Source organism: Mesorhizobium sp. DxT, from assembly GCF_058448885.1.
This window is the reverse complement of record NZ_JBZFLJ010000013.1, coordinates 1-57,671: the sequence shown is the minus strand read 5'-3', so window position 1 is coordinate 57,671 and position 57,671 is coordinate 1. Positions and strand designations below refer to the sequence as shown.

Sequence of the window (57,671 nt, the reverse complement as noted above, 5' to 3'; positions counted from 1 at the left end):
CGCGCCTCGGCGGCAAACATGTCTCGGGCGCGCTCGTCCTGACCGAGCTTGAACCGCACCTCGCTGCGTTCGATGGGCAGTTCGTAGCCGACGATGTTGGGCAGGCGCCGCTCCAGCCCGCCCGGCCCGAGCTCGCCCATCGACCAGGCATCCTGCCGTCCACGCTCCATATGGGTGACGAGCTGGCTTAAATGGCGCGCGGTGGCGGCTTCCGGGATGATTTCGGGCCGGCCGTGGAAATGCGCGACCATGAAATTCCAGGTCGGTGCGCTGTCGCGCTGCGGGGCGGCCGGATACCACGACGACGAGATGTAGCTGCCGCCATCCATCAGGATCGCGATGCTGGGCAGGCCCTGCCGCAGGAAGCGTACATGGTCGTTGGCGAGCGCGACATGCGAGACGAGCCGGTTGCGCGCGCGGTCGGCCATGAAGACCGGATGCGAGATGGCGACGCCCTCGTCATGGGCTGTGACCAGCGTGCCGAGCACGACGCGGTCGACCAGGTCGAACAGTTCAGCCGGATCGTGCGGCTGGAAATAGGGTTTCGTGTAGAGCATCGGTCTTACGTGTGAATGGGAGGACGGCGGCCGGCCCACGGCCAGTTGCGTTCGATCTCGCCGGCAAGGGCGAACAGCGCCGCCTCGCCGCCGAGCTGGCCCATGAACTGGATGCCGATGGGCAGGCCGTCCGCGCTGTGCGCCATCGGCACGCTCATGGCCGGTATGCCTGCGGCATTGGCGGGGTGGGTAAAGGCGGTGACGTCCATAAGCCTGTCGACGAAGCCGCGCCAGTCGGCGCTGCGCACGTCGAGCGTGCCGAGCGGCAAAGGCAGGTTCGCCATCACCGGCGACATGATGACGTCGACCTCGGCGAACAGCCGGCCGAATGCGCGGGCCGTCGCGTTTGCCGTGTTTCGGGCACGCAGCACCTCGGCCGCCGCAAGCTCGCGGCCAAACGCTGCGAGCCCGAGATTGACGGGCTCGAAATTGTCTTCATCGGCGGGCTTGCCGAAGGCGGCGGCGACGTCGTCCACCTCAATGGCGGTGTAGGTCGCGATCAGTTTCGTCAGCGCATCCTTCAACGCGCCGGCGTCGTGGGCGAATTTCGCCGGCACGATCGTGTGGCCGAGCCCTAGTAGCCGTTCCGCTGCCGCGTCGAGCGCTTCCGCGATCTCCGGTTCCGGCGGCGTCTGCAGGCCCGATTGCGTGACGAGCCCGATGCGGAGCCTGCGCGGCCCGCTTCCCGAAGCGGCCAGATACGAGCCTTCCTTGGCGGGCGCGGCATAGAGTGCGCCCGGCTCCGGCGCGTCGGTCAGGTCGAGTAGCAGCGCCGAGTCGCGCACGCTGCGGGTCAGCGCGTGATGGCTGACGAGGCCGCCCCAGTTCTCGGTCGAAACCGGACCGCAGGGCACGCGGCCGCGCGACGGCCGGAAGCCGAACAGGCCGGCGCAGGAGGCCGGTATCCGGATAGAGCCCGCGCCGTCATTGGCATAGGCCGTGGGCACCATGCCGGCAGCGACGGCGGCGGCCGCCCCGCCCGAGGAGCCGCCGATGCTGCGCTGCGTGTTCCACGGGTTAAGCGCCGGTCCGTGCAGGGAAGCCTCGGTCGCCACGTTGCAGGAAAATTCCGGCAGGTTGGTCTTGCCGACGACGACGAGACCCGCCGCGCGGTAGCGAGTAACGATCTCGTGGTCGCTGTCGGAGACATTGCCGGCAGCCGCCCGGCAGCCGAACGACATCGGCGCACCCGCATAGGACGGGCAGTCGTCCTTGAGCAGGGTCGGAACGCCGCGCAGCGGCGCGTCCTGCGGCAGTTGGCGCAACTGCTCGCGCGCCTCGTCCTCCATGCGCAGGATGACGGCGTTGAGCAGGGGATTGGCTCGGTCGATCGCAGCGAAGGCCTCGCTGACGGCTTCGTTCGGGCTCAACACCCCCGCCCGAATGGCTTCGGACAGGCCGATCGCGTCGCTTGTTGCATAGTCGAATTCGGAAGCACGCATATCGGCCATTCCTTCGCGGTCTATTCGGCGTCCTTGGTCACCGCCCAGAAGCGGTGGGAGCCGCCCAGCCAGCCGGCATAGCCCTTCACGGACGACGACAGCGCGGTGACGTTGGACAGGTTGAACAGGCCGAGGATCGGCACCTGCTTGCCCATCTCGCGGTTCAGCTCGGAGAAGACCGCCTTGCGTTCTGCCGGCTCCTGCAGGGTCTGAACCTTTTCGAGCAGCTCCTCCGCCTTCGGATCGTCCCACATGCGGGTGGGCTCGACCGACTTGTCGCCGATGAAGGACTGGAAGCTCAGGAGCGGATCGAGACGGGCCGAGTAGGCGAAGACGGCCAGTTCGTAATTGCCGGCGCGATACTGCTCGAGCTGCGTTGCCCAGTCGCGTACGTCGAGATTGACGTTGATGCCGGCCGAAGAGAGCATCGCCTGCACGATCGTCGCGACCTGCACGCGGTTCTGGCGATTGGCGACGAGGATGGAGAGCGGTTCGCCATTGTAGCCGGCTTCGGCCGCCAGGGCGCGCGCTTTTTCCACGTCGTAGGCCGGCCAGGCGGCGGCGGAGTCGTCGTAATAGTAGGTGCCTTCGGCGATGACCGACGGGTTCGGGCGGTAGAAATCGCCGCCGAGCGCTTCGGAAAGCTGGTTCAGGTCGATGGCGTGCGCGATCGCCTGGCGCATGCGAACGTCTTCGAGCGCCGGTGCGGTGGTCTGGATCTGCAGCGTCATGATCGCCGGCGTCGGCTGGATGTCGACGGTGATGTCGCGAGCGCGCAGCGTCTCGACCAGCGTCGGCTCGACCTCGTCGATGACGTCGATCTCGCCGGACTGCAGGCCGTTGGCGCGCGTGCTGGCATCCGGCACCGTCATGAAGCGGATGCGCTCGACGCTGGCCTTCTTGTTGCCGACATTGCCGTCGGGCTCGCCCGGCAGCGCGGCATAGTCGTCGAAGCGCACGATATCGAGATAGCGGCCGCTTTCCAGCGTATCGAAGCTGTAGGGGCCGGTGCCGACCGGTTTTACGAACGCGCCGCTCTCGTCGACCGAGGAGGGGCTGAGTATCCACGGTGTACACTGGACCGTCGCCATGGTGATCAGGAAATTGGATGTCGGCTCGGCAAAGGTGAAGCGAACGGTCGTCTCGTCCACGGCCTCGACCGTCTCCAGCTTCGGGCCGATGCCGCCATTGTAGCGGACTGCGCACTGGAAGGCCGTTTCGGGGTCCAGGTAGCGTTCGAAGTTCCAGACCACGTCCTGCGCCGTCAGCGTCTTGCCGTCGTGGAACGGCACGCCCTCCCGCAGGCGGAAATCGTAGACCTTGCCGCCCTCGCTGACCGACCATTCCTCGGCCAGCATCGGCTTGATGGACAGATCGTCGGAGAAGCCGACGAGGCCCTCGACGACGTGCAACATCACCATGTCCGAATTGGCGTCGCGGTTGACGCCGGGATTGGTGCTGGCGATGTCGGAGTGGATCGCCACGCGCAGCGTGTCCGCACCTTGCGCGGCCAGCGGCGCAGTCGAGACCAGAAGGCTCGCGGCGAGCGATGTCAGGAAGGATGTTCCGAAAGATTTCATGCTCAGGCTCCCATTGTTTGTGATTGCGCCACTCAGCGGCCAGCGGTGACGATGCTGGTGAAGAAGTCTTCGGCCGGATCGACCATCTCGAACGGCGAGTGCGCGACGCCCGGAACGATGTCGCGGCGCACGGCGATGCCATGGGCCTCGAAGGAATCGGCAAGTGCGGCGATGCGCTCCAGACGGTTGGCGCCCTGAAGGTCGGCGCCGTCCATCCACAATTTGCTTTCGCGCGGGATGGTGATTTCCCAGGTTGCGTCGTCGGCGCCGCCGATCAGCGTCTGGACCTTGACCTTGCGCATCGCCTCCAGGTCGATCTCGATGCCGAAGCGGGCCTTCAGGTCGCGCACGCCGACCCACCAGTCGTAGTCTTGGTTCAGGAGCGTCACCACGCCGGGCGCGCCGATGGAGACGGCGCGAAGGCGCTGCGGATGCAGCATGAAGAAGCGCTGGCAGAACTGGCCGCCGCCGGAATAGCCGTAGATCATGAAGCCGCCATCGCGGATGCGGTACTTGGCGCAGACCTCGTCGACCATCGACAGAAGCACGAGGTCGTAGCGGATGCCGTGGAACTCGATGCGCTTGTAGTTGGCGAGTTCGCCGGGCTCGACGATGCCGACGGGAAACAGCGGCGCCAGGATGATGCAGCCGTGTTTCTCGGCGAAGTCGGCGAAGCGGTCGCGATACTGCGCGGCCGTGCGGCCGGTGCCGTGGACGATGACGGCGAGGTCGTACTGCCTGTCGTCGGTCTCGCTGTAGTCCTGTGGGACATACAGGCAGTAGCTGAAGCGCTGGTCGTACTGGCTGGCGAAGAACGGCGTCGGGCCGAAATCGTAGAAGCTGAGATTGATGCCGTGGCCCTCGCGCTTCGGCGGTTTGGACGTGACGGTGGCGTTCGACATGGATCGATCTCCTTCAGGTGGCATCGGCGGCGGCTGGTTCGTTGCGCCAGCGTAATTCGACGCCGCCGGCTGGCGTGGTCTCGAGGATCGGGATCGCGTTGAGCAACCGGCGCGTATAGGCGTGGCGCGGCGTGTCGAGAATGGCGTCGCGCGTGCCTTCCTCGACGATGCGCCCCTCATGCATGACTATGACGCGGTCGGCGATCTGCTCGACGACGGCGAGATCATGGGTGATGAAAAGGCAGGCGAAACCGAACTTCGATTGCAGGTCGGCCAGCAGCCGCAGCACCTGTGCGCGGACAGTGACGTCGAGGGCCGACACCGCCTCGTCGGCGATGACGAAGGAGGGCCGGCGGATGAGCGCGCGCGCAATGGCCACGCGCTGGCGCTGGCCGCCGGAAAGCTCGTGCGGGAATCGTCTCGCGAAGGACGGGTCCAGCGCCACGTTGGTCAATGCCTCCTCGACGCGGCGTGCGTAATGCGAGGCCGGCACGTCGGGCAGCGCGCGCAGGCCCTCGGCCACCAGCGCGCCGACCTTCATGCGCGGATCGAGCGACGAGAACGGGTCCTGGAAGACCATCTGGCAGTTGCGGCGGTAATCGGCATAGTCGGGCGCGCCGGGCTCGATGCCGTGGCCGTTGAAAAGCACCCGTCCGCCCTGGTGCCGCGTCAGGCCCGCGATTACCCGCGCCAGCGTCGTCTTGCCGGATCCTGAACCGCCGACCACCGCGAGCACCTCGCCCGGGCGGATCTCCAGATTGACGTCGCGCACCGCATGCTTGACGCCACGTCGGCCGAACAGGCCGGCCCGAACCGGGAAATCGACCTTTAGGTTTTCGACCGAGACGATCGGCGCGTTCTCCGGCGTAGCCCGTGCCGGCGCGCGCACCGGCAGCGATGCGAGCAGCTTACGGGTGTAGTCGTGCTTCGGCGCGACGAGCAGCTCCGCCGTCCTGCCTTCCTCGACGATCTCGCCCGTCTGCATGACGAGGATCCGGTCGCTGTAGCGGGCGACCATCGGCAGGTCGTGGCTGATGAGGATGACGGCGGTGCCGTGCTCGCGCGTCAGGCCGACAAGCAGGTCCATGACGTCGCGCTGCGTGACGGCGTCAAGCGCGGTGGTCGGTTCATCCGCCACCAGCAGCGCCGGTCGCATCAGCATGGCGCTGGCGATCATGATGCGCTGGCGCATGCCGCCGGAGAACTCGTGCGGGTAGGCCGAAAGCGCGCGCTCGCCGTCGGCGATGCCGACCCGCCCGAGCATGTCGAGGATGCGGGCCTTGCGTTCCCTGCGCCCGATGCCGCCGTGCAACGCAAGTCCTTCGTCGAGCTGCTGGCCGATGCGCATCGACGGGTTGAGCGAGGTCATGGGCTCCTGAAAGACCATGGTCACGCCGCTGCCGCGCATCGCCCGCAGACCGGCATCGTCGAGCTCGCTCAGCGAACGACCCTTGAAGCGGATGTCGCCGGAGACGAGGCCGACTGGCGCGGGCGACAGTCCGAGGATCGCGCGGCCTAGCATGGTCTTGCCCGAACCCGATTCGCCGACGATGCCGACGATCTCCCCCGGTGCGATCGACAGGCTCGCATCCTTCACGATCTTTGGGCCGGCTCGGCCGATGCCGAGCGTGACGTTGCTGACTTCGAGGAGTGGCAGGGTCACAGGACGCGCCTCCTCATGCGGGGGTCGAGCCGGTCACGCAGCGCGTCGCCCAGAAGATTGATGCCGAGGAGAGCCATGGAGATGGTGAGGCCGGGGAAGGTCACCAGCCAGACCGCCTGGTCAAGAAAGGCGCGGCTGCCGGCAAGCATGTTGCCCCAGGTCGGCGCCGGCGGCGCAACGCCCAGGCCGAGAAAGCTCAGCGCGCTTTCAGCCAGCAGCGCCCAGCCGCACATCGACGTCGCGAGCACGGTCAGCGGCGCTATGCAGTTGGGCAGAATATGGCGCCGCATCGTGTAGCCGAGCGAGTTGCCCATGACATGCGAGGCTTCGACGAATTCGCGCTCGCGCAGACTGAGCACTGTGCCGCGCACGACGCGCACCACGGAGGACATGTAGACGAGACCCAGCGCCAGGATGATGCCGGTTTCGTTGGCGCCGAGCACGGCGAGCAGGCCGAGCGCGAAAAGCAGGCCCGGAAAGGCGAGCAGCACGTCGTTGAGCGACATGATGATGCGGTCGGACCAGCCGCGCAGAAAGCCGCTGACGATGCCGATCGCAGTGCCCGCCGAGATCGCGAGAGTCACCGTCAGCACCGAGATCTTCACGCTTGCGGCGGCGCCGGTCATCAGCCGGCTGAGCTGGTCGCGGCCGAACTCGTCGGTGCCGAGCCAGTGGCTCCAGCTCGGCGGCGCGAGGCGGGTCGTGAAGTTCATGGCGACCGGGTCGTAAGGCGTCCAGACCACGCCCATCACCGCCATGACGACGATAATGCCCGTGAGCGCGAGCCCGATGACGAGGTTCGGCGGATAGGTTCTCATTGCGCCGTCACCCGCGGGTCGAAGATCGGATAGAGCAGGTCGACGACGAGGTTCACCAGCACGTAGATGCCGGCGATGAACAGCAGGCAGCCCTGGATGACGGGGTAGTCGCGGGCAAAGATCGCTTCGACCAGCAGCCGGCCGAGGCCGGGGATCGTGAAGACGGTCTCGATGATGGCGACGCCGGCCAGAAGATTGCCGAGGATGAGGCCGAGCAGCGTCCATGTCGGCCCGAAGGCGTTGCGGAATGCATGGCGCCACATCACGGTACTCTCGGGCAGCCCCTTGGCGCGAGCATGGGTAATGTAGTCGAGGCCGAGGACTTCCAGCGTGGAGGCGCGTGCCATGCGCAGGATCACGCCGACCTCGTGCAGGAACAGCGTGAAGATCGGCAGGACGAGGTAGAGGGCGGCACCGCGAACGCTTTCGGAGAAGCTGACATAGCCGACGATCGGCAGCCAACCGAGCTTCAGTCCGAACAGGAGCAGCATCAGCATGCCCATCCAGAAGGTGGGGATCGACATCAGCAGCGTCGCAGAGGTGACAAGGGCGATGTCGCTGGTCTTGTTCTGGCGCCATGCCGCCAGCATGCCCATCGGCACGGCCACAAGCGTGGAAAGGATCACGGCAGGCACCACCACCTGCAGGCTGATAAGGAAGCGCGATATGATGGTCTGCAGCACTGGCTGGCCGGTGGCGATGGATGTGCCCATGTCGCCCTGCAGCAGCAGGCCGGCCCAGATCACGAATTGCTCCGGCAGGCTGCGGTCGAGCCCGAGCCGCTCGCGAAGCGCTGCCAGCGCCGCCGCGTCGCCGACATCGCCCAGCATCAGGGATGCCGGATCGCCGGGAATGATGCGCACCAGAATGAACACCGTGACGCCGACCATGATCAGCGTCGGGATCGCCATCGCTATGCGGCCTATGGCGAAGCGAAGCACCGTCAGTTCTCCACGGATGCCGCTATAGCACGCGCTCCGGCGTCCGCCGGCAGCAGCGCGTCGTCGTCCAGCGCGTATGTGCGGAACTCGCGGTTGAGCGCCGGAAGGGCTGCGATCTCCATGAACCCCTTGGACGAGTCGATCACGACCATGGCGACGGTCGTGGAGATGTTGCTCGCCTCGTTCTCGCGCGGCGGCCGGCAGACCGAAAACGGCGTGAGGAAGTCGTCGAACAGCGCGGCCTTCAGGTCGGCGCGGCCGAGAAGGGGGCCGCGTTCTTCGAGCAGGCGTCGCACGCGCCAGTCGCGGTAGAAGCTTTCCGGCACATAGGGAATGCCGGTGTCGCGCAGCTTGGAGAGCGCCACCGGGCTCACCCAGTGGTTTGCATGCACCAGCAGCCCGTCCTCGGGATAGAGCGGGAAGGATTCGTCCGGCGCGCATTCGAAGTCGATGCCGAAGCCGGCAGACGTCGAGATCATGATGTTGTTGGAGCAGGACTTCGGCGTCGTCGCCACGACCTTGATGGCGCGGGCGAAATGCTCGTTCTGCAGCACCTTGCGACGGATCGCGCCCAGCGGCACGCCGCGCTGGGTGAAGTCGCGCTCGCATTCCAGATAGTTGGCGGTGATTGCCGTGCCGGCGGCGTTGAAGCCGCTGCGCGCAAGCCCGCCGGCCTCGACGAAGGTGACGAAGTCCGGCCCGTTCTCCTGCCGCACCCGCAGCACCACGCCGGTCTCGGCGCATTCCACCCGCCAGTCCCAGTTCTGGCCATGGATCAGGTGTCCGGTGCTGCTGCGCTCCGGCATGATGAGGGCACAGGTGCAGCCGTCATCGGGCTCGTCCGGTTCGGGCTTGTTCAGTTCGGCCCGCGCCGAAGCGACGATCTCGGTACGCGCATTGATCATCACGATGTCTTCGAAGGCGACGCCCGAGCCCTGGGCGATGCCGCGCATCTCCTCGATGTAGCTCTCGTCGAACTCTGCGATGCAGTCGGCATAGCTCTGGATCAGCGCTGCCTTGCGCTCTGCAGGAAGGCCGAGCTGGTGGAGCGAGCCGCCATACAGGTCGGCGCTGCGCCGGATGCGCGACGTCAGCAGCATGCCGTATTGCCGGCCACGCTCGAAGGCGCCGCCCGAAACGGTGATGAAGGGAAAGGGTTCGACCGGCATTGGTACTCCACAAGGCGCGTCACAAAATGTTCTTTATCGATACAGAAAACATATGTCTATAGGTTCTTGAGTGAAATTCGTTTTATGCCTATTTATTATGCGTTTGAATAAGCGGCGACCACCTGTCATGGTGGCGCGACAGCCGCAACCGATTGCCTGAGACGGCAGCACGACCAGAGGCCCGATGCAGGTTTCCCCGAACGACTCGCAGCAACCCGCCGCACTCAGCAGCCTTCAGGTCGAGATCGCACGCAAGGTCCTGGCACTGATTTCCGAAGGGCGCTGGGCGGCCAAGGAGAAGGTTTCCGATTCGGCGCTGGCCCGGGAGTTCGGCGTCTCGCGCACCCCGGTCCGCCAGGTGTTGCAGGCACTGACCGCGCAGGGGCTTCTCGAACAGAACGGCAGCAGGGGTTTCCAGCTCGTGCGTGCGCTGGCTTCGGGCGAAAGCATCCAGGGCATGGTGCCGCCCTCCGAAAGCCAGAGCCTCTACGATCGCCTGATGAGCGCGCGTGCCACCGGCGAGATCGCGGAGGAGGTTTCGGAAACCGAGCTGGTCGAGCAGTTCGGCGCGACGCGAGGCGCGGTGCGGCGTGCGCTCATGCGCATGTCCGACGAAGGCATCGCCAGCCGCCGTGCCGGCCATGGCTGGCGCTTCGCCGAATGCCTCGTCACCGACGAGGCCGTCGACGAGAGCTACCAGTTCCGTCTGATCGTCGAATGCGGCGCGCTGCTGGTGCCGAACTACCGGCCCGACGAGGCGCAGATCAAGGCGCTCGAACGCGACCAGCGCGGTATCCTCGAGCGCCCCATCCACGAGATCAGCCGCGTCGACTGGTTCAGCGCGAATGCGAGGTTCCACGAGACCATCGTGTCGTGGTCGGGCAACCGGTTCCTGGTGCAGAGCCTGCAGCGCCAGAACAGCCTGCGGCGGATGACCGAGCTGAGCGACTTCTCCAAGCTGAGCAAGCGCCGGCTCGACGAGGCCTGCAAGGACCATCTCGGCATTCTGGAGGCGATCGCTTCCGGCGACTACAAATTCGCTGCCGCACTGCTCAATCGGCACATTTCGCGGGCGAGCCAGGACGTATCCGACGAAGGGCGGGAAACGTCGCTGCCTATGGATTGACCGCGCCTGCCGTCGCTGGTGCAGGTGCGGGATCCATAAGCCGGTCACGGCGCAGCCAGCGGGCCAGAAGCAGCACGGCTACGACGGCAAGGCCGCTCGAAAGCCCGATCCAGATTCCGACGCCGTCGAGCCCGCCGGGGAAGGCGAGCCACACGCCGAGCGTCAGCCCGACGCCCCAATAGCCGATCGCCGCATAGACCATCGGCACCGTCGTATCCTGCAAGCCGCGCAGCATGCCGCCGGCCACGGCCTGCGCCCCGTCGACGATCTGGAACATCGCGGCAAGCGCCAGGAAGGTGACCGCCAGCCCGATCACCGGCGCGTTGGCCGGGTCCGACAGGTTGATGAAGGCGCGGATCAAAAGGTACGGCGCGAACAACATCAGCGCCGCCATGCAGGCCATGAACGCCACACCCATGACGAATGCCGTCCAGCCGGCGCGCGTCACGCCATCCCGGTCGCCGGCGCCATAGGCGCGGCCGACGCGTACGGTGGCGGCCTGCGACACGCCCATCGGCACCATGAACGAGATCGAGGCGATCTGGATGGCGATGGCGTGGGCGGCCAGCGACACGGCGTCGATCAGCCCCATGATGAGGGCTGCGGCGTTGAAGATGCTGACCTCGAAGGTGATGATGCCCGCGATCGGCAGGCCGAGCCGTAGCAACTGCCGGAAGCGCGGCCAGTCGGAACGCCAGAAGCGCCCGAACAGCCGGTAGCGGCGGAAGCGCCGGTCGAGCGACACGGCCAGCGCCAGCCCGCCGAACATCAGCAGGCTCGACAGCGTAGTGGCGGCACCCGCGCCGACGATGCCGAGCGCCGGAAAGCCCAGATTGCCGAACATCAGTGCCCAGTTGCACAGCACGTTGAAGCCGACGGCGGCAAAGACGATCACCAGCGCCCAGCCGGGCCGTTCGAGCGCGGAAATAAAGGAGCGCAGCACGATGAAGCAGTAGAAGGGCAGGATCGCCCACTGCATCACGCGCACGTAACGGCCGGCTTCCGCCGCCAGCGCCGGGTCCTGCCCCATGGCGACGAGGATCGCCTCCGTGTGCCATAGGAGCAGCCACACCGGCACGGCCACGCACAGCGCAACCCAGAAGCCCTGCCGGACGGTGCGGCGCACATCGCGCACGGAATGGCGCTTGCGCCCGAGCTCGAAGGCGATCATCGGCGAGACGGCGAGGATCAGCCCGAGGCCGAACATCATCGGCGCGAAATAGAGGTTCGCGCCGAGCGTTCCGGCGGCAAGAGCCTCCGGGCCCAGCCGGCCCATCATCATCACGTCCGTTGCCGTCATCGCGGTCTGGCCGAGATTGGTCAGGATCATCGGCCAGGCGAGCGCCAGCATGGCGCGGAACTCCGCGCGCCACGGCGTCTGCGCGGCAACGCGCCCTATGGTGGCGGTTTTTGACATTTCGGCTCAATAGCCGAGGCGGCGGACATTGCCAGAACCACGCCGCGCCATCGGTTGGCGCAGCGATGTTGCCCTCGTCGTGCCGTGGCTATAGCGTTTTGACCACCGCGCAGGGGGATCGATTTGTGGGTGCGTTGACGGCATTGGGCTGGGGACTTTTCGGCGGCAGCGCACTGCTGGTCGGCGCCGCGATCGGCTGGTTCGCGCGGCCGAGCCCGCGCATAGTCGCCGCCGTCATGGCCTTCGGCAGCGGCGTGCTTATCTCAGCTATCGCGTTCGACCTGATGGATGACGCTGCCGGCAAGGGCGGTATCGCCGCCTCGGCCACCGGCTTCATGGTCGGGGCGATGGCTTTCACGCTCGGCGCGCTCTACCTCGCCCGGCGCGATGCCGGCGGCCGCAAACGCTCGTCGGCGTCCGCAGCGGCACCCGCGACGGCGGCCATGGCGATCGCGCTGGGTTCGGTCTTCGACGGCATTCCCGAATCGATGGTGATCGGGCTGAGCCTGCTCGACGGAGAAGGCGTATCGCTGCCGGTGGTGATCGCCATCTTCCTGTCCAACGTGCCGGAAGGCATGTCGAGTTCGGCGGGCATGAAAGCATCGGGCCTGTCGCGCCGCTTCGTGTTCGGCCTGTGGAGCGCCATCGCCATTCTGTGCGGCATCGGTGCCGTGGCGGGTTTCCATCTCTTCGCCGGCGCGCCGCCGCATTACGTGGCCATTGCGCAGGGCGTCGCCGCCGGCGCGATGCTGGCCATGATCGCCGACACGATGATCCCGGAAGCCTTCGACACGGCGCATGATTTTGCCGGATTGATCACGGCCGCGGGTTTCGTCTGCGCCTTCATGCTTTCGCATGCCTTCGGCTGACGGCGAACCATTTGCGCGGGGTCGCGTTTGCGGCTAAGACGCCGCCGACCGAAATGCCCAGCAATCCCGAGGTTTCCTCCATGACGACGGACCAGCTTGCCACTGCGGAAGAGCAGGCGCGCCTTCTCTCTGCCGCGCTGCCCTACATGCAACGCTACGAGAACAAGACCGTCGTGGTGAAATATGGCGGCCACGCCATGGGCGACGCCGAGCTCGGCCAGGCCTTCGCCCGCGACATCGCGCTGCTCAAGCAATCTGGCGTCAACCCCATCGTCGTGCATGGCGGCGGGCCGCAGATCGGCGCGATGCTGAACAAGATGGGCATCGAATCCAAGTTCGAGGGCGGCCTGCGCGTCACCGACCGCAAGACGGTCGAGATCGTCGAGATGGTGCTGGCCGGATCGATCAACAAGGAGATCGTGGCGCTCATCAACGCCGAGGGCGAATGGGCGATCGGCCTGTGCGGCAAGGACGGCAACATGGTGTTTGCCGAAAAGGCGCACAAGACCATCAAGGATCCCGACAGCAATATCGAGCGCGTGCTCGATCTCGGCTTCGTCGGCGAGCCGGTGGAGGTCGACCGCACGCTTCTGGACCTGCTCGCCCGCTCGGAGATGATCCCGGTGATCGCGCCGGTGGCGCCGGGCCGCGACGGCCATACCTACAACATCAACGCCGATACGTTCGCCGGCGCAATCGCCGGCGCGCTCAGCGCCTCGCGGCTCCTGTTCCTGACCGACGTGCCGGGCGTCCTCGACAAGGACAAGAAGCTGATCGACGAACTGACGGTCGGCGAGGCGCGCGCGCTGATCGCCGACGGCACGATCTCCGGTGGCATGATCCCCAAGGTGGAAACCTGCATCGAGGCGATCGAGCGCGGGGTGGAGGGCGTCGTCATCCTCAACGGCAAGGCCCCACACGCGGTCCTGCTCGAACTCTTCACGCACCACGGCGCCGGCACGCTGATCGTGCCCTAGGCGGCATAGGCGGTCAGACACAGCCGGTTAGCGAGCCGATTCCCGCTCCCGGTTGGGCACGGGCCGGGCGCAGGCAGGGCTGCCTCAAGCGATTCCCGCACATGCCGCGCGTTGGTGACGACGCTTGTCGGGCGACTGCTAGGCGGCACAAAGTGCCGCCGGTCGCGCTGTTCCGGCCCTCTTTCAGCTGCTTCCACGTCCTCTTTTCCGGCAGTTTCCGGCAATCGACCCATTTTGCAGACGACGGATCGCGAATTTCGATGAAGCTTCTGTCGATGACGGCCACACGGCACCGTCTCAGGCAACGACTGAAGGAAACATCGCATGTACCATCGCCTCGCACCTTTGCTTCTCTTTGCGCTCGCCGGCTGCGTGAGCGTCGACAGCGCCGACGTCAAACGCGAACTGGCTGTCGGCGAGACACGCCACATCACTGCCTATCGCGCTGATAGCTGCGGCCAACCCGCACCAAGCTTCGAGACGGTGCTACGCCGCATACCCAAGTCGGACCTGGTGAGATATTCCGACGGCGGACTTTCCAGCCGCGTCAGCAACGAGTGCAAGCGACGCGTCCCGACGCGCGCCGTGAACGGCACCGGCCTCAAGGCGGGCTCGGAAGTGAAACGCTATCAGTCGGGCACCGTCGCGATCATAGTCAAATAGCCCAACATATCCCCGCCTGGCCGATGCCGCCGGGAACAGATTGCCCGGTGCGTCAGGCGACCCGGCTCGTGACCCCCGATGGTTGGCCCCAGCGGGATCGCGAGCCGGTTTTCGTTCTAATGGCCGAATGTGATGCGCGTCCGGTGCAGGCAGGAAATTTCCATGCGATTGCAGAAAGGCGCTTGACCTGGAGTTCACTCCAGCAAGTAGATGCATGTGTGCACACACTGGAGATGCACATATGCAGCAACAAACCACCATCGAGAATTTCCTCAATGCGCTGAAGGCCGGCGACGTGGCCGCAGCAAGCGGTTTCGTCTCACAAGACGCCGTCTTCATCGGCGTCCGCCCCGAATCCAAGCCCTCGGTTCCACCTTATGGGCGCTATGTCGGGCATGACGGGCTGAAAGCGTTTCTGGGCGCGCTGGCAGGCACTTTCAGCCGGCAATCGCTGACGATCGAGCATGTCGGTTCGGGCGACGATGTCGCCTTTGCCAGCGGACAGCTCGACCACACTGTTGCGAGTACCGGAAAGCGCTTCGCCTGCGACTGGGTCCTGCGCTGTCGCCTGCGCAACGGCAAGATCGCGCATTACCAGTTCTGCGAGGACAGTGCGCGGCTCGAAGAAGCCCTTTCCGCTGACTTGCCGCAGCCATGAAGATCGGCGACGTCGCAAGGCGCACCGGGCTCAGCATCGATACGCTGCGCTACTACGAGAAGCTCGGCCTGATCGATCCGCCGTGGCGGCAGGCGGGGCGGCGCGCCTATGACGAGAACATCATCGCGTGGCTGAGTTTCATCAAGATGCTCAAGGCCACAGGCATGCCGCTTGCCGATGTCGAGACCTATGCAAGGCTCCGCCGCGACGGCGACCAAAGCTCGGCTGAGCGGCGCGTGATGCTGGAACAGCAGCGCGAGGCCGTGCTGCAGAAGATCGCAGAGCTGACCGAATGCTTGGAACTGCTCGACTACAAGATCAAGAACTACGCCGAAATCGAAGCGCGCTACCGCGCCGAGGACGGCCGAAAGGACCAACACGATGAACACTGACCAAACGATTGAGCGTTCGGCGCTCGACAAGGGTCGCGATATAGCGAGGAAACTGAACCCCGAACTGGAAGCGATCCTTGCAGGCCACTACGACACGGCACTGCCGGGGTTTGCGGAAACGTTGATCGAATCCGCCTATGGCCGGCTCTACGCGCGCGACGGGCTGGACCTGAAGACGCGCCAGCTCGCCACGGTCGCCGCGCTGACGGTGCTTGGCGGGCAGACCGCGCCGCAGCTCAAGGTCAATATCGAGCACACGCTGGCCGCCGGCGCGAACCGGCAGGAGGTGCTCGAGATCATCCTGCAGATGGCGGCTTATGGCGGCTGGCCCGCCGCGATCAACGGCATCAACGCGGCGCTGGCGCTGTTTGCCGAGCTGGACGGTTCCGACACGGCCTCAGCCTGGGACAGCCAGTAATTCAGCCCACGAGCACGAGGATCAGGATCCCGGCGACGATCAGGAGGCAACCGGCGGTTTCCAGCCGGTTGATCTTCTCCTTGAAGAAGAACACCGAGGCGGTGAAGGTGAAAAGCATTTCGATCTGGGCCAGTGCCTTCACAACCGCTGCCTGTTGTAAAGTCATCGCCATGAACCAGCCGAACGAGGCGGTCGCGCCGACGAAGCCGGTAAACAGCGAGACCTTCCACGCCTTGCCGATGCGGCCGATCTCGGCGCGGTCCTTCCAGAGCATCCAGCCGCCCATGACGAGCGTCTGGAGCGTGATCGTCCAGGCGAGGGTGACGGCTGCCTGCATCATGAAGTTCGGGCCGCCCAGCGCCAGCGAGGCCGCGCGATAGGCGACAGCAGCGATGCCGAACAGCGTGCCGGAGGCAAGCCCGATCAGCGCGTGCCTCGCAAAGATCGAGGCGACGAGATTGCGCCAGCTCATATGCATGTGCGCGACCGATATCAGCATGACGCCGAAGACGCTGACGGCGATTGCAAGCAGCGTTCCACCCGTGACCCGCTCGCCGAAGAAGAGCAGCGCGAACAGCGCCGTCTGTGCTGGCTCGGTGCGTGAATAGGCAGTGCCCACCGCGAAGTTACGGTAAGAAAAGAGGTGGATGAGCAGGAAGGTCGCCGAGATCTGGCCGAAAGCGCCGACCACCACCCAGAACAGGAACGTGCCGTTGGGCGAAGGGATCTGGTAGCCGGCAAGGCGGCTGAGCACGAGCAGGAAGAGCAGCGCGAAAGGCAGGCCGAAACCGAAGCGCACGAAGGTCGCCCCGGTGGTGCCCATCACGGCCTTCAAATGCTTCTGCGCCGCAGAACGCAGGTTCTGCAGGAACGCGGCAGCGATGGTGATGGGTATCCAGAGTTCCATGGGAGACGGCGCGTGAGGGACGAGCGCTGTCTAGACCCGTGCGCTCACGCTTGCAATGGAGCTGCGAAAAACGACACCCGTTCCTTACCCGTCTTCCTTGTGGGGGCTGTGCCTGGCCTCATGCGGCTTTCCCTGGTCAGGCCGCTTTTGCGACGGTCTCGAAAACGACTCGGTTGCGACCGCGGCGCTTGGCCTCGTAGAGCCGCCGGTCTGCTTCACGCATCATTTCCGACCATGTCAGCTGCTGGCGCAGCCTGGAGGCGCCGATGCTGACCGACAACGGAAGGTATTTGCCTTCGCCCGGCGAGAAATGGATCGCCTCGACGGCAAGGCGGATGCGTTCGGCCACCTCGACGGCCTCGTTCACATCGGCGCCGACAAGGAACGCGCCGAATTCCTCGCCTCCGATGCGACCGACGAGATCGTCCTCGCGCAGGGCGGTGCGGATCGCCTCGGTGATCAGCTTCAGCGCCACGTCGCCCTGCTGGTGGCCGTGCGTGTCGTTGATGTATTTGAAGTTGTCCGCGTCGATGATGAGCAGCGCGCCGCTGTCGGTACGCCGCCGCAGGCTCTTCAAGCTGGCGAAAAAGGCTTCGCGGTTGAGCAGGCCGGTCATGTCGTCGTGACGGGCCTTTTCCGACAGCCGCGCATGCGCCTCGGCGAGCTGCATATGAGCATCGGCAAGCTCGTCATGGGCGCGGGTCAGTTCGAGCAGTGCGTCGGAGAGCTTTTTCTTCTGCCACAAAGTGTGGCCGCTCGCGGGAAAGGCGATCACCAGCGGGCAAAGCAGCGCCATCAACAGCGCGTTGCCTTCCACGACCCCGCCGATGAGCGGCACCAGTGCGACCACAATCAGGAGCGACGCTGCTGCCGAGACCACGGCAAACAACGCTGCCTTTGCCAAAACCTGCTTCATGACGATCCTTCCGTTGGCGGACCTCATGGCAGGGGAAAGTGAATCGGTCGTTGCGAGGGCATCTCCAATTCGACACACTCGCCGAATTATCGTGGCGCTTCATTCGGACTATGAAATCGTCTAGTCAGATACCATGACAAACCTTCCCGATCCCGCGCGCTTCGCCCATGTGACCGACTGGGTGTTCGACCTCGACAACACGCTCTATCCGCATCACTCGAACCTGTTTTCGCAGATCGATGTGAAGATGACGGCCTATGTGTCGGAATTGCTGCAACTGCCGCGCGACGAGGCGCGCGCACTGCAGAAGGAGCTCTATCGCGAGTTCGGCACGACGCTGAACGGGCTGATGGCGCGCCACGGCATCGACCCGGACGACTTCCTCAACAAGGTGCACGACATCGACTATTCCTGGGTCGATCCCAACCCGGCGCTCGGCGATGCCATCCGAACGCTGCCGGGCCGCAAGTTCATCTTCACCAACGGCGACCGGGGCCACGCCGAGCGCACGGCGCGTCAGCTCGGCATCCTCGACCATTTCGACGACATCTTCGACATCGTTGCAGCCGACCTGACGCCCAAGCCGGCGCGCGAGACCTACGACAAGTTCGTCGGCCTGCATCGCGTCGATGCGCCCCGCGCGGTCATGTTCGAGGATCTTGCCCGCAACCTTGCCGTGCCCAAGGCGCTCGGCATGACGACGGTGCTGATCGTGCCGAACAATTTCGAGCCCACCTTCTCCGAGATATGGGAGCGCGACGCCGACAATGAGGATGACGTCGACTACGTCACCGACGACCTCGCCAGGTTCCTGTCGCGCATCAATGCGGCGCTTGCCGATTGAGGCGCTTCACGTCGCTCGAAGCGCGGATCGACGCCGCCGCGCATGCGGTGCTCGACCGGCTGCCGGCACGCGGCCGCTATGGCGCGGTGGTGGAGTTCGTGGTTTTCGGCCTCAAGCAGGGCTGGGCATGCCTTTTCGGCGGGGCGATGCTGGCGCTCATCATCGGCACGCGCCTGCTGTGGCCCGATGCGAGCATCGTGAGTCGCTACGACTTCCTGTTTATCGCCGCGCTCGGTATCCAGCTCGCCATGCTGGGCCTCAAGCTGGAGACGCTGGCTGAAGCCAGGGTGATCCTGATCTTCCACGTCGTCGGCACCGCGATGGAAATCTTCAAGACCGGCGCGGGCTCGTGGGTCTATCCGGAGGAAAGTTTCTTCCGCATCGCCGGCGTGCCGCTGTTTTCGGGCTTCATGTATGCGGCCGTCGGCTCCTATCTGGCGCGCGTCAGCCGCATCTTCGACATGCGCTACACGCACTATCCGCCCTTCTGGGCGACGGTGCTGCTGGCCGTTGCGATCTACGTCAATTTCTTCGCGCATCACTTCATCGTCGATTTGCGCATCGTGCTCTTTGCGGCGACGGCACTGCTGTTCCTGCGCACGACGGTGCACTACCGCGTTTTCCGGTTCCGCCACCGGATGCCGCTGCTCGTCGGCTTCCTGCTGGTGTCGCTGTTCATCTGGTTCGCTGAAAATATCGGCACATGGTCGCGCGCCTGGCTCTATCCGGGGCAGGAGGCCGGCTGGACGCCGGTGTCGATCCACAAGCTCGGCGCCTGGTACCTGCTGATGATCATCTCGTTCGTGCTGGTGACGCTGGTGCACCGCCCGCGGTCGCTCGGCGACGAAAAAGATGAGATTGCAATGGATCGGGAGCCCGTCGCGGAGACGCCTTCAAAGGCGGAGGCCGTGGGGCTGAGTTCCCGGGAAACATAGCCCGACCGGGAAAGACGGGCGGTATCGGAGGGGACCCACCCGCCGTGTCCGGCGGATGGGTGATCTTGATGCGTCCGGCCGATCAGTCGGCAGCGGCGCGGGCGGTTTCGAGCCAGCCGGAGACGAGCTCCTCATTGGCTTCGATCCACTCGCTGGCGTGACGCTCGATGTCCTCGGCGTCGCCTTCGCCGTTATTCATCTTCGCGTTCTGGGCAAAGATGTCCTCGATCGGGATCGAGGCGGCCTCAAGCAGCGCCTGCACGGCCGGGTTCTCTTCCAGGAAGGCAGAGTTGACCACTGGACGGATGTCGTTGGCCGGAAAGCCGAGCTTGCATGGATCGTTGATGCAGCCGTTTACGCCGTCGAGCGTCGCGGCCTCCTCAAGGTCCTTCTGCGCTTCAGGCAGGTTGACCTCGGGAACCTCGATCCACATCACGTCCTCGCCGGGCTTCAGCGTGTCGACGGTCCAGTTCGGCGTCCAAGTGTAGAAGAGGATCGGGTCGCTCTCGCCATAGGCTGCCACGGCATCCGCCATCGAGGCGGAGTAGCTGGCCTTGATCGGGTTCACGTGGTCGCGCAACTCGTAGGCGTCGAGATGATGCTCGATGGTGATCTCGCAGCCCCAGCCGGGCGGACAGGCAACCAGATCGGCCTTGCCGTCGCCATCCCGGTCGAAGGCTTCCTTGACCTCGTCGCGCTTGAAGTCCTCGAGCGACTTGATGTCGAACTTCTCGATGGAAGCCTTGTCGACGAGGTAGCCTTCCAGCGCGCCGCCTTCGGCGACATTGCCGACGAGCTCGGCGCCCTGCGAATAGGTGTCCTCATAGCTGTTGTGGAGCGGGAACCAGCCATTGACCCACAGATCGAGGTCGCCCTGCGAAACCGCCTGGTAGAAAGGCGGGTTGTCGAGCGTGGTCGGACCTTCGACCGTGTAGTCCAGCCGCTCAAGAAGCTGCTTGTAGACGGCGGCGGGGAACCAGCCGGTGTCCCAGGTGGCCTGGGCCATGCGCACGGTCACACCGGCGCCGGGGCCTTCCTGTCCCTGTGCGATCGCCATCGGTGCGGTAAGCATCGTGCCGGCCGCAAGGGCCATGGCGAAGATCCGCGATAGGTTATGGTTGTTCATGTCAGTCTCCTTGCTTTCTTCTTTCGCCCCGCGCGGACACGGGGCATGGAACCGCGCAAGACGCGGTCGGGACAGGTCAGCCTGCCCGCTGCGACTCGCCGGCAGCGGCGTCGCGCCGCGGCGAGAAAAGGGATCGCATCGTCTCCATCAGGGAGACCGTACGCACGGAGCGTTTTTCGCCGAGCGCCTGGCTGATGCGGTCGAGGATGATGGCCAGCAGCACGATGCCGACGCCGCCGGCCGTCGCGTTGCCGACATCCAGCCGGCCGAGGCCGGTGAACACGGTCAGGCCGAGCCCGCCCGCGCCGATGAGCGCGGCGATGACCACCATCGACAGCGCCAGCATCAGCGTCTGGTTGAGGCCGGCCATGATGGTGCGCAGCGCCAGCGGAAACTGCACCTCCACCAGCGACTGCCACGGCGTCGCGCCGAACGCGACGGCGGCTTCCGTCAGGTCGTGGCGCACATTCCTGATGCCGAGATTGGTGAGCCGGATGATCGGCGGCAGCGCGAAAATGATCGTCGCGATGATGCCCGGCACCACGCCGACGCCGAACAGCATGACGATCGGTACCAGATAAACGAAGGACGGGATCGTCTGCATGATGTCGAGGATCGGCCGCAGCACCGCCTGGAAGATGTCGCTGCGCGCGGCAAGCACGCCCAGCGGAACGCCGATCACCACGCAGAAGAACACCGCCGTGACGACCATGGCCAGCGTCGTCATCGTTTCGGGCCAGAGCCCGATCAGGTCGATGAAGACGAGCGCGACCAGCGTGAATATGGCGACGCCGCGTCCGGCCGTACGCCAGGCGATCAGCGCGAGCGCGGCGGTAAACACCAGCATAGGCGTGGCGTTTAGGAAGGTGGACAGGCCATTCAGCACCTGGCTCACCGGCCACTGCATGGACCGGAAGAAGGGCCGGAAGTTGGGCACCAGCCAGTCTCGAACGAACAGGTTGATCCAGTCGGCGAACGGGATTGCGAGAAAGTCGAAATCGGATGGGCTGATCATGTCAGGCGCCTCCCGCTGAAAGCTGCGCGAAGACCGCCTTCGGCTCGACAATGCCGGAGAGCCGTCCGTCACCATTGGTGAGCGCGATCGGAAGGCCGGTCTGCGCCAGTTCGTAGAGATCGAACAGCCGTGTGTCGGGCTCGGCCGCAGGGAAGTCGTCGTTCAGGACATCGCGAAGCGTGCTGCCTTTGCGACCCAGCGCGGCGTTGGCTTCGCGATAGGTTACGATGCCGGCCGGCTTGCCGTCGTTGACGAGGTGGATCGCGTCCCTGTCCAGCCGCTCCATGGCGGCGAGCGCCGATTTCAGGTCGGCTGCAGCGAGCTCAAGTGCCTCGTCCGGCTGTGCCACGCTGCCGGCGGTGAAGACCAGCGACCGGTCGATGTCCTTGGTGAAGGCGGCAACGTAATCGTCGGCCGGGCTGCCGACGATCTCTTCGGCGCTGCCGGTCTGCACGATGGCGCCGTTGCGCATGATCGCGATGGTGCTGCCGAGCGTCAGCGCTTCGTTCAGGTCGTGGGTGATGAAGACGATCGTCTTCTTGAGCGAGCGCTGGAGCTCGATGAGCTCCTGCTGCATGTCGCTGCGGATGAGCGGGTCGAGCGCGCTGAACGGCTCGTCCATCAGAAGGATTTCGGGCTCCGAGGCGAGACCGCGGGCAAGGCCGACACGCTGCTGCATACCGCCGGAAAGCTCGTCCGGGTAGCTGTCGGCACGTGCGCCGAGGCCCACCTGATCGAGGGCCGCCTGCGCCCTCTCGCGCCGCTCGGCGGCGGGCATGCCCTTGATCTTGAGGCCAAAGGCGACGTTGTCGGCGACCGTCTTATGCGGGAAGAGGGCGAAGTGCTGGAAGACCATCGCCACCTTCTCGCGCCGCACCCACCGAAGCTGCTCGTCCGAGCAAGTGGCGACATCGACGCCGTCAATCAGAATTTCTCCGGCGCTGGGCTTGATCAGCCCGTTGATCATGCGAACCAAAGTGGACTTGCCGGAGCCCGAAAGTCCCATGACGACGAAAATCTCGCCTTCGGCGACCTCGAAACTTGCGTCGTTCACGCCGACGGTCTGTCCCGTTGCCTCGAATATTTCGTCTTTGTCTTTTCCTGCTTCGAGGAGCTTCAATGCGTCTTCGGCGCTGCCACCGAATATCTTATATAAATTCTTGCCTGATATTTTGGTTTTCATGAATCCATTGTGCGATGTCCAAAAATAAATACAGCGATGGCCAAAAATAACATTCAATATTGCATGGGATCATGAAGGTTGTGCACCTTCAGCAATATCAAATGATTATTGAATGGCTGGCTATATGATGCCCTCATGGCATCGAAGTTGCTGCCTATATACGGCCATAATATTTAACGGGCAACCCCGATGAGCCGGATTGGAACGGAACATTCAGGAATGGCGGGGCACGCGCAACATTGCTGCGCGAAGCCGATGAAACCCCGCGCGCAATGGCGCTTGATGCTGTCTGTATCCGCAAAAGGAGAGCGGCGGCTGCGCGGTCGGCTCAGCCGAGCAGCGCGCCCGGGTTCATCATGCCGTCGGGATCAAGCGCCTGCTTGATCTGGCGCATGACGGCAAGCTTCACCGGGTCGCCCAGTCGCTGCAGCTCCGATGTGAGCTTGCGGCCGATGCCATGTTCGGCGCTGATGGTACCGCCGAAGCGCATGGCGATGTCGTGCACGGCCATTTCGACTTCGAGCGCCTTGGCCTCGCCGTCCGGCAGCGCCCGCCAGTAGTCGTGCGGGAACATGAGGATGTAGTGGACGTTGCCGTCGCCCAGGTGGGATACGACGAGCACCCGCGCCTGCGGGAACAGCTTCGCCGACATCTCGTCGGCGGCCGCGATGAAGCCGGGCACGGCCGAATTGCGCACGGCGGTGTCGTGCACGATGCCGACACCCTCGATCTTGTGCGCCTCGGTTACGGAGTGGCGGATGTGCCAGATGTCCTGCGCCTGGGCCTCGTTCTGCGCGACGATCGCATCGTCTGCGAGGCCGGCTTCAAGCGCCGCCGCCATCACCTCTTCCAGCGCGGCTACGAGGTCTGCGTCGGGATCGGTGTGGGCGAGCTCGATCATCACCGACCATTCCGGCGTGGTCTCGAACGGCAGCCGCGTGCGCGGAATGTGCCGCAGCACGCAATTGACCTCGGCGCGGTTCAGCATCTCGAAGGCTTCGACCGCATCGCCGCAGCGATCCTGCAGGCGCGAAAGAAGCTCAACCGCGGCCTCGGGTCCGGTGACGGAAATCCAGCCATGGGCGAACGACCGGTTGGGCTGGCGCAGGCGCAGCGCGGCCCCTGTGACGAGGCCGAGCGTGCCCTCAGCGCCGATCAGCAGGTGCTTGAGGTCGTAGCCGGTGTTGTTCTTTCGCAGCGCGTCGAGATCGCGATAGACACTGCCGTCGGGCAGCACCGCTTCGATGCCGCAGACGAGATCGCGCATCGGGCCGTAGCGGAGCACGCCCGTTCCGCCGGCATTGGTCGAAATCAGCCCGCCGATCTGGGCGGTGCCCTCGCTGCCCAGATGGAGCGGGAATTGCCGGTCTTCGCCGGCTGCAAGCTCGTGCACGCGCGCAAGCGTCATGCCCGCATCCACCGTCACGACATTGGCGGCACGGTCCATGGCGCGCAGGTTCGCCATCCGGCTCATGCCGACGACGATTGCCGGGCGTCCGGGAGCAGGCGTAGGCACGGCGGCATAGCAAAGGCCAGTATTGCCGCCGAGCGGGAAGATCGCGGCGTTGTGTTCGCGCGCGATCGCCACGACGGCCGCCGCCTCGTCGGTACTTGCCGGCAGTGCGACCGCGTCGGCCGCGCCGGTCATGCGGCCACGGAAATCCGTGACGAACGGCGTCATCTCGCCCCGATCGGCGATCAGGCCCCGCTCGCCGAGAACCGCACCCAGCCGCTCGATCAGCGTGCTCACGCAGCGGCTGCCTTCGTCATGCCGGCAAAGGCGGCCTTGAGCGCCTCGCGCGTCTCGGGCGTCGGATCGGTCAGGGGCAGGCGCACGCCGCCGGCGCGCATTCCAGCAAGGCCCATGTAATATTTGAGCGGGCCGGGGTTGGTCTCCAGGAAGATCGTCTTGACGACCGGGTCGAGGCGCTGCTGGTGGGCGATCGCTGCGTCGAGCTTGCCATCGCGTGCGAGCTTGAAGACCTCGATCCAGTGGCGCGGATAGACCGTCGCCGAAGCGAGCACGCCGCCGCATGCGCCGAGCGCCACATGGGTGGCGAACAGCGGCTCCTCGCCGCTGAGCACGGCAAGCTTGTCGCCGGCGAGCTTCATGGTCTCGATGAATTCCGGCATGTCGTAGGACGAGCACTTCATGCCGATGATCGAACCGTCGTCGGCCAGTGCCGCGATGGTCTCGGCCTTGAGCGCCACGCCTGTGCGGCGCGGGATCTCGTAGGCGAGCACCGGCGCGTCGACCGCGTCGCGATAGTTGCGGAAATAGGTGCGCATGCCTTCCTGCGTGCCTGCGGCGTAGTATGGCGTGACCGTCATCACGCCGCTGGCGCCCGCGGCGATGAAGTCGCGGCCCGCGTCTACCGCATCGGCGAAGCCGGTGGCAAGCACGCCCGGCAGCACGGGCGCGCCGGCGGCGGCCTCCACGCAGGCTCGCACAATGTCGGCACGCTCGCCACGCGACAGAGCGGGGTACTCGCCGGTGCCGCCGATCGGCACGATGCCCGTCGCACCCGCATCGATCTGGAAGCGGACGAGCGAGCGTAGCGCGTCGAAGTCTACGGAACCGTCATCCGTAAACGGTGTGACGATTGCGGTGAAGAGACCCGACAGGTCGTCTTTTGTCAGAGCCATCCAGAAAGTCCTTTCAGAAATATCACATGAAACCGAACAACCGGGGCAGTGTCAGCGAAACCGCCGGCACGTAGGTGACGACAAGCAGCACCGCCAGGTTGGAGAGGAGGAAGGGCACGCTCTGGCGCACGATCGCGCCGAGTGGCACCCCGGATATGGTCGAGCCGAGATAGAGCGCTAGGCCGTAGGGAGGCGTCATCAGCCCGATCATGACGTTGAGCACCATGATGACCCCGAAATGCACGGGGTCGACACCCATGGATGCGAGCAGCGGTGTGAACAGGGGCGCAAACAGCAGGAGCTGCACGGAATCGCCGATCCACAACCCGTTGATGAGGAAGAACAGGTTGAGAAGCAGCAGCAGCATCCACGGCTCTAGTTGCATGTCCTGCACAAGCGCCTGCAATTCGCTGGGCACGCGCTCATTGGCTAGAACCCAGCTTATGATGGTCGCGAAGCCGACGATCAGATAGACGGAGGCGGAGGTGCGCGCGGCGCGGTCGATGATGTCCCAGAAGGCCTTGAGCGACAGGTTGCGATAGGCAAGCACGCCCACCAGCAGCGCATAGGCAACAGCGATGGCGGCTGCCTCGGTCGCCGTGAAGATGCCGGAGATGATGCCGCCCAGAATGATCAGCGGCATGAAGATCGCCCAGAACGCGCTCATGAAGATGTGGAAGGCCACGCCCAGCGTCAGGTTCTCGATCGGGTTGCGCGGGAAGCCCTTCTTGCGCGCCAGATAGTAGATGACGGCCATCTGCGCAGCGCCCAGCATCAGCCCCGGCACGGCGCCGGCAAGGAAAAGCGCTGCGACGGACGTGTTGGTCAGGGCCGAGAAGATGATCAGCGGGATCGACGGCGGGATGATCGGCCCCTGGATCGCCGAGCTGACGGTGAGCGCGGCCGCGAAATCCTTCCGGTAGCCGTCCTTTTCCATCATCTTGACCTCGACCGGGCCGAGCGCGGAGATGTCGGCCAGTGCCGATCCCGATACGCCGGAAAACATCATCGATCCGACGACGTTTACGTAGGCAAGGCCGCCGCGAAGCCTGCCGACCATGAGCCTCGACAGGTTCACCAGCCGGTCGGTCATGCCGATGGCGGTCATGATCTCGCCGGCGATGATGAAGAGCGGGATCGAGAGCCAGATGAACACATCCATGCCCGTGAAAAACTTGTGGGCATAGATGTCGAGCATGCCGGACATGCCCGGCTTGATGAAGAAATAGGCCATGCCGGCAAAGCCGATGGCGAAAATGACCGGGCTGCCCATGATCATGAGAACGAGCAGTAGGCCGATGACGACGAGAAGCGTGTAATCCATCGGGGGTGCCTCAGATCTCGGCTTTGAGGATGGAGGGCTGATCGTTTTCAGGCGTGCCGCGGACGAGGTCGCGCAATGCCAGAACCAGCATGTGGAAGAGCATCAGAGCCGCGCCGACCGGCACGGAGAGATAGATCCAGTAGAAGCTGAGCTGCAGTGTCGCCGACATGCGGCGCTGTCCGAAATCGGCGTTTTCGTAGCCTTTCCAGACGAGCACGGCGAGAAGCGCGCACAGCATCAGCCGGAAGATCGCGTTGCGGATCGAGAGCAGCCGGCGCGGCCAGTAGCCGTCGAAGAAGTCGACGCGCACGAGCTGTTCGTCCTTCACCAGCAGGCTGCCGGCCAGCATCACCACCCAGATCATCAGGTAGCGCGCCGCTTCCTCGGGCCATGGAAGCGAGAAGCCGAAGCCGTAGCGCAGCACGACCTGCAGGAAAAGGATCGCGGCGACGAGAACGAGCATTGTGCGGGCAACGAAGGAGGAAATGAAACCCAGCACGTCTGCGAGCTTTTCGAGGGTTCTGAGCAACGCCACCTCCAGTGTCGAGGCCGGGATAGCACTGGCTGTCCGGCGGAAAAGAACGAGCCCGCGCGTAAGGCGCGGGCTCCATGATGACTAGTCCTGCGCGTCGGCGATAGCCTGCTGCAGCTCGCTGATGAGCTCCGCGCCAACCTGCTCGGTGAGGATTTCGGCAATCGGCTGCTGGGTCTTCTCGACGAAGGCCTGGAACTCTTCCGCCGTGGGCTGGTAGATTTCCACGCCTGCCTTCTCGATGACCTTCAGGTCCTGCGATTCCTTGGCCGCGATGATGCCGAGCATGGCGAACGTCGCCTGGCGGCCGGCATAATCGAACGCCGCGCGGTCTTCCTCGCTGAGGCCCTGGTAGAACTCCTCATTGATGGTGATGAGCGGCATGTTGATGAGGTGGTGATCCAGCGTGTAGTACTTCTGCACTTCCTGCAGGTTCGCCAGAAGCATCGTGTAGGGCGCGTTTTCCTGCCCGTCGACGACGCCCGTCTGCAGCGCGCTGTAAAGCTCGGCCCAGGCGATCGGGGTCGGCGACGCGCCGAGCGCCTCGACCATCTTGATGTGGATCGGAACCTGCTGGGTGCGGATCTTGAGGCCGACCATGTCCTCGGGCGTACGGATCGGCCGTACCGAGTTCGAGAAGTTGCGGAACGCGGACGGCAGGTAGTTCAGGATGCGCACGCCGCTCTGCTCGGCGACCGTGTCGGAGAGCTTCTTGCCGAACGGGCCTTCGAGAACCTCGCGCGCCACTTCCGTGGTGGAGAAGGTATAGGGCATCTCCAGCACCTGCGCGGCCGGCGCGTAGGCTGCGACGTGGCCGGCATTCAGGCCGCCGACGATCTGCAGCGATCCGCGCGCATTCTGCTCGAGCAGCGATTCCAGATCGCCGAGCTGGCCGTTCGGGAAGACCTGGATCTCGTAGCGCCCGCCGGTGTGCGACTTGACGATCGAGCTGAACACCTCGGTGTAGGCCCAGTACGGGTTTGCGAGAAGGTCGCCTTCGCCGTCGACATGGCCGAAGCGCACGACCGTCTGTGCGTCGGCGGCGCCGATCATCAGGGTTCCAAGGCTCATTGTCGCCGCAGCGCAAACAACGCTCAGTTTTCGTATGATGGATTTCATTTCCTCAACTCCGCTGTCGGTGGTGAATGTCACAGTGACCCCGACGCGGCGGGCGCAGGCCCGACGACGCTCAAGTTCACCCTCAATGTAAATGCTTTTGGCAGTTTCCCTGGGGGCTTGTAGGCTGCCCCTCTTAGCTGTCTACCATACGAAACGACATTTTCGTGTCAAGCTGGATCGGCAAAAAAATGTCGTATAGTGGATAAGCGTACTATCCGCACTTTCCCAACAGGAAGGGACATCGTATAAGCGACTGCGTCGCCTTGGCGGTTTCCGCCGGGTAGCCAGACAGCAGGAAGGCTGGAGCCAGCAATGAACGTCCGACCCGCCGAAGTCATTGAGCCCGATGTCGAAACGGCCGTGCCCGGCCTGGACATCGGAGCGAGGCTCGCCCAGCTTCGCCAGCAGCAGGGCTGGACGCTGCAGCAGGCCAGCAAGCGGACCGGCGTCTCCGCATCGGCGCTGTCGAAGATCGAGCGCAACGAACTGTCGCCGACGATCTCGACGCTCCAGCGCGTTGCCCATGGCTACGAACTCGACGTGGTTGCGCTGCTCAACGATCGGGAGGCTTCGCGCAGCTTGCCGGGCCGCCGCAGCGTGACACGGGCGGACGAAGGACGTCCCTACCAGTCGAACAGTTGCGCCAACACGGTGCTCTGCGCCGACCTGCTCGACAAGCGCATGACGCCGATCCGCACGCGGGTGACGGCGCGGTCGCCGGAGGAATACCGCTCCTGGCCGGTGAGCGATGCCGAGATTTTCGTGACCGTCATCAAGGGGACGATGGTCGTTCACAGCCAGATCTACGAACCCCTGATCCTCAACGCGGGCGACAGCCTCTATTACGATGCCGGATCGCCGCACATCTGGACCTCGCAGGGGCCGGAGGATGCGGAAGTGATCTGGGTGATCTCCTCCTAGAGACCTTCGATGCTGTTGAACGCAGCCGACTACCGCGAAAAAGCGCGGCGCAGACTGCCGCGCGGCCTGTACGAATATATCGACAGGGGCACCGAGGACGAGCAGGCCCTGACGCGCCTGCGCGGCTCGCTGGATGCGGTGACGCTGCGGCCTTCGGTGCTGTCCGGCCATGCGAGCCGCGATATCGGCACGACGCTTTTCGGCAAAGGATTGCCGACGCCTTTGGTCGTGGCGCCGACCGCGCTGGCGGGCCTCGTCGCACACGACGGCGAACTGAAGCTGGCGCGCGCCGCGGCATCGCTCGGCATCCCATTTTGCGTCTCGACCCAATCCGTGACGACCATAGAGGACATCCGCAGCGCAGCACCCGATGCGGCTTTGTGGTTCCAGCTCTATGTCTGGCGTGACCGTGCGCTGACCGCCGACCTTCTGAAGCGGGTGCGGGCGAGCGATTGCGAATGCCTCGTGGTGACGGCCGACACGCAGATGTCGCCCAACCGCGAATACAACCAGCGTAACGGCTTCGGCATTCCCTTCAAGCCGACCGTGCGAAACGTCGCCGACATGGCGGTTCACCCCGGCTGGCTGCTGGGCGTCATGCTGCGCTACGTGCTTGCCGGAGGCGTACCGACCTACGGTCATTATCCGCCAGAGTTCCGCAGCGCCATCACCCGCGCCAGCGTTGCGGACGCCGTGCGGCTGAGGACGGATCTCTCCTGGGATGACGTGAAGCGGCTGCGCGACGAGTGGCCGGGCAAGCTCATCGTCAAGGGCGTGCTGTCGGTTGAGGATGCCGAACTGGCCGCCGGGGTCGGCGCTGATGGCATCGTCGTTTCCGCGCATGGCGGGCGCAATCTCGATTGCCTGCCATCTCCCGCAAGCTGCCTGCCGGCGATCGCGGAAGCGGTGGGCGACAGCATGGCCGTACTGGCCGACAGCGGTGTGCGGCGCGGCACCGACGCACTGAAATATCTTGCCTTGGGCGCGCAGGGCGTGATGCTGGGCCGGTTACCGCTCTGGGGGCTCGCGGCCGGCGGCGAGGAGGGCGCGCGCGCCATCCTGTCGATGATGCTGCGCGAGATGGACACTGCCATGGGCTTTCTCGGCGTGGAAAACATCGCAGCCCTGCGAAACCCCGCGCGCTGGAGCGTCGAAGCGGTGAACTGAGCCCGCAACGCTGCTTGCCCTTGGCTTCGCGCCTGCTGCCTTGCCAGCCTTTCCTTGCCTGTCCCCAGATCCCGTATCTCGCCTGCAAGCGGGCCGGTGCGACGGACGCTGCGCACAGAACCTTTTTCGTCGCCGAATCTTCTTCTTGACTCGGGTGCGGATTCTCTCTCCTATTATCTAACCGTTTGGTTAGTTAGGGGAACGAGAATGGGCAATAAGGCATACGCATTCATCGCCGCGACAGCGGCCTTTCTGGTCGCCGGTCCCGCCGTTGCGCAGGACTGGAAGCCCAGCGAACCGGTCACGATCATCGTGCCGTGGTCCGCGGGCGGATCGACCGATACCGTCACCCGCGTCGTCGCCGGCGAGCTTTCCGAAGCGCTCGGCCAGAACGTCGTGATCCTCAACCAGCCCGGCGCGTCCGGCTCGACGGGCACCCGCTCTGTCTGGGAAGCGCCGCATGACGGCATGACCATGGCCGCCGGCGCGGTGGCCGACCTCGGCGCCTATCCGGTGCTGGGCACGCTCGACGCGAAGCTCGAGGACTGGCGCCTCTACCTGCACGTCGCCAATCCCGGCCTCATCTCCGTTCGCACCGACAGCGAGTGGAAGGATTTCGGCGACCTTCTCGAAGCGCTGAAGACGTCCGGGGAAGCCATCACCGTTTCGTCCGGCGGACTTTCCTCCGCGACCGCCATCAGCATGCAGACGCTGGAGAAGGCGGCCGACATCAACTATCGCCAGATCGTCTATGAGGGCGGCAACCCGGCCGTCATTTCGACCGTATCGGGTGAGACGCAGTTCACCGCGGCGACCGCCACCGAGCAGGTCGACATGATCCGCGCCGGCCGGCTGCGCCCGCTGGCCGTGGTGGCCGACAAGCCGCTCGAGCTCGAAGGCTTCGGCACGGTGCCGCCGGTGACCGAATGGCTGCCGGAGATTGCGAGCGCGCCGAACTATTTCGGCGTCTTCATCCCCGCCGACGCGCCGCAGGAGGTGCTCGACACGATGGACAAGATCTGGGCTGAGAAGATCGCGGGCTCCGAGGTCATGAAGGCGCACGCCGCCGAGCGCGGCGCGCTGTTCAACGCCACCTATGGCGAGGAAGCGGTCAAGGCCGCGATGCCGTATCTTTCGATCAATGCCTGGCAGCAGTTCGAAAGCGGCGCGGCGCCGAACGACCCTTCGGAGTTCGGCATCCCGAAGCCCGAATAAGCATCCAACAGACGCGATCCGGCACGTCCTGCGCGCCGGATCGCGATAGTCTTTGCCCGCGGTACACGGCCAGGCGATCGGTTTCATGGACGGTCTGAATCAATTTTTCGGCGCGGTCGTCGCGATCGGCATGTCCGCGGACATACTGGTCGTCTTTTGGGCGACGCTGCTCGGCATTGTGGTCGGCATGATACCGGGCCTGACGGCGACGCTGGGCGTGGCGCTCGTCACCACGCTGACCTTCACCATGGAGCAGAACACCGCGATCCTGGTGCTGATCTGCGTCTATATCGGTGCGATCTATGGTGGCGGCAGGACAGCCATCCTGCTCAACATTCCCGGAACGCCGGCCAATGCGGCCTCGGCGCTGGACGGGTTTCCGCTGGCCAAGCAGGGCCGGGCGGGCGAGGCGATGGCGGTGGCGACGTCCGGCTCCTTCCTGGGCACGATGGTGGGCATGGTCGGCCTCGCGCTGATCGCGCCATGGCTGGCCGAATTCGCGCTCGACTTCACCTCCTTCGAATTCTTCTGGCTTGCCGTCTTCGGCATCGTGCTTTGCGGCCAGCTCACATCGATGGACGATCCGCTCAAGGGCTGGATCGCGGGCTTTCTAGGCCTGCTGGTCGCGATGGTGGGGCAGGAAAGCCTGCACGCCTATTCGCGTTATTCCTACGGCATCCTCGATCTTGAGGCGGGTTTCGGGCTGCTGCCCGTCCTCGTCGGCGCATTCGGCTGCGCGGAGGTGTTCGTGGTGATGCGGCAGGAGGCGACGACGCTGGTCGCCTCGCAGGTCGGCGGCGTGCTGCGGTCTGCCCTGAAATCGTTCAGATATGTGCGGACCTGGCTGCGATCCGGCGTGATCGGCACCTTCATGGGCGTGGTGCCCGGCGTCGGCGAGGATATGGGGGCGTGGGTCTCCTACGCGGCCGCCAAGCGCGCTTCGAAGACGCCCGACGACTTCGGCAAGGGCTCGACTGACGGCCTGCTGGCGGCCGAGACGGGCAACAACGCCGCCGTGCCCGGCGCGCTGATCCCGGTGCTCACCTTGGCAATCCCCGGTTCCGCGCCCGCCGCCGTGCTGCTGGCCGCAATGGTAATCCATGGTCTTCGCCCCGGTCCGCTGATCATGATTACGCAGGCCGATTTCTTCTATTCGGTCGTGGCCATGGTGTTCTGGGCGAGTGTGGCGATGCTCGTTCTGGGGCTTCTCCTGACGCGCCCGCTGCTGCTGATCCTCAAGGTGCGGCGCGAATGGCTGATGGGCATCATCTTCGTCCTGTGCACCGTGGGCTCCTTCGCGATTGCCGGGCGCCTGTTCGACGTCTGGGTGATGATCGGCTTCGGCCTCATCGGCTTCCTGATGCGCGAGACCGGTTTCCCGATCGCGCCGATGATCCTCGGCGTGGTGCTGGGACCGATCCTCGACAACAACTTCCGGCGCAGCCTTTCGCTCACCCAGGGCGATCCGATACCCTTCGTCACGCGGCCGATCAGCGCCGTCATCGCACTCCTGGTGCTGCTGATGATCGTGCTGGCGCTGCCGCCGGTGCGGCGCATGCTGGGCCAGGCGAAAGTGCGGCTGCTCGAAGGGAGACGCGCCGATGGCTGACGCGCGGCGCTCCGTCCTGATCTGCGGCTTCGGGGCCTTCGGCGCCCTGCATGCGAAGGCGTGGCGCGTCTGCGACCCCTCGGTTCGGCTCATGGTGAGCGACCCGTCGGAGGCGGCGCGTGGTGAGGCGATTGCAAGCGGTGTCGAACCGGCAGCGGTTGCCGAGGACCCTGCGACGCTGATACCGCAGGCCGATATTGTCGATGTCGTCGCGCCGCCGGTTCATCATCTTCCGCTGGCGCTGCAGGCATTGTCGCTCGGCAAGCCGGTATTGCTGGAAAAGCCCGCCGTGCGCTCGTTTGGCGAGGCGCAGGCGCTCGCGCAGGCGGCCGGAACCGTGCCGGTTCAGATCGGCCTCGTGCTGCGGTGCCACCCGCTCGTGCGGCGCGCACGCGACCTGCTCGCGGCAGGCGCCATCGGCAAGCTGCTGTTGATGGAGGGTGATTTCTCCGGCTGGAAGCGGATGCGGGCGGATTCGTCACTCATCGAAAACGACGGCGTGCATTTCATCGACCTGATGCGCCATTTCGCTGACGCTCCGGTCAGTGCGGTCGACGCTGCGTTCGCTCGGCACCTCGATCCGGCAGTTGTCGACGATATTCGCATCGATCTCGCATTCGGCAACGGCATCGAAGGCCGCTTGAGGCTCGGTGTGCTGGCCAGTGGGCTCGCCGAAGACGGCTTCGTGCCCGGCGCGATGACCAGCAAGTGCCTGAGGCTGGTGGGATCAACGGGCAATCTGGTGCTCGATTTCAACGCCAACCGGCTGTTCCACGGCATCGTCGAATATCGCCGTTCGCCAGGCGGCTTCGACGTCATGCCGCAAGGCCTGACGAGCGAGGCCGCGATCGGGGTGACGCCGGTATCCCTGCTTGCCCACAGCTTTGCGATCTTCGTCGACGCGATCGATCGCGGCGGGCCGGTGATGTGCGACCCGCATGAAGGCGCGCTGGAAATGGCGCGCGTGATCGAGGGGCTGGAGGCCTGCGCGAGCCGCACGCGCCAGCTCGAACCGGTAGGAGATGCCGCATGAAGGTGGACAAGGTCATGCGCACCGACCTGATATCGGGGCTGATCGTTTCGGTGGTCGGCATCGCGGGTTTCGTCGAAGCCTTGCGGATGCCGCGTTTCGAGGCGCGCAACGCCGACCCGTTCACCGTGCCCGGCCTGACGCCCGGCATCGTCAGCTTCGTCATCGCGGTGCTGGGCCTGATGCTCGTGCTCCGCGCGCTCGCAGGCCGCGGCTCGGCTGAGCCGTTGCCGATTGGCGTATGGCCCGAAGGCAGCGTCAAGCGCACCCTGTTCACGATAGCAACGGTGGTCATCTACGGCGGTGCGCTGTTCGGCCGGATACCTTTCATTGCCGCGACGACGCTGTTCGTCTTCGTGTTTACCGTGGGAGCCGAGTGGCTGAACCCGCAACGCCGGATGGGCTTGCCGGTGCTTGCGGGATGGGCTCTCGCCCTGTCGCTGGTTGCCGCCTTCATCATCCATTACGTCTTCACCACCGTCTTTCATGTCAGGTTGCCGGGATGAGGCGGTTCCGGATTTCGCTCTGTAACGAGGTGCTCGGCAAGCTGCCTTTCGTGCGCCAATGCGCGCTGGCGGCCGCACTGGGCTATGACGGGCTGGAGCTCGCGCCGTTCACGCTCGACCCGGAGCCGGCGTCCCTGGGTCTCGCGAAGCGTCGAGCTTTGCGGCGCACGGCCGAGCGGGAAGGCATCGCCATCACCGGATTGCACTGGCTGCTGACGGTGCCGAAGGGCCTGTCGATCACGACAGGGGACCCGGCCCTGCGGGCGCGCACGGTCGCTCATATCGAGGCGATGATCGAACTCTGCGCCGACCTCGGCGGCGAGGTTCTCGTTCACGGCTCGCCGGACCAGCGGCGGGTTGCCGATGCAAGCGGCCCACAGTCGGCGCGCGACAACGCGACCGTTGTGCTGGCCCGCGCGGCGGAAGCCGCGCAGCGCGCCGGCGTCGTCTACTGCCTGGAGCCGCTGTCCCCGGAGCTGACCGATTTCGTCACCAATATCGACGAGGCGGCGGCGATCGTGCGCGCGGTCGGGTCGCCGCATCTCGCGACGATGATAGACACGTCGGCCGCCTGGGCTGGCGAGACGGAACAACCCGGCGCGCTGATCCGGCGGCATCTGTCGACCGGCCTGCTGCGGCACGTTCACGTCAACGACACCAACCGCCGGGCACCGGGACAGGGAGAACACGGCTTCCTGCCGGTGATGCGCGCGCTGGTCGATGGCGGCTACAAGGGCGTCGTCGGGGTCGAGCCCTTTGATTATCACCCGGACGGAGCAACGGCTGCCGCAATGGCGCTGGGCTATCTCAACGGGCTTCTGGAACAAACTGAGAGGACGCCATGAACGCGCCAGCAATCAAGGTCGGCGAGGCGCGGTTCGGCATCGACAATGCATTTGCCCGCATGCCCTTCCGCTTCGGCGTGGTCACCATGGAGGCGGCCGCGGCGCTCACGCTCGAAATCGAGCTCAGCATCGACGGCCGGCGCGCCGTGGGCTACGCGTCCGACCTGCTTGCCTACAAATGGTTCGACAAGCGACCGGAAAAGACGCCGGCCGACAATGTCGCCGACCTGCTCTGGGTGGTGCAGGAAGCAGCGAAGATCGCGCGCGACCTGCCTTCGGGCACGCTGTTCGAGATCTGGCGGGCGCTGGACGGCGAGGTCGAACGGCGCGCGCTCGACGCCGGCTTCAATCGTCTTGGCGCCTCGTTCGGCGTGTCGATGATCGAACGCGCGCTGATCGACGGCATCGCGCGTTCGCTCGGGCTGACCTTCCACGAGTGCATCCGCGGCGATGCCCTCGGGCTGCGCCCGGCGCAGGTCTTCCCCGAGCTGGGCGGCATGTCGCTTGCCGATGTGTTGCCGGCCACGCCGCTGAAGCGGCTTGGCCTGCGCCACACGATCGGGCTGGTCGATCCGATCGATGGCGCCGACCTCGATCCGGCTCAGCGCGTCGGCGACGGCCTGCCGGAGACGCTGGCTGACTATCTGCGCCATGACGGCGTTCGCTATCTCAAGATCAAGGTGGGCGGCAACGCCGATGCCGACATCGCGCGTCTCGAGAAGATAGCCGGGCTGTTGATGCAGATCGGCGGACAGTTCCCGATCACGCTCGACGGAAACGAGCAGTACAAGCGCCTCGACGATTTCGCCGGCCTGATGGAGGCGATCCGCTCGCGTTCAGCGCTGGACGAGCTCTACCGTTCGATCCTCTTCGTGGAACAGCCGCTGGAGCGCTCGGTCGCGCTCGACGGGCTGCTGGGGGCGGACGCGCTGGCGGCCATCGGCAAGCCGCTGCTGATAGACGAGGCCGACGGCTGGACAGGCGCATTCCGCGACGCCATCGCGCTGGGCTATCGCGGCGTCAGCCACAAGAACTGCAAGGGCGTCGTGCGGTCGCTGCTCAACGCGATGCTGGTGGCGCACCACAACGGCGCGTCGGGCGAACCGAACGGCTATTTCCAGTCGGCCGAAGACCTGACATGCCTGCCGGCCGTGTCGTTGCAGGCGGATCTCGCGGTGGTCGCCTCGCTTGGCATCACGCATGTGGAGCGCAACGGGCACCACTATTTCCACGGGCTCGACCATCTGCCGCGCGCCGAGGCAGATGCGGCGCTGAACGCGCATCCCGACCTCTACGAGGAAACGCGCCAGGGCGCGCAACTCGCAGTGCGCGATGGCCATCTCGGCATCGCGTCGCTGCAGGTGCCCGGCCTCGGCTGCGCGCTCACCCCCGATCTCGGCAAGCGCATCGCTCCGGCTGACTGGACGTTCGCCATGCTTAACGCAAGACCGGCAGACTGAGCCGGCGAGGAGACTGAAATGGACCAGACCATCCCGTCCGAAATCCGCACCGAGGAAGAGTTGGAGGAGCTGCTGTCGCGGCCGAGCGAGCAGCTCGTCGCGTCGCTGCGCAGCATCGACGGAGACATCACCATCCTTGGCGTCGGCGGCAAGATGGGGCCGACGCTGGCACGCATGGCCAAGCGCGCCGCGCCCGAAAAGCGCGTCATCGGCGTCGCCCGCTTCTCCGAGGCGGGCCTGAAGGAGAAGCTGCAGGGTTGGGATATCGAGACGGTCGAGTGCGACCTGCTCGACCGCAACGCGGTCGACGGCCTCGAACGCACGGAGAATGTCGTTTTCATGGCCGGCCGAAAGTTCGGGTCCGAGGGCAATGAGTCGCTGACCTGGGCGATGAACGTGCATGTGCCGGCGATCGTCGCCGAAGCTTTCGTGCAGTCGCGCATCGCCGTGTTCTCGACCGCCTGCGTCTATCCCTTCGTGGACATAGCGGGGCAGGGCGCGCGCGAGGATCTGCCGCTGGACCCGCCCGGCGAATACGCCAATTCCTGCGTCGGGCGCGAACGCATGTTCGAGCACTTCTCACGCGTCCACGGTGCCCGGGTCTCGCTGATCCGTCTCTCCTACGCGATCGACATGCGCTACGGGGTGCTGCACGACGTCGCGCGCGCCGTACTCGCCGGCGAACCGGTGCAGGTGAGCAGCGGCCATTGCAACGTGATCTGGCAGGGCGACGCCAACGACATCGCGCTCCAGTCGCTCGCCCAAGCAGGAACGCCGCCTTTCGTGCTCAACCTGTCGGGTCCGGAGCTTGTCAGCGTGCGCCGGCTTGCGCAGAAGTTCGGGGAGCGCTTCGGGCGTACGCCGGTCTTCGAAGGCGAGGAGCAGGGCAAGGCATGGATCGTGGACACGAGCCTGCAGCAGTCGCTGCATGGGTACCCCTCGGTTCCGTTGCCCCGGCTGATCGACTGGACCGCAAAATGGATGCAAGGGGGCGGCAAGTCTCTCGACAAGCCGACGCATTTCGAGGTTCGAGATGGCAAATACTGATGCGGACGGGACGTCCGGCAAGGACGTCCCGGCGGGCAAGACGGTGAAGGAGGCGCCGCGCCAGACGCGCGATGCGGTGGCAACGCGCGCGCGCATCCTCACGGCCGCGGTGAAGGAATTCGCCAAGAAGGGCCTGACCGGCACCCGCATCGACCAGATCGCTACGCGCGCCCGCTGCAACAAGGCGCTGATCTACCACTATTTCGGCAGCAAGGAGGCGCTGTTCAGCGCCGTGCTGGAAAAGACCTACGAGAACATCAGGCTGGCGGAGCGACAGCTCGACCTGGCGCACAAGCCGCCGGTGGAGGCGATGCGCGAGCTGATCGGCTTCTCGTTCGACTATGTCAGCCAGCACCCCGAATTCATCAAGCTCATCAACGACGAGAACCTGCATGGCGGCGTGCATGTCGCGCATTCGGCCAAGGCGCGGGACCTGAACAGCCCGCTCGTCGCGCTGATCGAGGAGATATTGAAGCGGGGGGAGGGCGACGGCGTCTTTCGCACCGGTGTCGACCCGGTGCAGCTCTACATCTCGATCGCGAGCATCTGCTATTTCTTCATCGCCAATCGCCCGACCCTTTCCGCGATCTTCGGCCTGCCGAAGACGCCGGAAGTGCTGGCGGATCGTCGCCGGCATGTGATCGACGTCATCCTCGGCTATCTGCGGCCCGTCGACGGGACGCCTTCCACATCAAGAGCAAATCCATGAAGATCAACGATATCCCCGCCACCCCGCTCGCAGCACTCCGCAAGGGCGGCGTCATCCCCGCGCATCCGCTGGCGCTCGACGCCTCGCGCAAGCTGGACGAGCGCCATCAGCGCGCGCTGTCGCGCTACTATCTCGATGCGGGCGCGATCGGAATGGCGGTCGGTGTTCACACAACGCAGTTCGAAATCCGCGACCATGGCCTGCTGGACCCGGTGCTTTCGCTGGCGGCGGAGGAAGCCGCGGGCCATGCGAGCCAGCCCTTCATGGTGGCCGGCGCGATCGGGCGCACGGAGCAGGCGGTGCGCGAGGCCGCGCTGGCGCGCGCCAAGGGCTATCATGCGGTTCTGCTTGGGCTCGCGGCGATGCGGGACGCCAGCGAGGACGAGCTGGTCGCCCACTGCCGCGCCGTCGCCGAGGTCATGCCGGTGATCGGCTTCTACCTGCAGACGGCCGTCGGCGGGCAGACGCTGCGTTACGAGTTCTGGCGGCGCTTTGCCGAGATCGAGAACGTGGTGGCCATCAAGATGGCGCCCTTCAATCGCTATCGCACGCTCGACGTGGTGCGGGCGGTGGTCGACGCCGGCGCCGAGGACCGCATCACGCTCTACACCGGCAATGACGACCATATCGTCGCCGACCTGATGACCAAGTTTACGTTCAAGCGCGACGGCAAGCCGGTCAGCGTGCGCATCAAGGGCGGCCTGCTCGGCCACTGGGCCGTGTGGACCAGACGAGCCGTCGAGTTGCTGGCCGACATTCACGAACGCGCCGACGAGCGGTCAACCGCCGAATGGCTGGAGCTGGATGCGCGCACCACGGATGCCAACGGCGTGCTGTTCGACGTGCGCAACGACTTCGCGGGCTGCATCGCCGCCATTCACGAGGTGCTGCGCCGGCAGGGGCTGCTGCAGGGCATCTGGTGCCTGAACCCGGACGAGACGATGGGGCCGGGCCAGGAAGAGGAACTCGCGCGCATCATGCGCGACTATCCCGAACTCAACGACGATGCGTTCGTGCGCGAAAACCTGGATCGCTGGCTCGCCTGAGCAGGGTCGCGGCATGGACGGAAGCCGCTTACAGCGGCTTCCGGGTCCATTTCGAGATGACGCCGACGATGCCTTCGCGGAAGAGCATCACCGAGACCACGAAGATCAGGCCCTGGATGATGGTCACCCAGGCACCGAAGGTCGCAAGGTAGTTCTGCATGGTGACGATTACCGCAGCACCCACGATCGGCCCGAACACGGTGCCCATGCCGCCGAGCAGCGTCATCAGAACGACTTCGCCGGACATTGTCCAGTAGACGTCGGTGAGCGAGGCGAGCTGGAAGACGATGGCCTTGGTGGCGCCGGCAAGGCCGGCCAGCGTCGCCGACAGCACGAAGACGGCGAGCTTGTAGCGGTTGACGCGATAGCCGAGCGAGATCGCGCGCGGCTCGTTCTCGCGGATCGCCTTCAGCACCTGCCCGAACGGCGAGTGGATGATGCGGTAGATGAGCAGGATCCCCGCGAAGGCGATCGCCAGTACCAGGAAATACAGCGATTCCTGCGAGCGCAGATCGATGAGGCCGAAGAGATGGCCGCGCGGCACCGCCTGGATGCCGTCCTCGCCGCCGGTGAACTCGGCCTGCAGCGAGAAGAAGTAGACCATCTGCGCGAAGGCGAGCGTAATCATCGCGAAATAGATGCCCTGCCTGCGGATCGCCAGCGAACCGATGAGGAAGCCGAGCACCCCGGCAACCAGCGTGCCGCAGATGATGGCAAGTTCTGGCGTCAGCCCCCAGACCTTGGCGGCGTGGGCGCAGACATAACTCGCCATCCCGAAATAGGCGGCATGGCCGAAGGACAGCAGCCCGCCATAGCCGAGCAGCAGGTTGAAGGCGCAGGCAAAGAGCGCGAAGCACAGGATCTTCATGATGAAGATCGGGTAGAAGAAGAACGGCGCGGCGATCAGCAGCACCAGCAGGCCTGCGAAGATCGCGATGTGGTGGGCAGGCATGCCGCCCGCCGTCTGCTGGGCGACGACCGGTCCGCCGGTTGCTTCCGTGGTGGCGGCCATCAGGCGGTCCTCCCGAAGAGCCCGGCCGGCTTGACCAGCAGCACCAGGGCCATGATGACGAAAATGACCACCGCCGAGCCTTCGGGGTAGAAGACGCGCGTCAGGCCCTCGATGAGCCCGAGCCCGAAGCCGGTGACGATTGAGCCGAGGATGGAACCCATGCCGCCGATGACGACCACGGCGAAGACGACGATGATGAGGTTCTCGCCCATCACCGGATTGATCGCGTAGATCGGCGCGGCCAGCACGCCTGCAAAGCCGGCCAGCGCTACGCCGAAGCCGTATGTGAGGGTAATCATGAGCGGAACGTTCACGCCGAACGCGCCGACGAGCGTCGGGTTCTCCGTCGCGGCGCGCAGATAGGCGCCGAGCTTGGTCTTCTCGATCACGAACCATGTCGCCAGGCACACGACCGCCGAGGCGATGATGACCCATGCGCGCGAATTGGGCAGATACATGAAGCCGAGATTATGTCCGCCCGAGAGCAGTGGCGGCGCCTGGTAGGGCAGGCCGGACACGCCGAAGATTTGCTTGAAGATGCCGGTCGTGATGAGCGCCAGGCCGAATGTGAGGAGCAGCCCGTAAAGATGGTCGAGGTGATATAGTCGCCGGATGAACAGTCGTTCCAGGATGACGCCGGTAATGCCGACCGCGACCGGCGCGATCAGCAGCGACCACCAGTAGTTCACGCCGAGATAGTTGAGCAGCATCCAGGTGACGAACGCACCCAGCATGTACTGCGCGCCGTGAGTGAAGTTGATGATGTTCAGCAAGCCGAAAATCACCGCCAGCCCGAGAGAGAGGATGGCGTAGAACGAGCCGTTGATCAGCCCGAGCAAGAGCTGGCCGAAAAGCGCCTGAGGCGGAATGCCGAGAAGTTCGAACATCTGGGTACCTGCTGCCGTATGAGAAGGGAGGCGCGCCTGTCGCGCGCCTCCCTCGCGAAGCGTTACGTCACTTGACGAATTCGCAGCCGCCTTCCTCGATCGGACGGAATGCCTTCTCGGCCGGGATCGTGGCGACCGTCTCGTAGAGGTCCCATTCGCCTTCCGACTTGTCGGGCGTCTTCACGCGGAACAGGTAGGAGTCGTGGATCTTGCGGCCGTCCTGCCGAACCACGCCCTTGCCGAACAGCGGATCGTCGGTCGGCATCTCCTTCATCTTGGCCATGACGGCCTCGGTTTCCTTGTTGCCGACCGCCTCGACCGCCTTGAGGTAATGGAGAACCGCGCCGTAGACGCCGGCCTGGATCATCGACGGCTTGTTGCCCGTCTGCTCCTCGAAGCGGGCCGACCACTCGCGGGTGCCGTCATTCATGTCCCAATAGAAGCTTTCCGTCAGCACAAGGCCCTGGGCCACGTCGAGACCCAGCGAATGGACGTCGTTGATGAACACCAGCAGGCCGGCGATAGCCTGACCGGCCTGCGTGATGCCGAACTCGGCCGCCTGCTTCATCGAGTTGACGGTGTCGCCGCCGGCGTTGGCAAGGCCGATCACCTGCGCACCGGACGCCTGTGCCTGCAGAAGGAACGACGAGAAGTCTGTGCCGGGGAACGGCGTCTTGACCGAGCCGATCACCTCGCCACCGGCCTCCTTGACCACTGCCGAGGTATCACGCTCCAGAGCGTGGCCGAAGGCATAGTCCGCGGTCAGGAAGAACCAGGTCTTGCCGCCGTTCTCCACCATGGCGCCGCCGGTGCCATGCGCGAGCTGCCAGGTGTCGTAGGTCCAGTGGATGGTGTTGGGCGAGCAGGCCGCACCCGTCAGATCGGACGTTGCAGCACCCGAATTGAGGAAGATCTTGTTCTTCTCGCGGGTGATCTCGTTGATGGCGAGCGCCACCGACGAGGTCGGAACGTCGGCGATCACGTCGACGCCTTCGGTGTCGTACCACTGACGTGCGATGTTGGAGCCGACGTCCGGCTTGTTCTGATGGTCCGCCGACACGATCTCGACATTGATGCCCTTGGAGGCCGCGTCGAAATCTTCGACCGCAAGCCTTGCGGCGATCACGGAACCTTCGCCGCCGATGTCTGCATAGATGCCGGAGCGGTCGTTCATGACGCCGATCTTGACGTCTGTGGCGTAGGCCGTTCCCGACATGAGCACACCTGCCAGTGCGGCAAGGACGAATCTGCTTTTCATTTCCTTCTCCTCCGATTGCGGCGCGTTTCGCGCCTTCTCTCCCTCACACGCCCAGATAGGAGTGCAATTTGTCGATATTGGTTTCGAGCTGGTCGTTGGGGATCATGTCGATCACCTTGCCCTGCTCGACGACATAGTGCCGGTCCGCCACCGTGGAGGCGAAGCGGAAGTTCTGCTCCACCAGAATGATGGTGAAGCCCTCCTGCTTCAGCCGCGCGATGGTGTGGCCGATCTGCTGGATGATGACCGGCGCGAGCCCCTCCGTCGGCTCGTCCAGAAGCAGCATCTTGGCGCCGGTGCGCAGGATGCGCGCGATCGCCAGCATCTGCTGTTCCCCGCCCGAAAGCTTGGTTCCCTGGCTCGAAAGACGCTCCTTGAGGTTGGGAAACAGCTCGAAAATCCGGTCGAGGCTCATGCCGCCAGGCTTCACCTGCGGCGGCAGCATCAGGTTCTCCTCGACCGAGAGCGAAGAGAATATGCCGCGCTCTTCCGGGCACCAGGCGATGCCTTCCCTGGCGACGAAGCGCGCCGGGGCGTGCATCAGCTCCTTGCCCTGGAACTGCACCGAGCCGGTGCGTTTCGGCAATACGCCCATGATGGCCTTGAGCGTCGTCGTCTTGCCGGCGCCGTTTCGGCCAAGCAGCGTCACCACCTCGCCGAACCGCACGTCGAAGCTGATGCCGTGCAAAACGTGGCTCTCGCCATACCAGGCTTCCAGCCCCCGGACCGAGAGAAGCGGCGATCCGGCTTCGGCCTGTGGGTTCGTTGCCAAAGCTGCCTCAGCCATGTCCCGCTCCGATATAGGCTTCGATCACGCGTTCGTCCTTGGACACGGTGGCATAGTCTCCTTCGGCCAGCACCTTGCCGCGCGCCAGTACCGTGATGGTGTCAGACAGGTTCGCCACCACCGACAGATTATGCTCGACCATCAGGATCGTGCGGTTGGCGGAAATGCGCTTGATGAGCGCCGAGATACGCTCGACGTCTTCCTGCGCCATGCCCGCCATCGGCTCGTCGAGCAGCAGCATCTCGGGATTGAGCGCCAGCGTCGTTGCGATCTCCAGCGCCCGCTTGCGGCCGTAGGACAGATCGGAGGCGTTGACGGTCTCGAATTCGGAAAGGCCGACATCGGCGAGCAGCGCGCGGGCCTCGTCGTCAAAGGCCGCCAACACCTTCTGCGAGCGCCAGAAATCGAAGCTGTCGCCGCGCTTGCGCTGCAGGGCGATGCGGACGTTTTCCAGCGCGGTCAGGTGCGGGAACACCGCCGAAATCTGGAACGAGCGCACCAGCCCGAGCCGCGCGATGTCGGCCGAAGACATGGATGTGATGTCGTCGCCCTTGTAGGTGATCTTGCCCCTGGTCGGCGACAGGAACTTCGTCAGCAGGTTGAAGCAGGTGGTCTTGCCGGCGCCGTTCGGGCCGATCAATGCGTGAATCTGCCCGCGCCGAACACTGAGGTTGACGTCTTCGACGGCAAAGAAGCCCTTGAATTCCTTGGTCAGATTCTCAGCGGCCAGAATGACGCCGTCACTCATACGTTCCTCACACTCATCGCTCGCGCCTTTCCGGCGTGTTCTTTGTGATGAGCCCTCCTCCCGGGAAGCGCTCTGGCCGTTTGCCGGCCGATGCGGTCTGTCGCCGCGTCTGCCAGAACCATGCACAAGGATGCGGGGAAGGCAAGTTGGTATAAATACGTCGCTTGCCCGGTGACGCGGGTTACGAACCGTTCCGCGCATCATGTTCAACTAAAGTCTAATGAATATGTGTTGCCGCAACGAAAACGACGAAGGCCGGCTTTTCAGCCGGCCTTGGAGTTCGATCAAGGAGGGTGTGGCGAGCCGCTCGCTAGCGGTGTCCGACCGCAGTGGCGGCGTCTTCGTTGTCGGCCTGCCGCATGGCGTTGCCGGCGGCGTGCAGCGGATTGCGCAGCATGACCAGCTCCGCACCTGCGGCCTCGTGGGCATCGAGCGAGAAGCGTGCGACGAGGGCCTCGAGCGAGTGCGCCTCGCGTGCCAGCGAGTGGCTGGCCGCCGTCGACTGCTCGGCCATGGCGGCGTTCTGCTGCGTTGCCTGGTCGATCGTGTTCACGGCGGAATTGACCTCGGCGAGGCTGGTCGACTGCTCGCGAGCGGCGGTCACGATTGCCGCGATGTGATCGTTGATCTCGGCAACCTCCCGGACGATCGAGTCCAGCGACGTGCCGGTATCACCGACGAGTTGGACGCCCGACTGCACCTGTTGCGCCGAGGTCATGATGAGCGCCTTGATCTCCTTGGCGGCCTCGGCCGAGCGCTGTGCCAGCGCGCGCACTTCGGAGGCGACCACCGCGAAGCCCTTGCCGGCCTCCCCTGCACGTGCCGCTTCGACCCCCGCGTTCAGCGCCAGCAGGTTGGTCTGGAACGCGATCTCGTCGATGACGCCGATGATGCTGGAAATCTCGCGCGAAGAGGCGTCGATCTGCGTCATGGCGTGAACCGCCTTCTGCACGGTCTCGCCGGAGACGCGGGCATCTTCGGTGGCGCGTGATACCAGGGCGCCGACCTCCTCTGCACGGCGCGATGAATCGCGAACGGTCGCCGTGATTTCTTCAAGCGCGGCAGCGGTTTCCTCAACGGAAGCAGCCTGCCGCTCGGTACGCCGCGACATGTCGTCGGCGGCGTTGCGGATTTCTTCCGAACCGGAATTGATCGCCCTCGCGTTCTGCCGGATTTCGCCGAGCGTTTCGCGAAGTGTCGCCACAGAAGCGTTGTAGTCGTTGCGAACCTGCTCGAGCCGGCCGGTGAAGGGCGTGTCGATCCGCTGCGACAGGTCGCCCTGCGCGAGCGCTGACAGCGATGCGCCAAGAGCGTCGACGGCTTCCGCGATTTCGGCCTCGATCTGGCGTTTTTCCTCGTCGTTACGGGTGCGCTCCACTTCCGACGCCGAACGCTGGCGGGCGCTTTCGCCCTCGACGCGTTCCTTCTGAAGCGCGTTGTCGCGGAACACGGCAAGCGCCCGGCCGATCGCGCCGAACTCGTTCTGCCTGTCCTGGTAGGGCGCTTCGGCGGTCATGTCGCCGGAAGCCAGTCGGTGAACCGAGTCGGTCAGCGTCGCCATGGGCCTGATGAGCGCCCGCATCGCAAAGAACGCCACGGCACCGAAGACCAGCAGGCACACCGCGCCCACGCCGGTCAGCAGCAACAGCATGCTGTCGATCTTGGCGAAATAAACCTCCATGGGAATGCCGATGAACAGGATGCCGACATTGGCCCCGGCCTCGTTCTTCACCGGCACATAACCCGTCATATAGGCCTTCCCGAACAGAACGGCCTCTCCGTAATAGGCCTCGCCTTTGGCAAGAAATGCCTGTGCCGGATGGTCCGGCGCAAGCGTGGTGCCGACAGCGCGGCTTCCGTCCTGTTTGAGGACGTTGGTCGAGACCCGGCGATACTCGTTGTCCTGCGTCTGGAACACGGTCGCGACACCGGCGATGGCGTTCGCGGTGCGGTCGACGAGGTCGTGATTGGCGATTGGCGGTATGCTTGTTGCCGTGAGATCGGCTATTTGTTCGCCATCGATCTCAACGTTGAGACCATAAAGCGACACGCCGGCCAGCACGGCCATAGTGCGGGCGGCGTCGCGTGCATCGCTCGACGCATCGTGCAGCACCGATGCCCTGAGATTGTGGTGCATGACGCCGACAATGGCGGCGGTTGTCAGAAAAATGAGCGCTACGGTGACCGCCACGCTCTGGTAGACGATCGAAGATCTGAAAAGACTTATCATTGGGGCCCCTCGCCGCAGATGAACTCTTCAGATCAACCTTAAACAGTTAAAGCTTTAATGAAGCGTTCACTGTCTTATGGATGCTGCATCTGCGCCTGTGCCGATGCCTCGGACAAGGCATCTGAAGCTGACTTGGCTCCCGTGACGCTGCAGGGACGCCATGCGGAAATACTGGGCCACGGAAGATTAAAGTGACGGTCGACATTGTAAGGACGGTGGGCGTGGGACACCTTGTCCGCCTGTTGTTTCGCGCTGCAACATAATGTGTTTGAGCAGAGTGAAACTCCCGTGGAACTATCGCCTCAATAATCGGTTTAAGAGCATCCCGCACACGTCTGGCTGGCAGCCGGGAAGTCGAAATCCCATCCGGGGGCTCATACCCAATGAATGTTCATGCAGACCCGACACTTCGGTCTGACAACAAGCTTTCGTTTCGCGGGGGCGATCTGCCTATCCGCTCTCCTTTTGCACATCACGGCGATCTGCGCCGGCTCGGCGCGGCGCTGGCGCGGGGTGCCAGGGAACATATCGAGGATATCGAGCCCTTCGAGCCGCGCGACCGTACGAAGGACAGCGCCGAGCGCATCCGCTCCGTCGTCCATGTACTGAACCGTGCGCAACTCGATGGCGAGAGCGTGACGCCGGCCGCAAACTGGCTGCTCGACAATTCGCACGTCATCGAACAGGCGATCGCCGCCATCCGCCGCGACCTGCCCCGGCGCTTCTATCGCCAGCTACCCGAAATGCCGGACCTGCGCGTGCCGCGCGTGCTGGCGATTGCATGGCTCTACGTGGCGCAGTCCGACAGCGAGGTCTCGGTCGACGGCTTCCGCGCGCTGGTCGACGGTTTCCAGGAAGTGCAGCCATTGCGCATCGGCGAGCTCTGGGCGCTGCCGTCGCTGCTGCGCTTCGTGCTGGTGGAGAATCTGAGACGGCTGGCGGTTCGCGTCGCCAAGGCGCGCGATATGCGTGTGCTGGCCAATCAGGTGGCCGACAAGCTGGCATTGGTTCCGGGCGGTGAGGACGTCGACATCCTGCGCGCCTATGCGCAGCAGGCCCGCGACCGCACATTCGCGACACAACTACTCCATCGCCTGCGCGACGGCTCGCAGGTTTCCAGCAAGGCGCTGGCATGGCTGGAGGGCGAACTGGAAGCGGCCGGCAGCGACGCCGAGGAGATCACGCTCGGCGAGCACGCCAACCTGTCTTCGGGCAACGTCACTACCGGCAACATCATCAAGGGCCTGCGCCTGATCGACGACACGGAATGGACGGTATGGTTCGAGGAGGTCAGCCATATCGACCGCCTGCTGCGCGATCGGACGGATTTCGAGAAGCTGGACTTTGCATCCCGCGACGCCTATCGCGGCGCCGTCGAAAAGCTGGCGAAACGTTCGGGGCGTGAGGAGCACGAGGTTGCTCTGCAGGCTGTCGCCATGGCCGAGACGGCGGGCGAATGCCGTTCGAACGGCGGCGCCGGCGTCGATGCAGGCTGCTTTCTCGTCGGGCCGCGGCGACAGGAGTTCGAGCGTGCGCTGGGTTACACCCCGTCGTTCGGTGAGAGGCTCCATCGCATTTACCGCAAGAGCGACTGGCTGGGTGTCGTCGTGCCGGTGGCGCTGGTGACCTGCCTGCTGCTCGCTGCTGGTGCGGTGGCGCTGGCCGACTACGGGCTTTCGACAGGGGCGGTGATGCTGCTGGTCGCGCTTTTTGCGTTTCCGGCGAGCGAGGCGGCCGTTGGCCTGTTCAACACGCTGGTCTCGACCTTCGTCAAGCCGACGCGGCTGATCGGCTATGACTACAAGGACGGCGTTCCAGCGTATGCGCGAACGCTTGTGGTTGCGCCGGTCCTGTTCGGCAGCCGCGACGATGTCGAAGAAGCCGTCCGCAATCTCGAAGTGCACTACCTCGCAAACATGGGGGGGGAATTGCATTTCGCCGTGCTGTCCGACTGGTCCGACAGTCAGACGGAGCAAAGCGCGGCTGATCTGGCTCTCCTCGAGCACGCCCACGAACTGATCGCGGCGCTCAATGCCCGCTATCCGAAGGAAGGCCATGCGCGTTTCTACCTGCTGCACCGCCGGCGGCTCTACAACAAGGCCGAGAGTTGCTGGATGGGCTGGGAGCGCAAGCGCGGCAAGCTGCATGAGCTGAACACGCTGCTGCGCGGCGACCATGACACGACGTTCTTCGCACCCGCGGACCCGCTGCCGCAGGACATCGAATATGTGATGACGGTCGACGCCGACACGCGCATGACGCGCGGCGCGGTCGGCAAGCTGGTCGGCAAGCTGGAACATCCGCTTAACCGCCCCGTCATCGACGCCAAGGCGCGGCGCCTGGCTTCCGGCCACGGCATCCTGCAGCCGCGCATCACGCCATCGCTGACGACCGGCGACGAGGCGTCGTTCTTCCAGCGCATCTTCTCCGCCAACCGCGGCATCGATCCCTACGTCTTCGCCGTCTCCGACGTCTATCAGGACCTGTTCGATCAAGGCACCTTCACGGGCAAAGGGCTCTACCACATCGACGCGATGGAAGCCGCGCTCCGCGATCGCATCCCGGAAAACACGATCCTTAGTCACGATCTGATCGAGGGCGGTTATGCCAGCGCGGCGCTGGTGACCGATGTCGAGCTGATAGAGGATTACCCGACGCGCTATCTCGTCGACGAGTCGCGCCAGCATCGCTGGGCGCGGGGCGACTGGCAGCTTCTGCCGTGGATACTCAATCCGCGCTCGGGCGTGCCCGGTCTTTCGCGTTGGAAGATGATCGACAATCTGCGCCGGTCGCTGACGCCGATCTTCTGGATCGCGGCGTCGGTAGCGGGCTGGACCCTGCTGCCCTTCACGCAAGCCGCCCAGTGGCAGGCGCTTCTTGTGCTGAGCCTGTTCCTGTCGCTCACCTACGGCATCGTCGATTCGATCCTGCCGCGCGACCCGGAGGCGACGCTCAAGAACCACATTGCCGCCGTTGCGCGCGACTTCGCCTTTGCCAGTGCGCAGGTTGCGCTCAAGGTGGTGCTGATGGCGCATCACGCCTGGTCGATGGGCGATGCGGTGGTGCGCACGCTCTATCGGCTGTTCGTCAGCCGCCGGCATCTGCTGGAATGGCGGGCGGCCTCGCAGGCGGCGCGTTCGTGCGAAGAAAGCCTCGGCGGCCATTATCGCGCCATGAGCGGCGTCGTGCTGGTAGCCCTGGTTGGCCTTGCGATCCCGTTGATGGTCGGTTCCACCGGTGTGGTCGTTGCTTCGTTCTTCGCGATTTTCTGGGCCGGTTCGCCAGCCTTCGCGTGGCTGGTCAGCCAGTCGGCGGAGACCGAGGATCGGCTGGAAGTGGACCCCGAGGACGCGGCCACCCTGCGCACCATCGCGCGGCGGACATGGCTCTATTTCGAGACCTTCGTGACGGCCGAGCACCATATGCTGCCACCGGACAATTTCCAGGAAGTGCCGGTGCCGGTCGTGGCGGGCCGCACCTCGCCGACGAATATCGGCGTCTACATGCTGTCCGTGGTGTCCGCCCGCGACTTCGGCTGGATCAGCCTTTCGGAAACCATCGACCGTCTGGACCGGACCATGTCCACTATGGAGAAGATGGAGCGCTACCGCGGCCATCTCTACAACTGGTACGACACCCGCACGCTGCGGCCGTTGCATCCGCTCTACGTCTCATCCGTCGACAGCGGCAATCTGGCGGGGCACCTCGTCGCCGTCGCATCGGCCTGCGACCTTTGGGCTGCCGCGCCCGCTGCCCACCTGCAGGGCGAATTCGGCGGCATCATCGACGTCGCGGCCATCCTTGAGGAGGAGCTGGCGGCGCTGCCCGACGACCGTCGCGCGCTGCGGCCGCTGCGCCAGCGTCTGGCCGAGCGCATCGAGGGCATGCGCCGGGCTGTGAACAACATCCGCGATGAACCCGAGACAGCGGCGATCCGCACCATCAACCTCACCGTACTGGCCGCCGACATCCGCAAGCTTGCCAAGGCGCTCGACGAAGAGATCGGCTCGCAGGCGAGCGGCGACCTCGCGCTCTGGGCTGAGAAGCTGGAGAAGGCCTGCGAAGCCCATCTGACGGATTCGCATGTCGAGGAAACCGGCATCGGCAAGCTGCGGCAGCGGCTGATCCAGTTGCGCGACCGCACGCGCAAGTTCGCCTTCGAGATGGATTTCTCGTTCCTGCTGCGGCAGGACCGCAAGCTGCTTTCCATCGGCTACCGGATCGAAGAGCGCCAGCTCGACGAAGCCTGCTACGACCTTCTTGCCTCCGAGGCGCGGCTGACGAGCCTTTTCGGCATCGCCAAGGGCGATCTGCCGACAGAACACTGGTTCCGGCTCGGCCGTCCCGTCACCGAGATCGGCTTCCACGGCGCGCTGCTGTCGTGGTCGGGCTCGATGTTCGAATATCTGATGCCGCCGCTGGTCATGAAGGAGCCGCTGGGTGGCATCCTCAACCAGACCAGCAATCTCGTCATCAGGAAACAGATGTCATATGCCCGCTCGAAGCGGGTGCCTTGGGGCATCTCCGAAGCGGCCTACCACGCGCGTGACCGCGAGATGACCTATCAGTACACCAATTTCGGCGTGCCCGGCCTGGGCCTCAAGCGCGGGCTGGCGCAGGATACCGTGATCGCGCCTTATGCGAGCCTGCTTGCCGCGCAGTTCAAGCCAGCCGAAGCCGTCGAGAACCTGCGCTGGCTGCGCAAGCTCGGGGCGCTCGGCCGCTACGGCTATCACGATGCGGTCGACTTCACGGCCGTGCGCGTGCCCGAAGGCAAACGCCACGCAGTGGTGCACAACTTCATGGCGCACCATCATGGCATGTCGATTGTCGCGGTCGCCAACGCCGTCTTCGAAGGCCGTATGCGCGACCGCTTCCACGCCGACTCGGTGATCGAATCCGCCGAACTCTTACTGCAGGAAAAGGCGCCGCGCGAAATCCCTGCAATGCCGATCCGCGCGGAGACCGGCGAGCGGATCAAGCCGGAGGTGCTCGACGAGCGTCCGGATTCGCGGCTCGTCCTCGATCCCCTGCGCAGCATGCGCGCAACCAATCTCATGTCCAACGGGCACTATCACGTCATGGTCAGCGGCACGGGCACCGGCTACAGCCGCGCCGACGAGATCGCCATCACGCGCTGGAACGGCGATCCGACCGAGGACCGCACCGGAACGTTCCTGTTCCTGAGCGATCCCGAGAATGGCGACTGGTGGTCGGCCACGGCGGAGCCGAAACGCATGCCGGGCGAAACGACCCGCGCCTTCTTCGGCGACGACCGGGCGGTGTTCACCAAGACCGTCGGCACGCTACGCTCCGAGGTCGAGTGCGTCGTCGTTTCCGAAGGCAATGGCGAGGCACGTCGCCTCACGATCTGGAACGAAGGCGATCAGGATCGCCATATCGACGTGACGTCCTTCGCCGAGCTGGCCCTGGCCTTCGAGGCGGCCGACACCGCGCACCCGGCGTTCTCCAAGATGTTCGTGAAGACGGAGATCGGCGGTGAGGATGGCGCGACTGTGTTCGCGGAGCGCCGGAAGCGCTCGTCCGGTGACCCGTCGATCGCGCTCGCTCATTTCGTGACCTCCGGCGTCGGCGTTGCCCGCGATGTCGAGGCGGAGACGGACCGGCGCACCTTCATCGGGCGCGGCCGGTCGATCGCCAACGCCGCTGCCTTCGATGCCGGCGCCCGGCTCTCCGGCTCGGCCGGTCATGTGCTGGACCCTGTCATGGCGCTGCGCGCGCGGGTGAGGGTGCCGGCGCGCAAGAAGGTAATGCTGACCTTCTGGACGGTCGTCGCCGCGAACCGCCCCGATGTCGAGCAGGAAATGAAGCGCTTCCTGCACCCCGACAGTTTCCGCCGGCAGGCGATGCTGGCATGGACGCGTTCGCAGGTGCAGACGCGCCATGTGGGGCTCAGCCTTGCCGAAGCCGCCGGGGTGCAGAAGCTCGCAAGCCGCCTGCTTTATCCGGACCCGACCTTGCGTGCACCGGCAGAGACCATCTCGGCCGGCCTCGGCCGCCAGTCGGCGCTTTGGCCGATGGCGATCTCGGGCGACTTCCCGATATTCGCGTTGCGTATCGGAGACGTCGCCGATCTGGAGATCGTCGCGACTGCGCTGCGCATGCAGGAATACATGCGCGCGCACGGCCTGCTGGCCGATATGGTGATCGTCAACGAGCAGGCCTCGTCCTACGTGCAGGACCTGCAACAGGCGATCGAGCTGCTGTGCGACAATGCCCGCATGCGCGGCCGCGAGCTCGGGCCGCGCCAGCATATCTTCGCCGTGCGCCGCGACCTGATGGACGACACCTCCTATCGCACGCTTCTTTCGGCTGCGCGTGTTGTGATGCACACCCGCAACGGCCCGATCCTCGATCAGATCGAGCGGGCCGAGCAGACCGCGCTGGCGGCGGAGACCGCAGCGCGGGAGGCTGAAACGACACGCAGGCCGCTGCCCGTTCGCGAGCCGTCGCCGGGCAACGACAACAAGGCGGTTGCCGCGGAGGTGGACGGCGAGGAGCTGTCCTTCTGGAACGGGTTCGGCGGTTTCGCGGATCATGGGCGCGAATACGTCGTCCGGCTCTCCGGCAACCGCGCGACGCCGCAGCCCTGGATCAACGTGATTGCCAACCCCGAATTCGGTTTCCACACTTCGAGCGAGGGCGCCTCGTTCACCTGGAGCCGCAACAGCCGCGACTTCCAGTTGACGCCGTGGTCGAACGACCCGGTTACCAACCGACCGGGCGAGGCGTTCTACATTCGCGACATGGAGACCGGCGAAGCGTTTTCGCCGCAAGCCTGTGTGCTGCGCGATCCGTCGATTGTCTACGAAGCGCGCCACGCGCCGGGGGTCTCGAGCTTCCATGCGCACAAGGGCGCGCTCAGCGCGGAACTGACGCAGCTCGTCGACCAGAACGATCCGGTCAAGGTGCAGCGCCTGCGGCTCACGAACCACGGAACCGGCAACGCCAAGCTGCGCGTCTATGCCTATGCCGAATGGCTGATGGGCAATAACCGTGCGCGCTCAGCCCCCTTCATCGTTCCGGCGCGCGACGAGACAACCGGAGCGCTGATGGCGCATAACCCCTACAGCCTCGATTACGGCGAGCGCACCGCGTTCCTCGTCAGCGATGGCAAGGCAGTGACCTACACCTGCGACCGCACGGAATTCCTCGGGGCCGGCGGCTCTACGGTCAGTCCCGTTGCCGTGCGGCGCGGGCTGGACCTTTCCGGTAATGTTGAAGCGGGGCGCGACCCATGCGCTGCGATCGCTTGCGACGTGATGATCGGCGCGGGTGAAACGGCCGACCTGCACATCATTCTCGGCGACGCCTCCTCGGCCATCGAAGTGTCTTTGCTCGCGAAACGGCATCTGGAGACCGATTTCGAGAGCCGCATGGACGCGAACGGCACTGCGTGGGCGGAATTTTCCGATGCGCTGCAGGTGGAAACGCCAGATCCCGCCTTCAATGCGATGGTCAACACCTGGCTGCCTTATCAGAGCCTGGCCTGCCGTATCCGGGCGCGATCCGCTTTCTATCAGGCGAGCGGCGCGTTCGGCTTCCGCGACCAGTTGCAGGACACGCTTGCGCTGCTGCTTCACGATCCCGCGCTAGCGCGCGCCCAGATCGTCAACGCGGCAGGGCGGCAGTTCAAGGAAGGTGACGTGCAGCATTGGTGGCTGCCGCGCAGCGGCGCGGGCGTGCGCACTATCATCTCCGACGACGTCGTCTGGCTCGCTTATGGAACGCATCATTATGTGAGCGTGACCGGCGACCGCGCGGTACTGGACGAACAGATCCGCTTCATCGAGGGGCCGCCGCTGAAGGAAGGCGAACACGACGCCTTCTTCACGCCCGAGACCTCGCAAGAGGAGGCTACGCTGTACGAACATTGCGCGCGCGCGCTCGATCTCGCGGTGCAGCGCACCGGCGAGAATGGCTTGCCGCTGATCCTCGGTGGCGACTGGAACGACGGCATGAACCGCGTCGGCGAGGAGGGGCGGGGCACCAGCGTCTGGCTGGGCTGGTTCCTGCTCAAGGCGCTGCGCGATTTCGAGCCGATAGCCATCGAGCGTGGCGATGAAGCGCGCGCTCAGGCGTGGCGGCAGCATGCCGGAAAACTCGGCAAGGCCCTGGAAGACGCTGGCTGGGACGGGCAGTGGTATCGCCGCGGAACCTATGACGACGGCACGCCGCTTGGCTCCGCGCAGTCGGACGAATGCCGCATCGACTCGATTGCCCAGTCCTGGGCGTTGATGTCGGAAGGCGCCGACCCGGCAAGGGCGTCGCAGGCCATCGACAAGGTCATGGAACTGCTGGCCGATGACGATCTCAAGATCGTGAGGCTCTTCGACCCGCCCTTCGAAAACACCGACAAGGAACCGGGCTACATCAAGAGCTATCCCCCGGGCGTGCGCGAGAATGGCGGGCAATACACCCACGCCGCGACGTGGCTGGTGGTTGCGCTGGCGAAGCTTGGCCGCGCCGACGAGGCCTATCGCGTCTTCTCGATGCTCAATCCGGTGAACCACGCGCCGGACGAGGCCGAGGCCGAGCGATACAGGGTCGAGCCCTATGTGGTGGCGGCCGACATCTATTCGCAAGGCGAAAAGGCCGGGCGAGGGGGCTGGACCTGGTACACGGGTTCGGCGGGCTGGCTCTACCGTGCCGCCGTGGAGGCGATACTCGGCATCCGCCGCGAGGGCGACAGGCTGTTCGTGGAGCCGTCGCTGCCTTCGTCATGGGACGGATTCGAGACCCGGCTGCGGCTCGGCAATGCCCGTTTGCACATCACAGTGAAGCGGGGCGCAAAGGCCGAAATGACGCTCAACGGGAAGCGGACGAAGACGCAAATTCCGGTCAAGGACGGTGACCATGAAGTCGTTGTGACGGTGGTCTGACGCACTTGCAGCATGGAAGGATCGCCGGGCGCACACGATCGCGCCCGGCTTTCGTCACCGCTCCGCCATTTTTTATTATATTTCAGTCTGTTACAAGATCACGAAAGGTAACTTTCTGTCGCTCTTGTTGACACAAACAAGGCAACGGAATCGCGCGCAGCCCATTGATGTAAAACGCGGCGAGGCATAGCGTCACCGCGTGCATGGTGCACTGCAACAAAACGGGGTTCCGTTTGTCACTTCTGTCAATTTACTGGAGGGCCATGAGCTACCTCGCCGCCGAAAGGCAGCGCGTGGCAATCATCAGCCTTGCCAATGTGGCGCTCGCGATCGCCATGATCGCTGAGCCCATTCTGTTCGGCCGTATCATCGAGGCCATCTCCCAGGAAGAAAACATCGCATTCCAGGTCGGGGCATGGGCCGCGCTGGGCGCATTCAACATCGTGGCCTTCGTTCTCGTCGCCCGCGGCGCCGACAGGCTGGCGCACAAGCGGCGGGTGGACGTGCTGGGCGAGTCCTTCGAGAAGGTCATCTCGATGCCGCTGTCCTGGCACCATCGCCACGGCACCTCGCATTCGCTGCACACGCTGCTGCGCGCGATGGAAACGTTGTTCTCGCTATGGCTCGAATTCATGCGTCAGCACCTGGCGACGGCCGTTGCCCTGCTGCTGCTGATCCCCACGGCGCTGACGCTCGACTGGCGGATGGCTGGCGTCCTGCTCTGCCTCGGCGCGTCCTACGTCGCGATCAGCCGCGCGGTGATGGCGCGCACCAAGGATGGACAGGCGCAGGTCGAGCAGCATTATCATCAGGTCTTCGCGCATGTCAGCGACTCGATCAGCAACGTCTCGGTGCTGCAGAGCTACGGCCGGCTTGCCGATGAGGCCGCGGCACTGCGCCGCTATACGGACGACCTTATCGGCGCCCAGTTCCCGGTGCTGAACTGGTGGGCTGTAGCCAGCGCCCTGCAGCGCCTGTCGGCTACGATCTCGATGATGGTGGTTCTGGTTATCGGCGCGATCCTCGTTCAGCGCGGCCATCTGCGCATCGGCGACATCGTTGCCTTTGCAGGCTTTGCGACGCTGCTTATCGGCCGGCTCGACCAGGTGACGGGCTTCGTCAATCAGGTCTTCGAGGCCCGTGCCAAGCTGGAACCCTTCTATGCGCTGGAGGATGCCGTTGGCGAACGCAGCGAGCCGATGGGCACCCGTCCGATCGAGCGGGTGCGCGGCGACGTGGTCTTCGACGACGTGTGTTTCCAGTTCCCGGATTCGGGCGAGGGCGTTCAGAACATCTCGTTCAGCGTTGCCGCCGGTCAGACGGTGGCCATCGTCGGCCCCACAGGCGCCGGCAAGACGACTCTCATCAACCTCCTGCAGCGCGTCTTCGATCCGAAGTCCGGCTCGATCCGCGTCGACGGCATCGATACACGCACCGTGACGCGCAAGTCGCTGCGCGACCAGATCGCGACAGTGTTCCAGGATGCGGGGCTGCTAAATCGCACAATCGAGGAAAACATCCGCCTCGGCCGCGCCGATGCCGGCTACCACGAGGTCCACGAGGCGTCGCTCGCGGCGGCCGCGCAGGACTTCATCCTGGCCAAGAGCGAAGGCTACGATACTGTGGTCGGCGAGCGCGGCTCCCAGCTTTCCGGCGGCGAGCGCCAGCGCATCGCGATCGCGCGCGCCGTGCTCAAGGATGCGCCGATCCTGGTGCTCGACGAGGCGACCAGTGCGCTCGACGTCGAGACGGAGGGCAAGGTCAAGGAGGCGATCGACCGCCTGCGGCGCAACCGCACCACCTTCGTCATCGCGCACCGGCTGTCGACCGTCTGCGACGCCGACCTCGTGATCTTTATGGATCGCGGACGGATCGTTGAGATGGGCGGCTTCAACGAACTTGCCGCGCGCGACAACGGCCGCTTCGCCTCGCTGCTGCGGGCGAGCGGACTGCTGGACGACAAGGATCGGCTGCGCTCGGTGCCGATCAACGTGCCGGAATTGTCGCCCGAGGCCGCGTAAGCGTCCGGCCTGTCGAGCGACACTGAAAATCGCGCATTGAATAGCCCCTAGATTTGTGGACGCCTTCTTCCCTAAATTTGAGGCAAGGAGGCCATGATGGGGACCGGCAATTTCAGTGACGAGTTCAAGCG

The 57,671-nt window shown here is 65.0% G+C and carries 47 protein-coding genes (1 of these 47 running past the window's edge); 22 read left to right on the top strand and 25 right to left on the bottom strand.

Going from position 1 to position 57,671, the window contains the following annotated elements:
* The 8 genes in view from ACVJNE_RS21145 to ACVJNE_RS21110 are tightly spaced (at most 56 nt apart) and all read right to left on the bottom strand, a layout consistent with a single transcriptional unit that may run on beyond the window.
* Positions 1-557 carry the 5' portion of an FMN-binding negative transcriptional regulator gene (locus ACVJNE_RS21145; protein ID WP_499568779.1) on the bottom strand. It extends 79 nt beyond the left edge of the window, so 557 of the gene's 636 nt are visible here — the first part of the coding sequence; the start codon lies at positions 555-557; its stop codon lies beyond the left edge, outside the window.
* Positions 558-562: 5 nt separating this feature from the next.
* Positions 563-1,999: an amidase gene (locus tag ACVJNE_RS21140; protein WP_499568778.1), complete on the bottom strand. Its 1,437-nt coding sequence runs from the start codon at positions 1,997-1,999 to the stop codon at positions 563-565.
* Positions 2,000-2,019: 20 nt separating this feature from the next.
* Positions 2,020-3,579, bottom strand: coding sequence for an ABC transporter substrate-binding protein (locus ACVJNE_RS21135; protein ID WP_499568777.1), 1,560 nt, complete (start codon positions 3,577-3,579; stop codon positions 2,020-2,022).
* A gap of 32 nt (positions 3,580-3,611) precedes the next feature.
* Positions 3,612-4,481: an alpha/beta hydrolase gene (locus ACVJNE_RS21130; RefSeq protein WP_499568776.1), complete on the bottom strand. Its 870-nt coding sequence runs from the start codon at positions 4,479-4,481 to the stop codon at positions 3,612-3,614.
* Between the two features lie 13 nt (positions 4,482-4,494).
* Positions 4,495-6,144: an ABC transporter ATP-binding protein gene (locus tag ACVJNE_RS21125; RefSeq protein WP_499568775.1), complete on the bottom strand. Its 1,650-nt coding sequence runs from the start codon at positions 6,142-6,144 to the stop codon at positions 4,495-4,497.
* Positions 6,141-6,902 carry an ABC transporter permease gene (locus tag ACVJNE_RS21120; protein ID WP_499568848.1) on the bottom strand — a complete coding sequence of 254 codons (762 nt, stop codon included), beginning with the start codon at positions 6,900-6,902 and terminating at the stop codon, positions 6,141-6,143. Before ACVJNE_RS21120 ends, ACVJNE_RS21125 begins: the two co-directional genes overlap by 4 nt.
* Positions 6,903-6,958: 56 nt before the next feature.
* Positions 6,959-7,903: an ABC transporter permease gene (locus ACVJNE_RS21115; protein ID WP_499568774.1), complete on the bottom strand. Its 945-nt coding sequence runs from the start codon at positions 7,901-7,903 to the stop codon at positions 6,959-6,961.
* A 2-nt stretch (positions 7,904-7,905) separates the two neighbouring features.
* Positions 7,906-9,072 carry a C45 family autoproteolytic acyltransferase/hydrolase gene (locus ACVJNE_RS21110; protein ID WP_499568773.1) on the bottom strand — a complete coding sequence of 389 codons (1,167 nt, stop codon included), beginning with the start codon at positions 9,070-9,072 and terminating at the stop codon, positions 7,906-7,908.
* Between the two features lie 184 nt (positions 9,073-9,256).
* Here ACVJNE_RS21110 and ACVJNE_RS21105 point away from each other — a divergent pair, with 184 nt between their 5' ends.
* On the top strand, positions 9,257-10,198 hold the full coding sequence (locus tag ACVJNE_RS21105) for a GntR family transcriptional regulator (protein ID WP_499568772.1): 942 nt from the start codon (positions 9,257-9,259) through the stop codon (positions 10,196-10,198).
* Here ACVJNE_RS21105 and ACVJNE_RS21100 read toward each other — a convergent pair.
* Positions 10,188-11,549, bottom strand: a complete 1,362-nt coding sequence (locus tag ACVJNE_RS21100) for an MATE family efflux transporter (RefSeq protein ID WP_499568847.1) — start codon at positions 11,547-11,549, stop codon at positions 10,188-10,190. The two genes, ACVJNE_RS21105 and ACVJNE_RS21100, sit on opposite strands and share 11 nt — an antisense overlap.
* 191 nt (positions 11,550-11,740) lie before the next feature.
* Between ACVJNE_RS21100 and ACVJNE_RS21095 the strand changes: the two genes are divergently transcribed.
* From ACVJNE_RS21095 to ACVJNE_RS21070, 6 genes are all read left to right on the top strand, one after another.
* Entirely contained in the window at positions 11,741-12,484 is a 744-nt protein-coding gene (locus tag ACVJNE_RS21095; protein WP_421928422.1) for a ZIP family metal transporter, read from the top strand.
* 80 nt (positions 12,485-12,564) lie between these two features.
* Complete coding sequence (gene argB, locus ACVJNE_RS21090; protein ID WP_368801843.1) at positions 12,565-13,461, top strand: acetylglutamate kinase; 897 nt, start codon at positions 12,565-12,567, stop codon at positions 13,459-13,461.
* 324 nt (positions 13,462-13,785) lie between these two features.
* Positions 13,786-14,124, top strand: coding sequence for a hypothetical protein (locus ACVJNE_RS21085; RefSeq protein ID WP_499568771.1), 339 nt, complete (start codon positions 13,786-13,788; stop codon positions 14,122-14,124).
* A gap of 241 nt (positions 14,125-14,365) precedes the next feature.
* Positions 14,366-14,782 (top strand): nuclear transport factor 2 family protein, encoded by a 417-nt coding sequence (locus ACVJNE_RS21080; protein WP_499568770.1) that lies wholly within the window; start codon positions 14,366-14,368, stop codon positions 14,780-14,782.
* Entirely contained in the window at positions 14,779-15,174 is a 396-nt protein-coding gene (locus ACVJNE_RS21075; RefSeq protein ID WP_499568769.1) for a MerR family transcriptional regulator, read from the top strand. Before ACVJNE_RS21080 ends, ACVJNE_RS21075 begins: the two co-directional genes overlap by 4 nt.
* Positions 15,164-15,592, top strand: a complete 429-nt coding sequence (locus ACVJNE_RS21070; RefSeq protein WP_499568768.1) for a carboxymuconolactone decarboxylase family protein — start codon at positions 15,164-15,166, stop codon at positions 15,590-15,592. Before ACVJNE_RS21075 ends, ACVJNE_RS21070 begins: the two co-directional genes overlap by 11 nt.
* Before the next feature lies 1 nt (position 15,593).
* Here ACVJNE_RS21070 and ACVJNE_RS21065 read toward each other — a convergent pair whose 3' ends face one another.
* Both ACVJNE_RS21065 and ACVJNE_RS21060 read right to left on the bottom strand, forming a co-directional pair.
* Complete coding sequence (locus ACVJNE_RS21065; protein WP_499568767.1) at positions 15,594-16,499, bottom strand: DMT family transporter; 906 nt, start codon at positions 16,497-16,499, stop codon at positions 15,594-15,596.
* Positions 16,500-16,635: 136 nt separating this feature from the next.
* Positions 16,636-17,415 carry a GGDEF domain-containing protein gene (locus ACVJNE_RS21060; protein WP_499568766.1) on the bottom strand — a complete coding sequence of 260 codons (780 nt, stop codon included), beginning with the start codon at positions 17,413-17,415 and terminating at the stop codon, positions 16,636-16,638.
* A gap of 133 nt (positions 17,416-17,548) precedes the next feature.
* Here ACVJNE_RS21060 and ACVJNE_RS21055 point away from each other — a divergent pair, with 133 nt between their 5' ends.
* Together ACVJNE_RS21055 and ACVJNE_RS21050 are read left to right on the top strand one after the other, a co-directional pair.
* The gene (locus ACVJNE_RS21055; RefSeq protein ID WP_499568765.1) at positions 17,549-18,259 is read left to right on the top strand and encodes a pyrimidine 5'-nucleotidase; all 711 of its coding nucleotides are present in this window, start codon (positions 17,549-17,551) and stop codon (positions 18,257-18,259) included.
* Positions 18,256-19,194 (top strand): DUF817 domain-containing protein, encoded by a 939-nt coding sequence (locus ACVJNE_RS21050; RefSeq protein WP_499568764.1) that lies wholly within the window; start codon positions 18,256-18,258, stop codon positions 19,192-19,194. Before ACVJNE_RS21055 ends, ACVJNE_RS21050 begins: the two co-directional genes overlap by 4 nt.
* A gap of 82 nt (positions 19,195-19,276) precedes the next feature.
* On the opposite strand, the gene proX is transcribed toward ACVJNE_RS21050, so the two are convergent.
* From proX to ACVJNE_RS21010, 8 genes are all read right to left on the bottom strand, one after another.
* Complete coding sequence (gene proX, locus ACVJNE_RS21045; protein WP_499568763.1) at positions 19,277-20,320, bottom strand: glycine betaine/L-proline ABC transporter substrate-binding protein ProX; 1,044 nt, start codon at positions 20,318-20,320, stop codon at positions 19,277-19,279.
* Positions 20,321-20,396: 76 nt separating this feature from the next.
* On the bottom strand, positions 20,397-21,335 hold the full coding sequence (locus ACVJNE_RS21040; protein WP_499568762.1) for an ABC transporter permease: 939 nt from the start codon (positions 21,333-21,335) through the stop codon (positions 20,397-20,399).
* 1 nt (position 21,336) lies between these two features.
* Positions 21,337-22,518, bottom strand: a complete 1,182-nt coding sequence (locus ACVJNE_RS21035) for a quaternary amine ABC transporter ATP-binding protein (RefSeq protein ID WP_499568761.1) — start codon at positions 22,516-22,518, stop codon at positions 21,337-21,339.
* Between the two features lie 328 nt (positions 22,519-22,846).
* Positions 22,847-24,268, bottom strand: a complete 1,422-nt coding sequence (locus ACVJNE_RS21030; protein WP_499568760.1) for an FAD-binding oxidoreductase — start codon at positions 24,266-24,268, stop codon at positions 22,847-22,849.
* Entirely contained in the window at positions 24,265-25,164 is a 900-nt protein-coding gene (dapA, locus tag ACVJNE_RS21025) for a 4-hydroxy-tetrahydrodipicolinate synthase (RefSeq protein ID WP_368801852.1), read from the bottom strand. The genes ACVJNE_RS21030 and dapA overlap by 4 nt, the downstream gene beginning before the upstream one ends.
* Positions 25,165-25,186: 22 nt before the next feature.
* Positions 25,187-26,488, bottom strand: a complete 1,302-nt coding sequence (locus tag ACVJNE_RS21020; protein WP_444727797.1) for a TRAP transporter large permease — start codon at positions 26,486-26,488, stop codon at positions 25,187-25,189.
* Positions 26,489-26,498: 10 nt separating this feature from the next.
* Positions 26,499-27,017: a TRAP transporter small permease gene (locus ACVJNE_RS21015; protein ID WP_499568759.1), complete on the bottom strand. Its 519-nt coding sequence runs from the start codon at positions 27,015-27,017 to the stop codon at positions 26,499-26,501.
* A gap of 87 nt (positions 27,018-27,104) precedes the next feature.
* Positions 27,105-28,091 carry a TRAP transporter substrate-binding protein gene (locus tag ACVJNE_RS21010; protein WP_444728817.1) on the bottom strand — a complete coding sequence of 329 codons (987 nt, stop codon included), beginning with the start codon at positions 28,089-28,091 and terminating at the stop codon, positions 27,105-27,107.
* Between the two features lie 360 nt (positions 28,092-28,451).
* Here ACVJNE_RS21010 and ACVJNE_RS21005 point away from each other — a divergent pair, with 360 nt between their 5' ends.
* From ACVJNE_RS21005 to ACVJNE_RS20955, 11 genes are all read left to right on the top strand, one after another.
* Positions 28,452-29,060, top strand: coding sequence for a helix-turn-helix domain-containing protein (locus tag ACVJNE_RS21005; protein ID WP_499568758.1), 609 nt, complete (start codon positions 28,452-28,454; stop codon positions 29,058-29,060).
* 9 nt (positions 29,061-29,069) lie between these two features.
* Positions 29,070-30,227, top strand: a complete 1,158-nt coding sequence (locus ACVJNE_RS21000; RefSeq protein WP_499568757.1) for an alpha-hydroxy acid oxidase — start codon at positions 29,070-29,072, stop codon at positions 30,225-30,227.
* A 207-nt stretch (positions 30,228-30,434) separates the two neighbouring features.
* Positions 30,435-31,442: a Bug family tripartite tricarboxylate transporter substrate binding protein gene (locus ACVJNE_RS20995; protein ID WP_499568756.1), complete on the top strand. Its 1,008-nt coding sequence runs from the start codon at positions 30,435-30,437 to the stop codon at positions 31,440-31,442.
* 85 nt (positions 31,443-31,527) lie between these two features.
* Positions 31,528-33,051 (top strand): tripartite tricarboxylate transporter permease, encoded by a 1,524-nt coding sequence (locus tag ACVJNE_RS20990; protein ID WP_499568755.1) that lies wholly within the window; start codon positions 31,528-31,530, stop codon positions 33,049-33,051.
* Positions 33,044-34,084, top strand: coding sequence for a Gfo/Idh/MocA family protein (locus ACVJNE_RS20985; RefSeq protein ID WP_499568754.1), 1,041 nt, complete (start codon positions 33,044-33,046; stop codon positions 34,082-34,084). The genes ACVJNE_RS20990 and ACVJNE_RS20985 overlap by 8 nt, the downstream gene beginning before the upstream one ends.
* Entirely contained in the window at positions 34,081-34,587 is a 507-nt protein-coding gene (locus tag ACVJNE_RS20980; protein ID WP_499568753.1) for a tripartite tricarboxylate transporter TctB family protein, read from the top strand. The genes ACVJNE_RS20985 and ACVJNE_RS20980 overlap by 4 nt, the downstream gene beginning before the upstream one ends.
* Positions 34,584-35,432, top strand: coding sequence for a sugar phosphate isomerase/epimerase family protein (locus tag ACVJNE_RS20975; protein WP_499568752.1), 849 nt, complete (start codon positions 34,584-34,586; stop codon positions 35,430-35,432). The genes ACVJNE_RS20980 and ACVJNE_RS20975 overlap by 4 nt, the downstream gene beginning before the upstream one ends.
* Entirely contained in the window at positions 35,429-36,892 is a 1,464-nt protein-coding gene (locus tag ACVJNE_RS20970) for a hypothetical protein (RefSeq protein ID WP_499568751.1), read from the top strand. The genes ACVJNE_RS20975 and ACVJNE_RS20970 overlap by 4 nt, the downstream gene beginning before the upstream one ends.
* 18 nt (positions 36,893-36,910) lie before the next feature.
* Positions 36,911-37,939, top strand: a complete 1,029-nt coding sequence (locus ACVJNE_RS20965) for an NAD-dependent epimerase/dehydratase family protein (protein ID WP_499568750.1) — start codon at positions 36,911-36,913, stop codon at positions 37,937-37,939.
* Positions 37,926-38,648: a TetR/AcrR family transcriptional regulator gene (locus ACVJNE_RS20960; protein WP_499568749.1), complete on the top strand. Its 723-nt coding sequence runs from the start codon at positions 37,926-37,928 to the stop codon at positions 38,646-38,648. The genes ACVJNE_RS20965 and ACVJNE_RS20960 overlap by 14 nt, the downstream gene beginning before the upstream one ends.
* Positions 38,645-39,694: a dihydrodipicolinate synthase family protein gene (locus tag ACVJNE_RS20955; RefSeq protein WP_499568748.1), complete on the top strand. Its 1,050-nt coding sequence runs from the start codon at positions 38,645-38,647 to the stop codon at positions 39,692-39,694. The genes ACVJNE_RS20960 and ACVJNE_RS20955 overlap by 4 nt, the downstream gene beginning before the upstream one ends.
* 28 nt (positions 39,695-39,722) lie before the next feature.
* Here the strand turns inward: ACVJNE_RS20955 and ACVJNE_RS20950 are convergent, their stop codons facing one another.
* From ACVJNE_RS20950 to ACVJNE_RS20925, 6 genes are all read right to left on the bottom strand, one after another.
* Positions 39,723-40,706 (bottom strand): branched-chain amino acid ABC transporter permease, encoded by a 984-nt coding sequence (locus ACVJNE_RS20950; RefSeq protein WP_499568747.1) that lies wholly within the window; start codon positions 40,704-40,706, stop codon positions 39,723-39,725.
* Positions 40,706-41,593 (bottom strand): branched-chain amino acid ABC transporter permease, encoded by an 888-nt coding sequence (locus ACVJNE_RS20945; protein WP_173187776.1) that lies wholly within the window; start codon positions 41,591-41,593, stop codon positions 40,706-40,708. The genes ACVJNE_RS20950 and ACVJNE_RS20945 overlap by 1 nt, the downstream gene beginning before the upstream one ends.
* 67 nt (positions 41,594-41,660) lie before the next feature.
* Entirely contained in the window at positions 41,661-42,851 is a 1,191-nt protein-coding gene (locus tag ACVJNE_RS20940; RefSeq protein WP_499568746.1) for an ABC transporter substrate-binding protein, read from the bottom strand.
* A 43-nt stretch (positions 42,852-42,894) separates the two neighbouring features.
* On the bottom strand, positions 42,895-43,638 hold the full coding sequence (locus tag ACVJNE_RS20935) for an ABC transporter ATP-binding protein (RefSeq protein ID WP_499568745.1): 744 nt from the start codon (positions 43,636-43,638) through the stop codon (positions 42,895-42,897).
* Positions 43,631-44,386, bottom strand: a complete 756-nt coding sequence (locus tag ACVJNE_RS20930; RefSeq protein WP_499568744.1) for an ABC transporter ATP-binding protein — start codon at positions 44,384-44,386, stop codon at positions 43,631-43,633. The genes ACVJNE_RS20935 and ACVJNE_RS20930 overlap by 8 nt, the downstream gene beginning before the upstream one ends.
* Before the next feature lie 310 nt (positions 44,387-44,696).
* Positions 44,697-46,616 carry a methyl-accepting chemotaxis protein gene (locus ACVJNE_RS20925; RefSeq protein ID WP_499568743.1) on the bottom strand — a complete coding sequence of 640 codons (1,920 nt, stop codon included), beginning with the start codon at positions 46,614-46,616 and terminating at the stop codon, positions 44,697-44,699.
* A 383-nt stretch (positions 46,617-46,999) separates the two neighbouring features.
* Here ACVJNE_RS20925 and ACVJNE_RS20920 point away from each other — a divergent pair, with 383 nt between their 5' ends.
* Both ACVJNE_RS20920 and ACVJNE_RS20915 read left to right on the top strand, forming a co-directional pair.
* Complete coding sequence (locus ACVJNE_RS20920) at positions 47,000-55,519, top strand: glycoside hydrolase family 94 protein (RefSeq protein ID WP_499568742.1); 8,520 nt, start codon at positions 47,000-47,002, stop codon at positions 55,517-55,519.
* A gap of 233 nt (positions 55,520-55,752) precedes the next feature.
* Positions 55,753-57,540: a glucan ABC transporter ATP-binding protein/ permease gene (locus ACVJNE_RS20915; protein WP_499568741.1), complete on the top strand. Its 1,788-nt coding sequence runs from the start codon at positions 55,753-55,755 to the stop codon at positions 57,538-57,540.
* Positions 57,541-57,671 lie beyond the last annotated feature (131 nt).

What these genes read in the sequence shown, in the direction of transcription:
- ACVJNE_RS21140 (WP_499568778.1), bottom strand. Translation starts at nt 1,999, where the DNA reads ATGCGTGCTTCCGAATTCGACTATGCAACAAGCGACGCGATCGGCCTG.
- ACVJNE_RS21135 (WP_499568777.1), bottom strand. Translation starts at nt 3,579, where the DNA reads ATGAAATCTTTCGGAACATCCTTCCTGACATCGCTCGCCGCGAGCCTT.
- ACVJNE_RS21130 (WP_499568776.1), bottom strand. Translation starts at nt 4,481, where the DNA reads ATGTCGAACGCCACCGTCACGTCCAAACCGCCGAAGCGCGAGGGCCAC.
- ACVJNE_RS21120 (WP_499568848.1), bottom strand. Translation starts at nt 6,902, where the DNA reads ATGGCGGTGATGGGCGTGGTCTGGACGCCTTACGACCCGGTCGCCATG.
- ACVJNE_RS21110 (WP_499568773.1), bottom strand. Translation starts at nt 9,072, where the DNA reads ATGCCGGTCGAACCCTTTCCCTTCATCACCGTTTCGGGCGGCGCCTTC.
- ACVJNE_RS21105 (WP_499568772.1), top strand. Translation starts at nt 9,257, where the DNA reads ATGCAGGTTTCCCCGAACGACTCGCAGCAACCCGCCGCACTCAGCAGC.
- ACVJNE_RS21100 (WP_499568847.1), bottom strand. Translation starts at nt 11,549, where the DNA reads ATGCTGGCGCTCGCCTGGCCGATGATCCTGACCAATCTCGGCCAGACC.
- argB (WP_368801843.1), top strand. Translation starts at nt 12,565, where the DNA reads ATGACGACGGACCAGCTTGCCACTGCGGAAGAGCAGGCGCGCCTTCTC.
- ACVJNE_RS21085 (WP_499568771.1), top strand. Translation starts at nt 13,786, where the DNA reads ATGTACCATCGCCTCGCACCTTTGCTTCTCTTTGCGCTCGCCGGCTGC.
- ACVJNE_RS21080 (WP_499568770.1), top strand. Translation starts at nt 14,366, where the DNA reads ATGCAGCAACAAACCACCATCGAGAATTTCCTCAATGCGCTGAAGGCC.
- ACVJNE_RS21075 (WP_499568769.1), top strand. Translation starts at nt 14,779, where the DNA reads ATGAAGATCGGCGACGTCGCAAGGCGCACCGGGCTCAGCATCGATACG.
- ACVJNE_RS21070 (WP_499568768.1), top strand. Translation starts at nt 15,164, where the DNA reads ATGAACACTGACCAAACGATTGAGCGTTCGGCGCTCGACAAGGGTCGC.
- ACVJNE_RS21065 (WP_499568767.1), bottom strand. Translation starts at nt 16,499, where the DNA reads ATGGAACTCTGGATACCCATCACCATCGCTGCCGCGTTCCTGCAGAAC.
- ACVJNE_RS21060 (WP_499568766.1), bottom strand. Translation starts at nt 17,415, where the DNA reads ATGAAGCAGGTTTTGGCAAAGGCAGCGTTGTTTGCCGTGGTCTCGGCA.
- ACVJNE_RS21055 (WP_499568765.1), top strand. Translation starts at nt 17,549, where the DNA reads ATGACAAACCTTCCCGATCCCGCGCGCTTCGCCCATGTGACCGACTGG.
- proX (WP_499568763.1), bottom strand. Translation starts at nt 20,320, where the DNA reads ATGAACAACCATAACCTATCGCGGATCTTCGCCATGGCCCTTGCGGCC.
- ACVJNE_RS21040 (WP_499568762.1), bottom strand. Translation starts at nt 21,335, where the DNA reads ATGATCAGCCCATCCGATTTCGACTTTCTCGCAATCCCGTTCGCCGAC.
- ACVJNE_RS21035 (WP_499568761.1), bottom strand. Translation starts at nt 22,518, where the DNA reads ATGAAAACCAAAATATCAGGCAAGAATTTATATAAGATATTCGGTGGC.
- dapA (WP_368801852.1), bottom strand. Translation starts at nt 25,164, where the DNA reads ATGGCTCTGACAAAAGACGACCTGTCGGGTCTCTTCACCGCAATCGTC.
- ACVJNE_RS21020 (WP_444727797.1), bottom strand. Translation starts at nt 26,488, where the DNA reads ATGGATTACACGCTTCTCGTCGTCATCGGCCTACTGCTCGTTCTCATG.
- ACVJNE_RS21010 (WP_444728817.1), bottom strand. Translation starts at nt 28,091, where the DNA reads ATGAGCCTTGGAACCCTGATGATCGGCGCCGCCGACGCACAGACGGTC.
- ACVJNE_RS21005 (WP_499568758.1), top strand. Translation starts at nt 28,452, where the DNA reads ATGAACGTCCGACCCGCCGAAGTCATTGAGCCCGATGTCGAAACGGCC.
- ACVJNE_RS21000 (WP_499568757.1), top strand. Translation starts at nt 29,070, where the DNA reads ATGCTGTTGAACGCAGCCGACTACCGCGAAAAAGCGCGGCGCAGACTG.
- ACVJNE_RS20995 (WP_499568756.1), top strand. Translation starts at nt 30,435, where the DNA reads ATGGGCAATAAGGCATACGCATTCATCGCCGCGACAGCGGCCTTTCTG.
- ACVJNE_RS20990 (WP_499568755.1), top strand. Translation starts at nt 31,528, where the DNA reads ATGGACGGTCTGAATCAATTTTTCGGCGCGGTCGTCGCGATCGGCATG.
- ACVJNE_RS20985 (WP_499568754.1), top strand. Translation starts at nt 33,044, where the DNA reads ATGGCTGACGCGCGGCGCTCCGTCCTGATCTGCGGCTTCGGGGCCTTC.
- ACVJNE_RS20980 (WP_499568753.1), top strand. Translation starts at nt 34,081, where the DNA reads ATGAAGGTGGACAAGGTCATGCGCACCGACCTGATATCGGGGCTGATC.
- ACVJNE_RS20975 (WP_499568752.1), top strand. Translation starts at nt 34,584, where the DNA reads ATGAGGCGGTTCCGGATTTCGCTCTGTAACGAGGTGCTCGGCAAGCTG.
- ACVJNE_RS20970 (WP_499568751.1), top strand. Translation starts at nt 35,429, where the DNA reads ATGAACGCGCCAGCAATCAAGGTCGGCGAGGCGCGGTTCGGCATCGAC.
- ACVJNE_RS20965 (WP_499568750.1), top strand. Translation starts at nt 36,911, where the DNA reads ATGGACCAGACCATCCCGTCCGAAATCCGCACCGAGGAAGAGTTGGAG.
- ACVJNE_RS20960 (WP_499568749.1), top strand. Translation starts at nt 37,926, where the DNA reads ATGGCAAATACTGATGCGGACGGGACGTCCGGCAAGGACGTCCCGGCG.
- ACVJNE_RS20955 (WP_499568748.1), top strand. Translation starts at nt 38,645, where the DNA reads ATGAAGATCAACGATATCCCCGCCACCCCGCTCGCAGCACTCCGCAAG.
- ACVJNE_RS20950 (WP_499568747.1), bottom strand. Translation starts at nt 40,706, where the DNA reads ATGGCCGCCACCACGGAAGCAACCGGCGGACCGGTCGTCGCCCAGCAG.
- ACVJNE_RS20945 (WP_173187776.1), bottom strand. Translation starts at nt 41,593, where the DNA reads ATGTTCGAACTTCTCGGCATTCCGCCTCAGGCGCTTTTCGGCCAGCTC.
- ACVJNE_RS20940 (WP_499568746.1), bottom strand. Translation starts at nt 42,851, where the DNA reads ATGAAAAGCAGATTCGTCCTTGCCGCACTGGCAGGTGTGCTCATGTCG.
- ACVJNE_RS20935 (WP_499568745.1), bottom strand. Translation starts at nt 43,638, where the DNA reads ATGGCTGAGGCAGCTTTGGCAACGAACCCACAGGCCGAAGCCGGATCG.
- ACVJNE_RS20930 (WP_499568744.1), bottom strand. Translation starts at nt 44,386, where the DNA reads ATGAGTGACGGCGTCATTCTGGCCGCTGAGAATCTGACCAAGGAATTC.
- ACVJNE_RS20925 (WP_499568743.1), bottom strand. Translation starts at nt 46,616, where the DNA reads ATGATAAGTCTTTTCAGATCTTCGATCGTCTACCAGAGCGTGGCGGTC.
- ACVJNE_RS20920 (WP_499568742.1), top strand. Translation starts at nt 47,000, where the DNA reads ATGAATGTTCATGCAGACCCGACACTTCGGTCTGACAACAAGCTTTCG.